General features: G+C 70.6%; 49 protein-coding genes, 4 tRNA genes, 1 other RNA gene and 2 pseudogenes (1 of these 56 only partly in view). 26 read left to right on the forward strand and 30 right to left on the reverse strand.

The window, feature by feature from the left end; translation table 11 throughout:
- Positions 1-80: 80 nt before the first annotated feature.
- From ACIBEI_RS25415 to purS, 6 genes are all read right to left on the reverse strand, one after another.
- Entirely contained in the window at positions 81-878 is a 798-nt protein-coding gene (locus ACIBEI_RS25415; protein ID WP_398892543.1) for a sterol carrier family protein, read from the reverse strand.
- A gap of 10 nt (positions 879-888) precedes the next feature.
- On the reverse strand, positions 889-1,782 hold the full coding sequence (locus ACIBEI_RS25420) for a peptidoglycan DD-metalloendopeptidase family protein (protein WP_398892545.1): 894 nt from the start codon (positions 1,780-1,782) through the stop codon (positions 889-891).
- A 31-nt stretch (positions 1,783-1,813) separates the two neighbouring features.
- Entirely contained in the window at positions 1,814-2,308 is a 495-nt protein-coding gene (locus tag ACIBEI_RS25425) for an ArsR/SmtB family transcription factor (protein ID WP_398892547.1), read from the reverse strand.
- A 193-nt stretch (positions 2,309-2,501) separates the two neighbouring features.
- Positions 2,502-4,760, reverse strand: coding sequence for a phosphoribosylformylglycinamidine synthase subunit PurL (gene purL, locus ACIBEI_RS25430; protein WP_398892549.1), 2,259 nt, complete (start codon positions 4,758-4,760; stop codon positions 2,502-2,504).
- Positions 4,757-5,437 (reverse strand): phosphoribosylformylglycinamidine synthase subunit PurQ, encoded by a 681-nt coding sequence (gene purQ, locus ACIBEI_RS25435; protein WP_398892551.1) that lies wholly within the window; start codon positions 5,435-5,437, stop codon positions 4,757-4,759. The genes purL and purQ overlap by 4 nt, the downstream gene beginning before the upstream one ends.
- Positions 5,434-5,697, reverse strand: coding sequence for a phosphoribosylformylglycinamidine synthase subunit PurS (purS, locus tag ACIBEI_RS25440; protein ID WP_055613836.1), 264 nt, complete (start codon positions 5,695-5,697; stop codon positions 5,434-5,436). The genes purQ and purS overlap by 4 nt, the downstream gene beginning before the upstream one ends.
- Before the next feature lie 370 nt (positions 5,698-6,067).
- Between purS and ACIBEI_RS25445 the strand changes: the two genes are divergently transcribed.
- From ACIBEI_RS25445 to ACIBEI_RS25480, 8 genes are all read left to right on the forward strand, one after another.
- On the forward strand, positions 6,068-6,385 hold the full coding sequence (locus ACIBEI_RS25445; RefSeq protein ID WP_055613837.1) for an Lsr2 family protein: 318 nt from the start codon (positions 6,068-6,070) through the stop codon (positions 6,383-6,385).
- Positions 6,386-6,607: 222 nt separating this feature from the next.
- Positions 6,608-6,679: transfer RNA gene (locus ACIBEI_RS25450), tRNA-Gly, on the forward strand.
- 81 nt (positions 6,680-6,760) lie between these two features.
- Positions 6,761-6,836 (forward strand) — tRNA-Gly (locus ACIBEI_RS25455).
- A gap of 164 nt (positions 6,837-7,000) precedes the next feature.
- A complete protein-coding gene (locus tag ACIBEI_RS25460) occupies positions 7,001-7,963 on the forward strand; it encodes an ABC transporter ATP-binding protein (protein WP_398892554.1) in 963 nt (320 codons plus the stop codon).
- Positions 7,960-8,769: an ABC transporter permease gene (locus ACIBEI_RS25465; RefSeq protein WP_398892556.1), complete on the forward strand. Its 810-nt coding sequence runs from the start codon at positions 7,960-7,962 to the stop codon at positions 8,767-8,769. Before ACIBEI_RS25460 ends, ACIBEI_RS25465 begins: the two co-directional genes overlap by 4 nt.
- A gap of 35 nt (positions 8,770-8,804) precedes the next feature.
- A complete protein-coding gene (locus ACIBEI_RS25470; protein WP_398892697.1) occupies positions 8,805-10,121 on the forward strand; it encodes a sensor histidine kinase in 1,317 nt (438 codons plus the stop codon).
- Positions 10,118-10,738: a response regulator gene (locus ACIBEI_RS25475; RefSeq protein ID WP_398892558.1), complete on the forward strand. Its 621-nt coding sequence runs from the start codon at positions 10,118-10,120 to the stop codon at positions 10,736-10,738. Before ACIBEI_RS25470 ends, ACIBEI_RS25475 begins: the two co-directional genes overlap by 4 nt.
- A gap of 23 nt (positions 10,739-10,761) precedes the next feature.
- Positions 10,762-10,834: transfer RNA gene (locus ACIBEI_RS25480), tRNA-Gly, on the forward strand.
- Between the two features lie 60 nt (positions 10,835-10,894).
- On the opposite strand, the gene ACIBEI_RS25485 is transcribed toward ACIBEI_RS25480, so the two are convergent.
- The 6 genes from ACIBEI_RS25485 to ffs all read right to left on the reverse strand — a co-directional run bounded on the left by ACIBEI_RS25485 (position 10,895) and on the right by ffs (position 20,149).
- A complete protein-coding gene (locus tag ACIBEI_RS25485) occupies positions 10,895-11,794 on the reverse strand; it encodes a phosphoribosylaminoimidazolesuccinocarboxamide synthase (protein WP_398892560.1) in 900 nt (299 codons plus the stop codon).
- Positions 11,795-11,954: 160 nt separating this feature from the next.
- Positions 11,955-13,481 (reverse strand): N,N-dimethylformamidase beta subunit family domain-containing protein, encoded by a 1,527-nt coding sequence (locus ACIBEI_RS25490; RefSeq protein ID WP_398892562.1) that lies wholly within the window; start codon positions 13,479-13,481, stop codon positions 11,955-11,957.
- Between the two features lie 505 nt (positions 13,482-13,986).
- The gene (locus ACIBEI_RS25495; RefSeq protein ID WP_398892698.1) at positions 13,987-15,813 is read right to left on the reverse strand and encodes a hypothetical protein; all 1,827 of its coding nucleotides are present in this window, start codon (positions 15,811-15,813) and stop codon (positions 13,987-13,989) included.
- 325 nt (positions 15,814-16,138) lie between these two features.
- Positions 16,139-17,398 (reverse strand): phosphoribosylamine--glycine ligase, encoded by a 1,260-nt coding sequence (purD, locus tag ACIBEI_RS25500; protein WP_398892564.1) that lies wholly within the window; start codon positions 17,396-17,398, stop codon positions 16,139-16,141.
- A gap of 174 nt (positions 17,399-17,572) precedes the next feature.
- A complete protein-coding gene (locus tag ACIBEI_RS25505; protein WP_398892566.1) occupies positions 17,573-19,921 on the reverse strand; it encodes a DNA polymerase III subunit gamma and tau in 2,349 nt (782 codons plus the stop codon).
- 129 nt (positions 19,922-20,050) lie between these two features.
- Positions 20,051-20,149: signal recognition particle sRNA small type (gene ffs, locus ACIBEI_RS25510), an RNA gene on the reverse strand.
- Positions 20,150-20,220: 71 nt separating this feature from the next.
- Between ffs and ACIBEI_RS25515 the strand changes: the two genes are divergently transcribed.
- Positions 20,221-20,308, forward strand: a tRNA-Ser gene (locus tag ACIBEI_RS25515).
- A gap of 163 nt (positions 20,309-20,471) precedes the next feature.
- Here ACIBEI_RS25515 and ACIBEI_RS25520 read toward each other — a convergent pair.
- The 7 genes and pseudogenes from ACIBEI_RS25520 to ACIBEI_RS25550 form a co-directional block, all read right to left on the reverse strand.
- The gene (locus ACIBEI_RS25520; protein WP_398892568.1) at positions 20,472-21,134 is read right to left on the reverse strand and encodes an arsenate reductase ArsC; all 663 of its coding nucleotides are present in this window, start codon (positions 21,132-21,134) and stop codon (positions 20,472-20,474) included.
- Positions 21,127-21,837: a MarR family transcriptional regulator gene (locus ACIBEI_RS25525; protein WP_398892570.1), complete on the reverse strand. Its 711-nt coding sequence runs from the start codon at positions 21,835-21,837 to the stop codon at positions 21,127-21,129. The genes ACIBEI_RS25520 and ACIBEI_RS25525 overlap by 8 nt, the downstream gene beginning before the upstream one ends.
- A 40-nt stretch (positions 21,838-21,877) precedes the next feature.
- Positions 21,878-22,435: a hypothetical protein gene (locus ACIBEI_RS25530; protein WP_398892699.1), complete on the reverse strand. Its 558-nt coding sequence runs from the start codon at positions 22,433-22,435 to the stop codon at positions 21,878-21,880.
- Positions 22,423-23,325 (reverse strand): annotated as a pseudogene (locus ACIBEI_RS25535) (FAD/NAD(P)-binding oxidoreductase); the annotation flags it as partial. The pseudogene ACIBEI_RS25535 and the gene ACIBEI_RS25530, both read right to left, overlap by 13 nt.
- 76 nt (positions 23,326-23,401) lie before the next feature.
- Complete coding sequence (trxA, locus tag ACIBEI_RS25540; RefSeq protein WP_398892571.1) at positions 23,402-23,761, reverse strand: thioredoxin; 360 nt, start codon at positions 23,759-23,761, stop codon at positions 23,402-23,404.
- A gap of 19 nt (positions 23,762-23,780) precedes the next feature.
- Positions 23,781-24,776 (reverse strand): thioredoxin-disulfide reductase, encoded by a 996-nt coding sequence (trxB, locus tag ACIBEI_RS25545; protein WP_398892572.1) that lies wholly within the window; start codon positions 24,774-24,776, stop codon positions 23,781-23,783.
- Positions 24,773-25,186 carry an arsenate reductase ArsC gene (locus ACIBEI_RS25550; RefSeq protein WP_398892573.1) on the reverse strand — a complete coding sequence of 138 codons (414 nt, stop codon included), beginning with the start codon at positions 25,184-25,186 and terminating at the stop codon, positions 24,773-24,775. The genes trxB and ACIBEI_RS25550 overlap by 4 nt, the downstream gene beginning before the upstream one ends.
- Positions 25,187-25,277: 91 nt before the next feature.
- On the opposite strand from ACIBEI_RS25550, the gene ACIBEI_RS25555 reads away from it, so the two are divergent.
- The 3 genes and pseudogenes from ACIBEI_RS25555 (at position 25,278) to ACIBEI_RS25565 (ending at position 27,398) form a co-directional block, all read left to right on the forward strand.
- Positions 25,278-25,586 (forward strand): ArsR/SmtB family transcription factor, encoded by a 309-nt coding sequence (locus ACIBEI_RS25555; RefSeq protein WP_398892574.1) that lies wholly within the window; start codon positions 25,278-25,280, stop codon positions 25,584-25,586.
- A complete protein-coding gene (locus ACIBEI_RS25560) occupies positions 25,583-26,362 on the forward strand; it encodes an aquaporin (RefSeq protein WP_398892575.1) in 780 nt (259 codons plus the stop codon). The genes ACIBEI_RS25555 and ACIBEI_RS25560 overlap by 4 nt, the downstream gene beginning before the upstream one ends.
- A pseudogene (locus ACIBEI_RS25565) lies at positions 26,359-27,398 on the forward strand (NAD(P)-binding domain-containing protein). The gene ACIBEI_RS25560 and the pseudogene ACIBEI_RS25565 overlap by 4 nt, the downstream one beginning before the upstream one ends.
- A gap of 112 nt (positions 27,399-27,510) precedes the next feature.
- On the opposite strand, the gene ACIBEI_RS25570 reads toward ACIBEI_RS25565, so the two are convergent.
- Together ACIBEI_RS25570 and ACIBEI_RS25575 are read right to left on the reverse strand one after the other, a co-directional pair.
- On the reverse strand, positions 27,511-28,326 hold the full coding sequence (locus ACIBEI_RS25570; protein WP_398892576.1) for a sulfite exporter TauE/SafE family protein: 816 nt from the start codon (positions 28,324-28,326) through the stop codon (positions 27,511-27,513).
- Positions 28,327-28,479: 153 nt separating this feature from the next.
- Complete coding sequence (locus ACIBEI_RS25575) at positions 28,480-28,635, reverse strand: hypothetical protein (RefSeq protein WP_398892577.1); 156 nt, start codon at positions 28,633-28,635, stop codon at positions 28,480-28,482.
- A 125-nt stretch (positions 28,636-28,760) separates the two neighbouring features.
- Here ACIBEI_RS25575 and ACIBEI_RS25580 point away from each other — a divergent pair, with 125 nt between their 5' ends.
- On the forward strand, positions 28,761-29,108 hold the full coding sequence (locus ACIBEI_RS25580) for a hypothetical protein (RefSeq protein WP_398892578.1): 348 nt from the start codon (positions 28,761-28,763) through the stop codon (positions 29,106-29,108).
- Positions 29,109-29,127: 19 nt separating this feature from the next.
- Here the strand turns inward: ACIBEI_RS25580 and ACIBEI_RS25585 are convergent, their stop codons facing one another.
- Positions 29,128-29,505, reverse strand: coding sequence for an ArsR/SmtB family transcription factor (locus tag ACIBEI_RS25585; protein ID WP_398892579.1), 378 nt, complete (start codon positions 29,503-29,505; stop codon positions 29,128-29,130).
- 51 nt (positions 29,506-29,556) lie between these two features.
- Entirely contained in the window at positions 29,557-30,615 is a 1,059-nt protein-coding gene (locus tag ACIBEI_RS25590; protein WP_398892580.1) for a flavin-containing monooxygenase, read from the reverse strand.
- Positions 30,616-30,721: 106 nt separating this feature from the next.
- On the opposite strand from ACIBEI_RS25590, the gene ACIBEI_RS25595 reads away from it, so the two are divergent.
- From ACIBEI_RS25595 to ACIBEI_RS25605, 3 genes are read left to right on the forward strand one after another with little or no spacing between them, the layout of a single operon-like run.
- Positions 30,722-32,101, forward strand: coding sequence for an FAD-dependent oxidoreductase (locus tag ACIBEI_RS25595; protein ID WP_398892581.1), 1,380 nt, complete (start codon positions 30,722-30,724; stop codon positions 32,099-32,101).
- 34 nt (positions 32,102-32,135) lie between these two features.
- Complete coding sequence (locus tag ACIBEI_RS25600; protein WP_398892582.1) at positions 32,136-32,618, forward strand: ArsI/CadI family heavy metal resistance metalloenzyme; 483 nt, start codon at positions 32,136-32,138, stop codon at positions 32,616-32,618.
- Between the two features lie 7 nt (positions 32,619-32,625).
- Positions 32,626-33,873: an MFS transporter gene (locus ACIBEI_RS25605; RefSeq protein WP_398892583.1), complete on the forward strand. Its 1,248-nt coding sequence runs from the start codon at positions 32,626-32,628 to the stop codon at positions 33,871-33,873.
- Positions 33,874-34,566: 693 nt separating this feature from the next.
- Here the strand turns inward: ACIBEI_RS25605 and ACIBEI_RS25610 are convergent.
- Positions 34,567-35,313: a hypothetical protein gene (locus tag ACIBEI_RS25610; RefSeq protein ID WP_398892584.1), complete on the reverse strand. Its 747-nt coding sequence runs from the start codon at positions 35,311-35,313 to the stop codon at positions 34,567-34,569.
- A gap of 1,385 nt (positions 35,314-36,698) precedes the next feature.
- On the opposite strand from ACIBEI_RS25610, the gene ACIBEI_RS25615 reads away from it, so the two are divergent.
- Both ACIBEI_RS25615 and ACIBEI_RS25620 read left to right on the forward strand, forming a co-directional pair.
- Positions 36,699-40,472 carry a WD40 repeat domain-containing protein gene (locus tag ACIBEI_RS25615; protein ID WP_398892585.1) on the forward strand — a complete coding sequence of 1,258 codons (3,774 nt, stop codon included), beginning with the start codon at positions 36,699-36,701 and terminating at the stop codon, positions 40,470-40,472.
- Between the two features lie 132 nt (positions 40,473-40,604).
- Positions 40,605-41,375 (forward strand): response regulator transcription factor, encoded by a 771-nt coding sequence (locus ACIBEI_RS25620; RefSeq protein WP_398892586.1) that lies wholly within the window; start codon positions 40,605-40,607, stop codon positions 41,373-41,375.
- Between the two features lie 57 nt (positions 41,376-41,432).
- Here the strand turns inward: ACIBEI_RS25620 and ACIBEI_RS25625 are convergent, their stop codons facing one another.
- The 3 genes from ACIBEI_RS25625 to ACIBEI_RS25635 all read right to left on the reverse strand — a co-directional run bounded on the left by ACIBEI_RS25625 (position 41,433) and on the right by ACIBEI_RS25635 (position 43,414).
- The gene (locus ACIBEI_RS25625) at positions 41,433-41,801 is read right to left on the reverse strand and encodes a hypothetical protein (RefSeq protein WP_398892587.1); all 369 of its coding nucleotides are present in this window, start codon (positions 41,799-41,801) and stop codon (positions 41,433-41,435) included.
- 51 nt (positions 41,802-41,852) lie between these two features.
- Positions 41,853-42,605 (reverse strand): glycine betaine ABC transporter substrate-binding protein, encoded by a 753-nt coding sequence (locus ACIBEI_RS25630; protein ID WP_398892588.1) that lies wholly within the window; start codon positions 42,603-42,605, stop codon positions 41,853-41,855.
- A gap of 164 nt (positions 42,606-42,769) precedes the next feature.
- Positions 42,770-43,414, reverse strand: coding sequence for a hypothetical protein (locus ACIBEI_RS25635; RefSeq protein ID WP_398892589.1), 645 nt, complete (start codon positions 43,412-43,414; stop codon positions 42,770-42,772).
- Between the two features lie 310 nt (positions 43,415-43,724).
- On the opposite strand from ACIBEI_RS25635, the gene ACIBEI_RS25640 reads away from it, so the two are divergent.
- From ACIBEI_RS25640 to ACIBEI_RS25655, 4 genes are all read left to right on the forward strand, one after another.
- A complete protein-coding gene (locus tag ACIBEI_RS25640) occupies positions 43,725-44,003 on the forward strand; it encodes a hypothetical protein (RefSeq protein WP_398892590.1) in 279 nt (92 codons plus the stop codon).
- A gap of 28 nt (positions 44,004-44,031) precedes the next feature.
- Complete coding sequence (locus ACIBEI_RS25645; protein ID WP_398892591.1) at positions 44,032-46,479, forward strand: helicase-associated domain-containing protein; 2,448 nt, start codon at positions 44,032-44,034, stop codon at positions 46,477-46,479.
- Between the two features lie 92 nt (positions 46,480-46,571).
- Positions 46,572-46,787 carry a type II toxin-antitoxin system VapB family antitoxin gene (locus ACIBEI_RS25650; protein WP_053752751.1) on the forward strand — a complete coding sequence of 72 codons (216 nt, stop codon included), beginning with the start codon at positions 46,572-46,574 and terminating at the stop codon, positions 46,785-46,787.
- A complete protein-coding gene (locus tag ACIBEI_RS25655) occupies positions 46,784-47,206 on the forward strand; it encodes a PIN domain nuclease (protein ID WP_398892592.1) in 423 nt (140 codons plus the stop codon). The genes ACIBEI_RS25650 and ACIBEI_RS25655 overlap by 4 nt, the downstream gene beginning before the upstream one ends.
- A gap of 288 nt (positions 47,207-47,494) precedes the next feature.
- Here ACIBEI_RS25655 and ACIBEI_RS25660 read toward each other — a convergent pair whose 3' ends face one another.
- Positions 47,495-47,776 carry a type II toxin-antitoxin system RelE/ParE family toxin gene (locus tag ACIBEI_RS25660; protein ID WP_398892593.1) on the reverse strand — a complete coding sequence of 94 codons (282 nt, stop codon included), beginning with the start codon at positions 47,774-47,776 and terminating at the stop codon, positions 47,495-47,497.
- Between the two features lie 4 nt (positions 47,777-47,780).
- Entirely contained in the window at positions 47,781-48,062 is a 282-nt protein-coding gene (locus tag ACIBEI_RS25665; protein WP_398892594.1) for a type II toxin-antitoxin system Phd/YefM family antitoxin, read from the reverse strand.
- Positions 48,063-48,330: 268 nt separating this feature from the next.
- Here ACIBEI_RS25665 and ACIBEI_RS25670 point away from each other — a divergent pair, with 268 nt between their 5' ends.
- A complete protein-coding gene (locus ACIBEI_RS25670) occupies positions 48,331-49,224 on the forward strand; it encodes a hypothetical protein (RefSeq protein ID WP_398892595.1) in 894 nt (297 codons plus the stop codon).
- A gap of 40 nt (positions 49,225-49,264) precedes the next feature.
- Here the strand turns inward: ACIBEI_RS25670 and ACIBEI_RS25675 are convergent, their stop codons facing one another.
- Positions 49,265-49,732, reverse strand: a complete 468-nt coding sequence (locus tag ACIBEI_RS25675; protein WP_398892596.1) for a hypothetical protein — start codon at positions 49,730-49,732, stop codon at positions 49,265-49,267.
- 128 nt (positions 49,733-49,860) lie between these two features.
- Between ACIBEI_RS25675 and ACIBEI_RS25680 the strand changes: the two genes are divergently transcribed.
- The 3 genes from ACIBEI_RS25680 to ACIBEI_RS25690 form a co-directional block, all read left to right on the forward strand.
- Positions 49,861-53,037 (forward strand): CHAT domain-containing protein, encoded by a 3,177-nt coding sequence (locus tag ACIBEI_RS25680; RefSeq protein ID WP_398892597.1) that lies wholly within the window; start codon positions 49,861-49,863, stop codon positions 53,035-53,037.
- 510 nt (positions 53,038-53,547) lie between these two features.
- A complete protein-coding gene (locus ACIBEI_RS25685; RefSeq protein ID WP_398892598.1) occupies positions 53,548-54,822 on the forward strand; it encodes a M23 family metallopeptidase in 1,275 nt (424 codons plus the stop codon).
- A 144-nt stretch (positions 54,823-54,966) separates the two neighbouring features.
- A protein-coding gene (locus ACIBEI_RS25690; RefSeq protein WP_398892599.1) for a disulfide bond formation protein DsbA crosses the window boundary here: on the forward strand, positions 54,967-55,461 show its 5' portion. 126 nt of this gene lie beyond the right edge of the window; 495 of the gene's 621 nt are visible here — the first part of the coding sequence; the start codon lies at positions 54,967-54,969; its stop codon lies beyond the right edge, outside the window.

The raw sequence follows: 55,461 nt of genomic DNA on the forward strand, positions 1-55,461 counted from the left end.
GGTGGGGTGCTTGGTTCCCTCGCCGGATAACGGCCGCGCAACGCCCGCCCCGTGCGCCGGCTCCGGGACCGGCGCCGCCGTCAGCGCATAAGGGGAAGCAGTCCGCCCAGGTCGGCGCGTTCCCCGCTCGCACTGGCCTTCGCTTCGTCCAGGGCCGCCTTCCACTCCAGGCGCCCGGTCGCGAGCCGGATCCACGTCAGCGGGTCGGTCTCGACGACGTTCGGCGGGGTACCGCGGGTGTGGCGCGGGCCCTCCACGCACTGCACGACCGCGTACGGCGGTACGCGCACCTCGGTGGAGGCGCCGGGCGCCTTCGCGGCGAGCGCGTCGGCGAGGAGGCGGGTGCAGGCGGCGAGGGCCTGGCGGTCGTACGGGACGTCGAGCCCCGGGACGGCCGCGTTGAGGTCGTCGGTGTGGACGACCAGCTCCACCGTGCGGGTGACGAGATAGTCGGCGAGGGTCATGGAGCCCGTGCGGGCGGCGAGCACGCGAGCGCCGGGGGCCGCCGCCAGGTGCTCGGCGAGGCGCTGCTCCGTGTGGGCGTAGAGCGCGTCGAGGTCCGGGTTCGCCCGGGTCACTTCGCGGGTGCCCTCGGCGATGTCGTCCGCCCTGGCACCGGTCGCGAACGGCCACTCCAGCAGGGTCAGTTCCGCCTTCGCCGGTTCGTCCCTCTCCAGGTTCCGGCTGACGGTCTCGGCGGCCATCGTGACGTGCGCGGCCAGCTCCCGTACGGTCCAGTCGCCGAGCCGCGTCGGCCCGGCGAGCTGCTCGTGAGTCAGGCCGCGCACCGCCTCCCGTACGTTCCCGAACTGGGCGAGGACCGCCGCGCGGGTCTTCGCCGGGTCGTAGGTGCGGGCGCGCTTCTTGGCCGGTGGCATGGCGGCGAGCCTATGCGCTCCGCTTGGAGGGGGGTACTTCGTGTGCGGGTTCGTCGTGGCTGGTCGCGCCGTTCCCCGCGCCCCTTTGGGGCGCTGCTGTGAACGTCTCCTTGTTGGCCGGGACTCCGATTCCGCTCCAGGTGAAGGGGATTCCGCGGGCCGCGTCGAGGTCCGGGCCGTCCATCAGCTGGAAGTGCACGTGTGGCTCGGTGGAGTTGCCGGAGTTGCCGCAGCGGGCGATCTGCTGCCCCGCGCGTACACGGTCGCCCGGCTTGATCTTGAGCGAGCCGCGCCTCACGTGGGCGTACATCGCGTAGACCCCGTCGCCCAGGTCGAGCACGATGCGGTTGCCGGTGATCCACGGGGCGCCGCCGAGCCCCCTGACCGTCCCCTCGACGAGCAGCAAGTAGGCGATCGCCGGAAGGGAGTTGCGGCTGAGGTGATCGCGCATCCAGTCGGACGCGTGCACGACGGTGGCGTCGGCCACGGCGAACAGTGGCTCGTCGTACGCGGGAAAAGCACGGCTGCGGCGGACGACCGGCCAGAGCCTGGCGAAGGCGGGGCGGCTGTTCTCCGGTGCGGCGGGCTCCGACACGATGTCGATCGCGTACGTCTGGCCGTACGCGTGCGTGCCGTGACTGGGGACCTTGGTGGCCGGACTGTTCATGGCGGACCAGCGACCCCTGACGGGCGGCTCCACCTCGACCGGCGGATGGTCGAGGACCTCGCGCCGGGGCCCGGTCCGGCTCACGAACATCCAGAGCGGGAAGGCCACCAGCAGCGGCAGGAGTGCCCACCCCCAGCCGAACGGATAGCCGGGAAGAAAGACGTCCCACAGGACCAGGGCGAAGCCGGTCGGCAGGAATATCCGGTACAGAATCATCGCGGTCTTGCGGACGGACATGGTTCCCCCAGGGCCGGAAGTCGTCGAGGACTCAGACCGGTTGAGCCGTGGTGAGGGCCACGAGGAGCGGTACGACGCGGCTCCCCGGGATCTCGTAGCGGCCACGCCCCGCCTGCCGGAGCCAGCCCGCGGCGGTCAACTGCCGCAGGTGGTGGTAGATCTGGCCGCTCGTGCCCACGTCGTCGAGCCCGGCCAGTTCGGTGGCCGTGCGCCGGCCGCCGACGATCTCGCGCAGCAGCCGCAGCCGCATGGGGTGCCCGAGCGCGGCGAAGACGTCGGCCGCCTCGCTCCAGTCGGCGTCGAGCAGCTGGTCGGTGGTCATGCCGTACTGCCACTCGTACCGCTCCTCGGTCGGCAGCCGCACCGAACCCGTGAACAGCACACCACCGCCGTCGACCTCGGCCAGCTGCGCCTTGAGCCCTTCGAGAGCCCAGAAGTCGCCGTCACCCGCACGCGCGGCGGGCTCACCACTCTCCAGGGCGTCGAGACGCCGCTCCAACTCCGCGACGCGCTGCTCCAGCTCCATGATGCGAGATTACGTAATTACGTAGAAGCGGTCAAGAGGCGGCGCTGGGCACTCGGGCATGTCGAAGGGCCCGACCAGATTCCGGTCGGGCCCTTCGACATGCGTCAACAACAGCGCCCCGACAGGGGCGCGGGGAACTGCGCGACAAGCCACAACGGACTCGCAGACGAAGCCCCGCCCCCCAGCGGAGCGTCTACGCGAGCAGCGCCGGGATCGTTCCCTCGTGGGCCGTGCGCAGCTCGGTCAGGGGCAGGGTGAACTCGCCCTGGACCTCGACCGCGTCACCGTCCACGACACCGATGCGGGTGACCGGCAGACCGCGCGCCCCGCACATGTCGTTGAAGCGGAGTTCCTCGGAGCGCGGGATCGCGACGATCGCGCGGCCCGCGGACTCGGAGAAGAGGAACGTGAAGGCGTCGAGCCCGTCCGGTACGACGAGACGCGCGCCCTTGCCGCCGAGGAGCGCCGACTCGACCACGGCCTGGATCAGACCGCCGTCGGACAGGTCGTGCGCGGCGTCGATCATGCCGTCCCGGGAGGCGGAGATCAGGATCTCGGCGAGCAGCCGCTCGCGCTCCAGGTCGACCTGCGGGGGCAGACCGCCGAGGTGGTCGTGGACGACCTGCGACCAGGCCGAACCGCCGAACTCCTCGCGGGTGTCGCCGAGGAGGTAGAGCAGCTGCCCCTCCTCCTTGAAGGCGACCGGCGTGCGGCGGGCGACATCGTCGATGACACCGAGCACGGCCACGACCGGCGTCGGGTGGATCGCCACCTCGCCCGTCTGGTTGTAGAGCGAGACGTTGCCGCCGGTCACCGGGGTGCCCAACTGCCGGCAGGCGTCGGCCAGTCCACGGATGGCCTCCGCGAACTGCCACATGACGGCCGGGTCCTCGGGCGAACCGAAGTTCAGGCAGTCGGAGACGGCGAGCGGCTTGGCACCGGTCGTCGCCACGTTCCGGTACGCCTCGGCCAGGGCCAACTGGGCGCCGTGGTACGGGTCCAGCTTGGTGTAGCGGCCGTTGCCGTCCGTGGCGATCGCGACGCCGAGGCCGGACTCCTCGTCGATGCGGATCATGCCCGAGTCCTCGGGCTGCGCCAGCACGGTGTTGCCCTGCACGAAGTGGTCGTACTGGGAGGTGATCCAGGACTTGGAGGCCTGGTTCGGGGAGGAGACCAGCTGGAGGACCTGGTCCTTCAGCTCCTCCGAAGTGGCGGGCCTGGCCAGCTTGTTGGCGTCGTCCGCCTGAAGCCCGTCCTGCCACTCCGGGCGGGCGTACGGGCGCTCGTAGACCGGGCCGTCGTGCGCGACCGTGCGCGGGTCGACGTCGACGATCTTGCCGCCATGCCAGAAGATCTCCAGGCGGTCGCCGTCGGTGACCTCACCGATCACCGTGGCGATGACGTCCCACTTGTCGCAGATCTCCAGGAACCGGTCGACCTTCGCCGGTTCGACGACCGCGCACATGCGCTCCTGCGACTCGCTCATGAGGATTTCCTCGGGAGACAGAGTCGAGTCGCGCAGGGGTACGTCGTCCAGCGTCACGCGCATGCCGCCGGAGCCGTTGGACGCCAACTCGCTTGTGGCGCAGGACAGTCCGGCCGCGCCGAGGTCCTGGATACCGACGACCAGCTTCTCGGCGAAGGCCTCCAGGGTGCACTCGATGAGGAGCTTCTCCTGGAAGGGGTCGCCGACCTGGACGGCGGGACGCTTCGACGGCTTGGCGTCGTCGAAGGTCTCGGAGGCCAGGATGGAGGCGCCGCCGATGCCGTCGCCGCCCGTGCGGGCCCCGTACAGAATGACCTTGTTGCCCGAACCCGACGCCTTCGCGAGGTGGATGTCCTCGTGCCGCATGACGCCGATGGCACCGGCGTTGACCAGCGGGTTGCCCTGGTAGCAGGCGTCGAAGACGACCTCGCCGCCGATGTTCGGCAGGCCCAGGCAGTTGCCGTAGCCGCCGATGCCGGCGACGACACCGGGGAGTACGCGCTTGGTGTCGGGGTGGTCGGCCGCGCCGAACCGCAGCGGGTCGACGACCGCGACCGGGCGGGCGCCCATCGCGATGATGTCGCGCACGATGCCGCCGACGCCGGTGGCCGCGCCCTGGTAGGGCTCGACGTACGACGGGTGGTTGTGCGACTCGACCTTGAAGGTGACCGCGTAGCCCTGGCCGACGTCGACGACGCCCGCGTTCTCGCCGATGCCGACAAGGAGGGCGTCCGACTGCGGGGCCTTCTCACCGAACTGGCGAAGGTGGACCTTCGAGGACTTGTAGCTGCAGTGCTCGGACCACATGACCGAGTACATGGCCAGCTCGGCGCCGGTCGGGCGGCGGCCGAGGATCTCCACGACCCGCTCGTACTCGTCCTTCTTCAGGCCGAGTTCGGCCCAGGGCAGCTCGACGTCGGGGGTCTCGGCCGCGTGCTCGACCGTGTCCAGAGGCGTCCGGCTCATGCGTTGACCAGCTTCTTGAGGATCGAGGTGAAGAAGGGGAGGCCGTCGGTGCGGCCGGACCCGATGAGGGGCTCGACGGCGTGCTCGGGGTGCGGCATGAGGCCCACGACGTTGCCGGCCTCGTTCGTGATGCCGGCGATGTCGTTGAGCGAGCCGTTCGGGTTGAAGTCCACGTAACGGAACGCGACGCGGCCCTCCGCCTCCAGCATGTCGAGCGTGTGCTCGTCGGCGACGTACCGCCCGTCCATGTTCTTCAGCGGGATGTGGATCTCCTGGCCGGACTCGTAGTCGGCGGTCCAGGACGTCTCCGCGTTCTCCACCCGCAACTTCTGGTCACGGCAGATGAAGTGCAGATGGTCGTTGCCGAGCATCCCGCCCGGGAGGAGATGGGCCTCGGTGAGGATCTGGAAGCCGTTGCAGATGCCGAGCACCGGCATTCCCGACTTCGCCTGCTCAATCACGGTCTCCATCACCGGCGAGAAGCGCGAGATCGCTCCTGCGCGCAGATAGTCGCCGTACGAGAAACCGCCGGGCAGCACCACGGCGTCGACCTGCTTGAGGTCCTTGTCCTTGTGCCAGAGAGCGACGGGTTCGGCACCGGCGAGCTTGATCGCGCGCTGGGTGTCCCGGTCGTCGAGGCTTCCCGGGAAAGTGACGACGCCAATACGAGCGGTCACTTTCCTGCCTCCGCGACTTCCTCGACCTTGACGGTGAAGTCCTCGATCACGGTGTTGGCGAGGAAGGATTCGGCGAGTTCATGGATGCGGGCGAGGGCGGCTTCGTCCACCGGTCCGTCCACTTCCAGTTCGAATCGCTTTCCCTGACGTACGTCGGCGATGCCTTCGAAACCGAGACGCGGCAGTGCACGCTGCACCGCCTGGCCCTGGGGGTCGAGGATCTCCGGCTTGAGCATGACGTCGACTACGACGCGTGCCACTGGCACTCCCGGTGTGTGGTGCTGAGCAGGTTCGTTCAGACTACCCGTACAAAATTTCTACGCGGGTAGATTCGTAGGAATCTACGTGATGGCCATCACGATTCCGCATCGAGACGCTATCGACCGGGGATGAAGGGGCTACCTTCACGAAAAATCCTGGGAAAGATCCGGATCGGGACCCGGTCCCCTATTGCCTTGGGACACGCCAAGAGATTTAGTCGAGCTTCACATTGGATTGCCGGGCACTGTACAAAGGAATTGGCAATAGCCGATACTTTGCCCAATCGCCCATAAAAACAGCCGGACAGTCGGCATCTCCGCACGTCATCACGTGTCGCTGGAGAGGTGCCGCACGAAGGGACCGATATTCGTGGCGCAGCGTGTCGTAGTCACTCTCTTCGACGACATCGACGGCTCGGAAGCGGCGGAAACGATCGCCTTCGGTCTGGACGGCAAGTCGTACGAGATCGACCTGAATCAAGCCAATGCCAAGAAACTGCGTAAGGCGCTTGAGCCGTACCTGGAGGCCGGGCGCAAGCGGTCCCGGTCCGGCAAGGCGTACCGGCAGACGGCCGTTGCGCCCGATCCGGCGGCGGTTCGGGCGTGGGCCCAGTCGCACAAGATGGAGGTGCCGGCTCGGGGGCGGATCCCCAAGCGGGTGTATGAGGCGTTCAGCGCTGCGCAGTGACCCCCGGTGGGAGGCGTGGCTTCCGCGGGTCCGTTGTCGGGTGCCGGTTCGAGTGGGCTGGTCGCGCAGTTCCCCGCGCCCCTTCAGGGGCGCGGCCCTGCCGGACCTCCCAGGGTCCTCATCCGGCCCTGGGAGCAGCCGACTTGCGTAGTACCCCTGCTGATCAGCTAGAGTCTGGAGCACGCCGAGGGGCAAGGCCGAAAGGCCCGGTCCCGGAGTCACGCGGGTGTAGTTCAGTAGTAGAACATCCCCCTTCCAGGGGGAAGGCGCAGTGTGCAATTCCTGTCACCCGCTCTGCACTGCCGGTCTGGTCAGCGTTTTCGATCAGGTAGGCTGGTGTCTGCGCCGATCGGTGAGAGCCGGTCGGAGGCAAATGCGGACGTAGCTCAGTTGGTAGAGCGCAACCTTGCCAAGGTTGAGGTCGCCAGTTCGAACCTGGTCGTCCGCTCCAGCAAGTAAGGCCCCGGTCATCACGATCGGGGCCTTTCTCGTGTGCCGGCATGTGCGCTCCGTGACCGAGACCGGCTCCTCTGACCGAGGCCGTCTGACATTTGTCATGTGCAGCGGTGACAGCGCGCACTGCTCCCGCCCGTCGGCGGCGGGGAGGCTGGTCTCATGAACACGAACGAGCACGTGATCGAGGTCACGGATCTACGACGTGTGTACGGGGGAGAGTTCGAGGCGGTGCGGGGGGTGTCCTTCTCCGTCGGCCGCGGGGAGCTGTTCGCGCTCCTCGGGACCAACGGTGCGGGCAAGACCTCCACCGTCGAACTGCTCGAAGGGCTCGCACCGCCGTCCGGCGGCCAGGTGCGCGTCCTGGGCCACGATCCGTACACCGAACGCGCCGCGGTGCGCCCGCACATCGGCGTCATGCTCCAGGAGGGCGGCTTCTCGTCCGAGCTGACCGTCGCGGAGACCGTACGGATGTGGGCGGGCTGCACGAGCGGGGCCCGGCCGGAGCGTGAGGCGCTGGCGCTGGTCGGCCTGTCGCGGCGGGCCGGCGTACGTGTGAAGCAGCTGTCCGGGGGCGAGAAGCGGCGACTGGACCTGGCGTGCGCCATCCTCGGGCGCCCCGAGGTGCTCTTCCTGGACGAGCCGACGACCGGACTCGACGCCGAAGGGCGCCAGGAGACCTGGGAGTTGGTGCGCGAACTGCGCGAGACCGGCACCACCGTGGTGCTGACCACGCACTACCTGGAGGAGGCGGAAGGGCTCGCCGACCGGCTCGCGATCCTGCACGCCGGGCGCATCGCCGTCACCGGTACTCCGGCCGAGGTGACCGCCTCCCAGCCGTCCCGGATCTCCTTCGAGCTGCCCGCCGGCTACTTCCCCGGCGATCTGCCGCCCCTCGCCTCGCTCGGGATCACCGACCACGAGATGGACGGCCGGACGCTCCGGCTGCGGACGCTCGAACTGCAGCGGGCCGCCACCGAGCTCCTCCTCTGGGCACAGCGGGCCGGGGTCGAGCTGCGGGGGCTCGACGTCCGGTCGGGGTCGCTGGAAGAGGCGTTCCTGCGGATAGCCCGTGAGGCGTCGCAGATGTCGGAGATGACGGCCGAGAAGGAGCACGTGGCATGAGCGCCGAGACTGTGACCAAGGCCGCCGCACAGGCCGGTACGACCGCGACCGCCGCCCGGCGGATGACGGCTCTCGCGCGGGCCGAACTGACGCTGCTCGGACGCAGCAAGGCCACGTTCTTCGCGGCCCTGTTCGTGCCGCTGATCATGCCCTTCAGCCTTCGCGGGGCGGTCGAGGACATGGACCTGGCGGAGGCGGGGCTCTCGGTCGGCTCGGTCATCCTGCCCTCCGCCATCGGCTTCTCCCTGCTCTTCGCCGTCTACAGCACGCTGGTCAGCGTCTACGCCGCCCGGCGTGATGAGCTGGTGCTCAAGCGGCTGCGCACCGGCGAGCTGCGGGACGTGGAGATCCTGGCGGGTGCCGCGCTGCCGTCGGTCCTGATCGGCCTCGTGCAGTGCGTGGTCCTGACGATCGCGTGCGCGGCACTCCTCGACGTGGGAGCACCCGAGGCACCGCACCTCGCCGTCCTGGGTCTGCTGTTGGGACTCGTCATGTGGCCCCCCGTCGCGGCCGTCGTCGCGAGCTTCAGCAGGAGCCTGGAGGGCGCCCAGGTCGCGGCGATGCCGTTGCTGCTCGTGTCCATGATGGGTTCCGGCACCTTCATACCGTTCGAGCTGATGCCCGACCGCCTCGCCACCGTCTGCGAACTGCTGCCGCTGTCCCCGGTGATCACGCTCATACGCGGTGGCTGGACCGGGGACCTCGGCGCGTACGACACCCTGGGCGCCATCGCCACAGCGGTGGCCTGGGTCGTGCTCTCGGTGTTTGCTGTACGGCGGTGGTTCCGCTGGGAACCGCGACACTGACGGCCGAGAACGACGACGGAAAGACGGAGGCGGGTATGCGCGGGCCGGGAGCCTGGTGGCGGGCGCAGAGCACGCCGGGGAAGGTCGAGACGTACACCCGTTGGTCCTTCCACACCTTCGCGCTGGTCGAGGTGACGGCGATCGGGCTGCCGGCCTTCGGTCAGGTGGGGGCGCCACTCGCGCTCTGGCTGTTCCTGCCGCTGACCGTGCACGCCGTGCTGGGGGCGGTGACCTCGTCACGGGCGCTCGACTGGACGTGCGGCCGCCGTGAGCAGCCCGTACGGCTGACCGCGGCGCTCGGTGTCCTCACCGCGCTGCTCGGGATCGGCGCGCTCGTCGTCTCCGAGCACGGACCGGCCGGCGACGACATCGACACCGCGGCGGGCACGTTCTTCGTCGTCGTGGTGCCCTTCGGGATCGGCATGATGGCGCTCGGGACGCGTCGACGGCGCGTACTGGCACTGCTGAGCGGCTTCGCCGCGGGTACCTGGGTCGCGGCGTTCCTGATCGGACGGCCCGCGGCCACTGCGTCCGCCACCGCGCTCGCGGTGCTGCTCATCGGCGGGGTCCTCTGCCTCACCTCCACCTTCTCGGTGTGGCTGCTGCACTCCGTGCTCGAACTCGACGCGGCCCGCGAGACCCGCGCCCGCCTCGCCGTCGCCGAGGAGCGGCTGCGCTTCGGGCGCGACCTGCACGACGTGATGGGCCGCAACCTCGCGGTGATCGCCCTGAAGAGCGAGCTGGCCGTCCAGCTCGCCCGCCGCGAACGGCCCGAGGCCGTGGACCAGATGATCGAGGTGCAGCGGATCGCCAGTGAGTCGCAGAAGGAGGTCCGCGAGGTCGTACGCGGCTACCGCGAGGTCGACCTCGGCGTCGAACTCCTGGGCGCGCAAGGCGTGCTGACCGCGGCCGGAGTCGAGTGCACGGTGACCGGATCCGCGTCGGAGCTGCCCTCGGCGGTCCAGTCGGCGCTCGGCTGGGTCGTACGGGAGGCGACCACGAACGTGCTGCGGCACGGGGACGCGGGGCACTGCCGGGTGGCACTGCGAGTGGAGGGGGACCGCGTGGTCCTGACCGTGGAGAACGACGGGGTGGAGAGGGACAGGGTGCCGAGTACGCCCACCAGCAAGGGGTCCGGCCTCGCCGGGCTGCGGGAGCGGTTGTCGGCGGTGGACGGGACGCTGGAGGCGGGGCCGGTCGACGGTGACCGGTTCCGGGTGGTGGCCGCGATTCCGCTGCCTGCGACGCCCACCTCCTCGTCGTCCGCGTCAGGGCCGCCGTCCACGTCACCACCGCCGTCCTCTTCCCCGTCTCCCGCCCCACGCCCAGTGAACGAAGAGGTCGCCCCATGACGCCCGTACGACCCATCCGGCTGCTGCTCGCCGACGACGAGCACCTCATCCGGGGGGCGCTCGCCGCGCTGCTCGGGCTTGAGGAGGACCTGGTCGTGGTGGCGGAGGCGGCGAGTGGGCCCGAGGCGCTGGCGATGGCCAGGGCCCACGAACCCGACGTGGCGGTTCTGGATCTCCAGATGCCCGGGGCGGACGGTGTGAGGGTGGCCACATCGCTGCGGGTCGAACTGCCCGCGTGCCGGGTGCTGATCGTGACCAGTCACGGGCGGCCGGGGCATCTGAAGCGGGCGCTTGCGGCGGGTGTGCGCGGGTTCGTCCCGAAGACCGTCAGCGCACAGCGGCTCGCGGAGATCATCCGTACCGTCCATGCCGGAAACCGTTACGTCGACCCGGAGTTGGCCGCCGACGCGATCTCCTCCGGGGACTCGCCGCTGACCGCGCGCGAGGCGGAGGTGCTGGAACTGGCCGGCGACGGGGCGCCCGTCGCGGAGATCGCGGAGCGGGCCGCGCTGTCGCAGGGGACCGTACGGAACTATCTGTCGTCGGCCGTCTCCAAGCTCGGGGTGGAGAACCGGCACTCTGCGGTGCGTCTCGCGCGGGAGCGAGGTTGGGTATAGTTGCTCTCGCGCCACGGCGCAGCGCGGACGTAGCTCAGTTGGTAGAGCGCAACCTTGCCAAGGTTGAGGTCGCCAGTTCGAACCTGGTCGTCCGCTCAACAGGAAGAAGCCCCCGGTCATCGCGACCGGGGGCTTCTTCGTGCTCACCGAGGGCGCTCAGCTCCAGGTGGTGCCCGTGAGGCGCTCGTACGCCTCCACGTACTTGGCGCGGGTGGCGTCCACGACCTGCTGGGGCAGGGCGGGCGGCGGGCGCTCGCTCTTGCGGTCCCAGCCGGACTCGGCGGAGGTCAGCCAGTCACGGACGAACTGCTTGTCGAACGAGGGCTGCGCGCGGCCCGGCTCCCACTGGTCCGCGGGCCAGAAGCGGGACGAGTCCGGGGTGAGCACCTCGTCGGCGACAACGAGCGTCTCGCCGTCGAAGCCGAACTCGAACTTCGTGTCCGCGAGGAGGATCCCGCGCTCGCGCGCGATGTCACGGCCCCGGCCGTACACGGCGAGCGTCGCCTGACGCAGCTGGGCCGCGGTGTCCGCGCCGACCTGCCGGGCGACCTCCTCGTACGAGACGTTCTCGTCGTGCTCGCCGACGGCGGCCTTGGTGGCCGGGGTGAAGATCGGGGCGGGCAGCTCCGAGCCGTCGCTCAGCCCCTCGGGGAGGGCGAGACCGCAGACGGTGCGGGTCTGGTTGTACTCGACGAGACCCGAGCCGGTGAGGTAGCCGCGGGCCACGCACTCGACCGGGGCCATCCGCAGCGACTTGCAGACCAGGGTGCGGCCCGCCCAGTCGGCGGGGGCGCCGGGCGGGAGGTCGGTGCCGATGACGTGGTTCGGCATCAGGTCGGCGATCTGGTCGAACCACCACAGCGAGAGCTGCGTCAGGACGCTGCCCTTGTCGGGGATCTCCGTGGGCAGCACCCAGTCGAAGGCGGAGATGCGGTCGCTGGCGACCATCACGAGGTCGCCCGCCTCGTTCTGGTACAGGTCGCGCACCTTGCCGGTGTGCAGATGCACCAGACCCGGCACCTCGACGGGCTCGGGCTTTTCTACGAATCCGGACACGGTTCCTCCCCGTCGTTCTGGCCAACTGGGTCGATTCTCCCGTACGGGAGGAACCGGGCCGGCCAGGGGTCGGGTGTGAGGGTTCTCCACGGGTTCGGTTCTGAGGGTTTTCCTCCAGCTCAACGGGCTCGGTTCTATAGGTTCCACAGGCTCTACGGGCTCAGTCGCGTTTGCAGATGCGGTCCAGGAGGTTGGCCGTGGCGCGCTGGACGCGGGTGTCGATGTGGCCCGGGCGGTCCAGGGCCGGGGACCAGGCGAAGGTGCCGGCCGCGAAGACGAGGGCGCCGGAGGGGGCGCGGTACAGGGACGTCTCCTGGTGGCGGATGGCTCCCTCGGTGTCCCGGTACGGGGAGTGGGAGAGGAGGATGCGGCCCTGGTGCTCGGGGAGCGTGATGCGCGGGAAGTAGCGGTCGGCCTCGCCGGCGACCATGCCCTCCAGCTCGTCGCCCTCGTGGGCGCCGGTCGCCTCCCACAGCCAGTGGTCGGCGTTGCGGACGACCAGGGGGTGCGCCTCGGGGACCCGGCCCGCGTACTGGACGCCCAGGAGTTCCTGCTCGGGGCGGTCGACCTCGCGCCACAGTGCGGGTTTGCCCGGGCCGCGGCGTTTTCGGCAGGTCAGCAGGCGGTCGGGGACGCCGGACGGGGACGGGCCCAGCTCCGCCTGCCAGTACATGGTGTTGGCGGAGAGGAAGACGAGGGACGTGCCGTGCTCGCGGGCGACCTCCACGGTGCGGCGCATGGTCGTCGACCAGTACTCGTCGTGGCCCGGGAAGACCAGGCCCCGGTAGCGGGTGGGGTCGACGCGGCCGGCGTGCAGGTCGCGGGCGTCGGCGTACGCGAGGTCGTAGCCGTAGCGCTCGGCCCAGCGGATGAAGTCGTAGGCGTGGCCGACGTGGAGGGGGAGGCCGGCGCCCGCGAACGGGCGGTCGAACGACACCGTCGTGGCGGCTTCGGCCTCGCCGAGCAGCCGGCCGTGCTCGTCCCACGCGTGGTAGAGGCTCGCGCCCGTGCGGCCGTCCTCCGGATAGAGGTTGTACGCCTGCCAGGTGATGTCCGGGAGGAGGAGCAGCAGGTCGGCGGGGTGGTTGTCGCGGACCGTGAACGGGATGTGGGAGCGGTAGCCGTCGTCGGTGGTCAGCACGGCCACGTACGCGCCGATGCTCCAGTATGTCGGGATCTGCAGCCGCCAGGAGAGCCACCAGTGGTGGCAGGAGACCGTGCGGTCCGCGGTGAGCGGGGGCGGCTGGACGATGCCGGGGAGGCGGGGGCTGGTGGTGATCTTGCTGGCGCCGTCGCCGCCGTAGTGGCCGATGCGGTAGATGTCCACGCTGAACTGCTGCGGCGGGTCGACCGTGATGTGGAAGTCGATGGCCTCGCCGGGGGCGGCCGCGCCGGTGGAGGCGAAGCCCTTGATCTGCCGGTGGACGTCGTCCGCGGTACGGGGGTCTCCGGCGGTCTGGCGGGGGGTGGGGACGCGCGGGCCGGTGGTTCCGTGGCGGCTGCGGCCGCCGGGGGACGTCGCGCCCGGAGGTGGGGCGTGGTCCACGTACCAGGGGACGACGTGGCCCGTGTCGTCGAAGTAGTGCTCACTGCCGCGCAGCCATGGGAGGGGGCCCTGCCCGAAGGGATCCGTGACGGCATGCGCCAGCGCTCCCGACTCCCACCGGCGAATCTGCTCCGACCCCATACCGCGTTCCCTCCCTCGTGCCCCCGTCAGCCCCTGCCGGCCTGTGCAGGCCCTTGCCTTGTCAATGAGCGGTCCCAGCACATCACATTACGCACGCACACCGTCACCGTTCGTTGCGAATTGCCTCCGGCGGTTGGGCGGGTTCCGGGGGGAGGGGGGGACCGGTGGGTGGTGACGTGCGGGTCCGGTGGGTGGTGACGGGGGGGTCCGGTGGGTGGTGACGTGCGGGTCCGGTGGGTGGTGACGGGGGGGTCCGGTGGGGGCTGGTCGCGCAGTTCCCCGCGCCCCTGGAAGCTGGGGCTGCGCCCCGCTTCCAGCCCGGCCCGCCGCTTCTTCGTCCGGCCACTGTCGGCCCGCCTGGCCACCTCCAGCTCGTCCGGCCTCTTTCAGCCCGTCCGGCGTTTGAGGACGAGCGCGTTCAGCGCGATTCGGGGGTTCGGGGGCGGAGCCCCTGAGTAGGGACGGGAATGGGTAGGGGCGGCGGGGGCGAAAAAAGGGTCTGGCGTCAGACCAGACGGACCGGTTTCTCGGGGCGTATGCCGAGGTGGAGGAGCCAGGTGCGGAGGGGGGCGGGGTCGCCCTCCTCGATGAGGCTCAGGACTCGGGGTCCGAGGTCCACGGAACGTTCGCCGTTGATGAGGAGGGACGGACCGTCGAGCCAGTCGAGCCCAGGAGCGGCCCCGGCGGTGTCCATCGCCGCGCAGCAGACCATCGCGGTGACATGGTCGGCCAGCAACTCCCGCCCGGTCCGAGGCGGTTGCAGAGGGAAGAGCGGCAGCGAACCGTCGTCCCAGAGAGGCATGTCGGGACCGACCTGCCCGGCGGCTCCGGAGGGAGCGGCGGCCCCGGCCGACACCGCGGCCTCCTCCCGCGCCACCTCCGCACTGAGCCCGGCGGCCAGCGCCGAACTCCGCTCGTTCTCCGGCCCGCCGCCCTCGTCAACGTCAACGTCCTCGTACGCCGCGGTCTCGGGCCTCTCCACGGCCACCGGATCCCCAGGATCCCCGGATTCCCGCGCCTCCCCCGGCTCCCCCGGCTCCCCGTCACTCAGGTGATCCATCACCCGGGCCAGCGTCGGCCCCTCCGGATCCGAGGCGCCGGCGCCGGCCCCGGAGGACCGGCTCACGCCGAGCGCGTCCAACACCCGGTGCAACCGCGCCGCGTCCGTACGCCACTTCCGGTCCACGACCTCGTCCGGATACTCGTCCCAGTCGACCGGCGCCCAGTCCGGCCCGGTCTCGGCCGGTCCGCCGTGGAAGAGGCGCGCCGCCAGCAGGGACGCCGCCTCGTCGATCGCGCCGGGCTCCTCCAGCAGGTCACAGGCGGGCCGCTCGCCGAGCCGGGAGGCGAACCCCTCGGCGAGGCGGTCGCGCCGCGACAGCTCGGTGAGGGCCGCGACCACGCCCGCGTCGAGCCGGGAGGGCCAGCGGCCCATCCGCCAGGCGGGCAGCGCGACCCGCGTCAGCAGCCGGTCCCAGCCCGCGTACGCCAGCCCCACCTGTTCCTGGGCGACGATCCGCAGACCGTAATCCACAGCCTGTGCACGCTCCGCCGCCGCGGCGGCGACACCCCGCTCCATCTCGGCGGCGTGCCCACGGCAGCTCCGCAACAGAAGCCGCACCACCCAGCCGACCCCGCCGAGCACCGTCCTGGACAGGGGCCCGCGGGGCGCCGAGGTCACGGCCACCGCAGCGTCGAGCCCCCGGACGAAACGCCGGGCCGCGGCTATGTCGGGGTGCGCCGACGGTCCCGTACCGGCGACGACCGGCGCGAGGACGGCGCGCAGTTCGCCGACCCGCATCCACCACAGGAAGGGCGAGCCGATGACGAGGACGGGCGCGGCCGGCGGACGGCGGTGGGCCGAGGGGAGGCCCCGGACGCCCGGTACGCCCTCGATCTCGTCGCGGGACTCCGGCCTGGGCGTGCCGTGGGCCCGGTGGGTGCGGTCCTCCAGCCAGCTGTCGCAGTCCGGGGTGAGCGCTATCGCGGAGGGCGCGGGCACTTCGAGGCGGTCGGCCAGGTCGCGCACCATGCGGTAGAGATCGGGCGCCGACTCCTCGGCGATGGTGACCGTGGGGCTCACGGCGGGCCGGGAACGGGCCACGACCAGCGCGATGCCCGCCGCGGCGAGGAGAACGAACAGGGCGAACCCCGACACGATCCCGCGCGTGACCGCCCAGCCGGGGCCGTCGATGTGGCCCGTCGACCCGCCGACGAGCAGCACGACGGCGACGGCCGCGGGCAGCAGGGCGACGGCCAGCGCCCGGCTGCGGACCCGCAGCACGGCGAGAGCCCGTGAGCGCGCGGCCTGCGCGCCCACCTCCACACCCATACCGGACACGACCGGTGTCACCCCCTACTGCCCGCCCGGCGCGTGCATACCCAGCCACTGCCGGCGGACGTCCATGGCGTTGCTCACTCCCCCACTGTGGCACCCACGACCGACATCGCAATGCCGGTGGGCCAAGTGCCGGAACGCTTGCGCCGCACCCTAGTTGGGGCCCCGGCCCTCGTCAGCCGGATGGGGCATCGGTCACTCGATGGAATGGCTTTGGGCAGAGGTGGCTGACGAAAAGGCCCCGGATCCTGTGCGGGATCCGGGGCCCGGGGTCGTTCTTCGATGCATGTTGACGCAGGTGAAGGGGCGTAACTGTCGGTTACGCCTGCGCTGCCCCCGCCACCTTCGCCGCGATGTCCGTACGGTGCTGGCCGCCGTCGAGGTGGATTCGGTTGACCGCTTCGTACGCGCGTGCGCGGGCCTGGGTGAGGTCCTTGCCGCTGGCCGTGACGGAGAGCACCCGGCCGCCCGCGCTCACGACGGCGTCGCCGTCGCGCCTGGTGCCCGCGTGCAGGACGTACGCGTGCGGGGCGTCCTGTACCGCCACCTCGTCGAGGCCCTCGATGGGGTCGCCGGTGCGCGGGGTGTCCGGGTAGTTGTGCGAGGCGATGACCACCGTGACGGCCGCGTCGTCGCTCCAGCGGAGGGGTTCGAGGTCGACCAGGGTGCCGTCGGCCGCCGCGAGGAGGATTCCGGAGAGAGGGGTCTTCAGGCGGGCGAGGACGACCTGGGTCTCGGGGTCGCCGAAGCGGGCGTTGAACTCGATGACCCGTACGCCCCGCGAGGTGATCGCGAGACCGGCGTAGAGGAGCCCGGAGAAGGGGGTGCCGCGGCGGCGCATCTCGTCGACGGTCGGCTGCAGAACGGTCTGCATGACCTCCTCGACCAGCTTCGGGTCGGCCCACGGAAGGGGCGAGTACGCGCCCATGCCGCCGGTGTTCGGCCCCTCGTCGCCGTCGAGCGCGCGCTTGAAGTCCTGCGCGGGCTGCAGCGGGACGACCGTCTCGCCGTCGGTGATCGCGAAGAGGGAGACCTCGGGGCCGTCGAGGAACTCCTCGATGACCACACGGTCGCAGGCGTTGGCGTGCGCGCGGGCCTTGTCGAGATCGGCGGTCACGACGACGCCCTTGCCGGCCGCGAGACCGTCGTCCTTCACGACGTACGGGGCTCCGAAGGCGTCGAGCGCCTCGTCGACCTCTTCGGGGTTCGTGCAGACGTACGAGCGGGCCGTGGGTACCCCCGCGCCCGCCATGACGTCCTTGGCGAAGGCCTTGGAGCCCTCCAGCTCGGCGGCCTCCTTCGAGGGGCCGAACACCGGGATGCCCGCCTCGCGCACGGCGTCGGCGACCCCGGCGACGAGGGGCGCCTCCGGGCCGACGACCACCAGCTCGGCGCCGAGCTCCGTGGCCAGCGCGGCCACTGCCTTGCCGTCGAGGGCGTCGACCTGGTGCAGCTCGGCCACCTCGGCGATACCCGCGTTGCCTGGGGCACAGTGCAGCGCGGTGACGTCGGGGTCGAGGGAGAGAGAACGGCACAGGGCGTGTTCGCGGGCACCGCCGCCGATTACTAGGACCTTCACGGGGGTCAGACTAGCTGCCGTGTTTCGGGGGCGGGTCGACGTGGGCCCGCCACTGCTCACAACTACCGGTTGCTGCTCATTGCTGCTGCTGGTTGCTGCTCATTGCCGCTACTGGCTGCCGCTCATTGCTGCTGCTGGTTGCTACTCATTGCTGCTGCTGGTTGCTGCTCGCTGCTACTCGTTCGAGAACTCCTCCACCACCGTCGCTCCCAGCTCTCTCACGATCAGTTCGTGGCCCGACAGGGCGGACTCGTCGAGGTCCGGATCGTCGTCCTCCGGGGTGTCGTCCTCGGGGGAGATGGGGGGCGGCTCGGGCGCGGAGGGGCGGGGAGCGGGCGCGGGACTGGATGCGGGCGCCGACTGGGACTGGGACTGGGGTGCCGAGGAGGCAGGCCGGGGAGCTGGAGCCGACGGCTGCTGCGGCTGCGGGGCAGGGTGCGGTGCCGTCGGGGCCGGGGCGCCCCCAGCGCCGTAACCACCGCCATAACCACCGCCGTAGCCGGACCCGGGGCCGGGTGCGGGCGGCGGTCCCGAACCGCCGGAGGGGTCGACGACCGCCTCGACCTTCCAGTGCACGTTGAACAGCTCGGTCAGCGCCTGCTTCAGCACCTCTTCGCTGCCGCTGCTCGCGAAGTTGTCCCGAGCGCCCGCGTTGACGAAACCGATCTGGAGAGTCGTGCCGTCGAAGCCGGTCACCTGCGCGTTCTGGCTGAGCAGGATCCAGGTGAAGCGGCGTCGGTTCTTCACCGCCTCCAGGATGTTCGGCCACAGCATGCGGGGGTCGGGTCCACCGGTGGGAGGAGGGGAGGCGTACGCGGCCGCCGGTGCGGGGGGCTGCGCCTGCGCCTGGGGCTGGGCGGCCTGGGCCGCGGGCGGACCGGGAGCGGCGGCCGGTGGCTGCCCTCCGCCCGCGGGTGTGGCGGTCGGCCACCCGCCGGGCCGCCTGCCACTGCCCGCGGCGGTCGCGGCGGGCCAGGCACCGGGAGCGGCGCCGGCCGCGGGGGCGGCGGGGGGAGCCTGGGCGGGCGGCTGTTCGGGAGCGGGGGTGGGCGTGGGCGCGGGTGTGGCCGGGGCGGGAGGAGGTACGGCTCCCGGGGAGGCTTGGGCCGGCGCGGGGGCCTGGGCTGGGGTGGGGGCTGAGGCCGCCCCGAGACCCGTGTCTCCACCGGGCCCCCCCGCTCCCCGCACCGCAGCGCGAGCCGCGTCGGGCCCGCCACCCGGCGGAACGGAGGGACCGGGAGGAGCGGGAGGAGCGGAAGCGGCCATGCCGCCCCCCGGCACCCCGGTCGGCATCCCGGCATGCGCGTCGGGCCCGGGCACGTACCCCATGGCGGGCGCTCCGGCAGCCACCGCCCCCGTGAAGTTGACCCCGCGCTCGATGCGGTCGAGCCGGGCCATGAGGGACCGCTCGTCGCCGTAGGCCGCGGGCAGGAGCACGCGCGCGCAGATCAGTTCGAGCTGGAGGCGGGGCGAGGTGGCCCCGCGCATCTCCGTCAGTCCTTCGTTGACGAGATCGGCGGCCCGGCTGAGCTCGGCGGCGCCGAACACTCCGGCCTGGGCCGTCATCCGCTCCACGACATCGGCGGGAGCGTCGATGAGCCCCTTCTCCCCGGCGTCGGGCACGGCCGCGAGGATGACGAGATCGCGCAACCGCTCCAGCAGATCGGCGACGAACCGCCGAGGATCGTTTCCGCCCTCGATGATCCGGTCCACGACCTCGAACGCGGCGGCGCCGTCCCCCGCGGCGAAGGCCTCGACCACGGAATCGAGCAGCGACCCGTCCGTATAACCGAGCAGTGAGGTGGCCATGGCATACGTGACGCCGTCGTCCCCGGCACCGGCCAGCAGCTGGTCCATGACGGACATGGAGTCACGCACGGACCCGGCCCCGGCGCGCACGACCAGCGGAAGCACCCCGTCCTCGACGGGGCTGCCCTCGCGCCCGCACACCTCGCTCAGGTACTCCCGCAGCGTCCCCGGCGGCACGAGCCGGAACGGATAGTGATGCGTACGCGAGCGAATGGTCCCGATGACCTTCTCGGGCTCGGTGGTGGCGAAGATGAACTTGAGGTGCTCGGGCGGCTCCTCGACGACCTTCAGCAGCGCGTTGAACCCCGCCGACGTGACCATGTGGGCCTCGTCGATGATGTAGATCTTGTACCGGCTGCTCGCGGGCCCGAAGAACGCCTTCTCTCGCAGGTCACGGGCATCGTCCACGCCACCGTGCGAGGCGGCGTCGATCTCGATGACGTCGATGGAACCCGGCCCGTTCCTCGCGAGGTCCCGGCAGGACTGGCACTCCCCGCACGGCGTCGGTGTGGGCCCCTGCTCGCAGTTCAGACACCGCGCCAGGATCCGCGCGCTGGTCGTCTTCCCGCACCCACGCGGCCCGCTGAACAGGTACGCGTGATTGACCCGGTTGTTCCGCAGCGCCTGCTGCAACGGGTCGGTGACATGCTCCTGCCCGATGACCTCGGCGAACGACTCCGGGCGATAACGGCGGTACAGCGCGAGAGACGACACACGTACGAGGTTATAGGCGCCCACTGACAACGAGCACCGCCCGCCGGACTTCACCGCTCCACCCCACCGGCGCTGGGCCACACCCTGGGGTCCACGAGGGCCGCACCCCCCGGCTCCACCGGCCCCGCAAACGCAAGCGCCCCCCACGCACCCGCCAGAGCCAACCTACCCTTGCTGCCTTCCGGCCCTGGGGGAGTTCAGTCAGATAGCGCCACGTGAGGGGCTGCGCACACAGTACCCGATCTGAACGGGGGGAACGAGTTCGCGAGCACTCCTCAACGTCTTGTATTGTTTGCGGCGGAGGATTCGCCTAGTGGCCTAGGGCGCACGCTTGGAAAGCGTGTTGGGGGCAACCCCTCACGAGTTCGAATCTCGTATCCTCCGCCAGTGCCTCACCGGGCACGATGTCGAAGGGCCCCACCGTTCGCGGTGGGGCCCTTCGTCGTGCGTGGTCTCAGTTTTGGTCTCAGTTCGCGTGATGGGACCGGGGCGAACCCCGGTGAACAGTGATCTGGTTCACCGTGCCGAGCAGAGAGCGTGAGAGAGCGCGTCAGTGCTGTGCCGGGACTCCGAGGTCGTTGAGGAGTCCGCGGACTCGGCGCTCGATGTCGTCGCGGATGGGGCGGACATCGTCGACGGACTGGCCGGCGGGATCGTCCAGAGTCCATTCGAGGTATCGCTTGCCGGGGAAGACGGGGCAGGCGTCGCCGCAGCCCATGCTGACGACGACATCGGCGGCGCGGACGATCTCGTCGGTCCAGGGCTTGGTGAACTCGCGGGAGATGTCGATGCCACGCTCGCTCATCGCTGTGATGGCGGCCGGGTTGACCTCGTTGCCGGGTTCGGAGCCGCCCGACCAGGCGACGGCGCCCTCGCCGGCCAGGTGCTGGAAGAAGCCCATGGCCATCTGACTGCGGCCGGCGTTGTGGACACAGAGGAAGAGCACGATCGGCTTGCCGTCGGTGTGGTGGCCCTCGACCTTGGCCAGGGCGCGCAGGCGCTGGCGGGCGAAGCGTTCGGCCATGAGCGGGAGGAAGTTGGGGATGGTGCTGCGGCCGGCGAACTGGTCGTAGCTGGTGTGCAGGAACCGTTCGATCGTCTCCTGGCCGAAGGTGCCGTCGAACTCGCGGCCCAGGTGGGTGGCGGCGGTGCGCAGGGCGAGTTGCTGGTCGATGCTCAGGTTGCGGTGCGGGACGGGCGCGGTTTCAGTCATCGCTGCCTCCGGGAGGCTGTACGGCGGGTGCCAGCCGGTCGACCCGGTCGGCGAGATCACTCAGGGCGTCGGCGAAGGCGTCGTCGGTGCCGGTGCGGGTGGGGTCGGGGACCGACCAGTGCAGGCGGTCGGGGACCCGGGGGCCGAGCTGTTCGTGAGCGTTGTCGCAGACGGCGATCACCAGGTCGTCCGGGCGCAGCGTCTCGTCGATGTGGGATGTGCGGGCGTGGGCCAGGGAGAGTCCGTGTTTGCGTGCGGTCGCGACGGCGCGGGGGTGGACGCGTGACGCGGGCTGAGTTCCCGCCGAGGCCACCGGCACGGTGCTGTGGCGCTTCCAGAGCGCCGCGGCGAGGTGGGAGCGGGCGGAGTTGTGGGTGCAGACGAACACCACGCGGGGTGCCGTACGCAGAGGCGTCGGCAGGGTGTCGGCCAGGGCTTGCGTGCGCAGGCGCAGGTAGGTGCGCCGTCGGTCTCCTTCGGAGCGGGATCGCTCGATCAGGCCGACCTGTTCGAGCAGCTTGAGGTGGTGGGAGAGGAGATTGCTGGGCAAGCCCAGCTCCTGGCCGAGTTCGCCGGGTGAGGCATCGCTCAGCAGCAGCCGATCGATGATCGCCAAGCGGGCGGGTTCTCCCAGTGCCGCGTGCCGTTGTGCTCGCGCCACCACCGATGCAGACCACTCAATGTTCATTGACTCAATTTTCATTGAGCTAATCTCGGCTGTCAATGCAGTCGGCGAAGGTCGATCACGAGGGGCTGCGCGCAAGGTCTGCGACCATGCAGCGCTGGACGTCCAGGTGGTGCTCGTTCATCCATGCCTGCGCCGCGATCTGGACGGCGTCCCAGGGGGAGCCGAGTGGCGGGGTGTAGGAGAGGTCGAGTTCGCTGATGCCGTCCACGTCCATGCCGTGGAAGAGAGCGGTGGCGTACGTGTCCACGCGCTTGGAGATCTCCGCGCCGCGGCGTCCGACGAGTTGGGCGCCGAGCAGGAGGCCACTTGAGGTGTCGCCGGTGACGCGGATGGAGATCGGGGTGGCACCGGGGTAGTACGCCTTGTGGTCGTCGGGGCGGGTTGCCGTGGTTGCCGGTGTCCAGCCCCGCCCGGCGGCTGCGGCTTCGTGGTCGCGCAGGCCGGTGCGGGCGGCGACGAGGTCGAAGACCTTGACGACCTGGGTGCCGAGGCTCCCGGCGAACCAGCGGTGCCGCCGAGGGCGTTCTCGCCCGCGATGCGGCCCTGCTTGTGGGCGGTCGTCCCCAGCGGGAGCCAGGTCTTGCCCAGGAGGCGGTGGTGGGTGACCGTGCAGTCCCCGGCCGCGTACACGCCGGGCAGCGAGGTACGCATGTACTCGTCGACCTCGATCGCGCCCTTCTCTCCGAGCTTGGCTCCGGCGTCCGCGGCAAGGGCGGTGTCCGGGCGGACGCCGACGACGACCAGGACGAGGTCGGTGCCGCGGGTGAAGGCCGTGCCGTCGGGGCCGGTGGCCCGGACGTTGAGGACGTTGCCGGAGGCGGCGCGGGCGATCGCTGAGACCGTGGTGCCGGTGATCACTTCGACGCCATGGGCCGTGAGTTCGGCATGGACGAGGGCGCCGAGTTCCGTATCGACGGTGGGCAGGACCTCGGGCAGGGCCTCGATCTGGGTGACGTGGATGCCGCGGGTGGTGAGGGCCTCGGCCATCTCCAGGCCGATGTAGCCGGCGCCGACGACCACGGCCGTCTTCGGGCGGCGGGCGGCGAGGCTCTGCATCACGGCGAAGGTGTCGCCCATGCTGTGCAACAGGTGGACGCCGTCGGCCGGGCCGAGCGCGTCGGGCCCGATCAGACCCTCGATCGGCGGGCGGGAGCTGACGGCGCCCGTGCCCACGATCAGCGCGTCGTAGGGCAGTTGCTCGGAGCGGCCGTCTGCGCCGCGCACGGCCAACCGCTTGCCGGCCACGTCGATGCCGGTGGCGAGGGTGTCGGTGCGCACCTGCATGCCGGTGGCCCTCAGGTCGGCCAGGGTGCGGTGGGCGAGGTTGCCCCAGTGGCCCACCTCGCCGGAGACGTAGTACGGGATGCCGCAGATGGAGAAGTTCGGGTAGGCGTCGGCCACCACGACGGTGACCTGGCTGTCGGGATCCAGCTCGCGGGCGCGCAGGGCCGCGCTGATGCCGGCGTCACTGCCGCCGATGGCGACGATGCGCTTGCCGGCCACCGGGATACCTCCGTCGGAGATAAGAGAAACGGGGCTCGCTGGGGGCGCTGGGGGCGCCCCTCACCGTCGTCGCGTGTCAGGCGAGGTGGTCGGCGAGTTCGCGTTCGAGGGCGGCCTTCGGCTTGGCCCCGACGATGGTCTGTACGACCTCGCCGCCCTTGTAGAGGTTCAGTGTCGGGATGGACATCACGCCGATGGGGGTCCCCCCGCTCGAGCGAAGCCGAGAGTGGGGGAGGGCAGCGACGGCCGGGTTCTCGTCGATGTTCAGCTTGACGATCTCGATCTTGTCGCCGTGCTCGGCGGCGATCGCCTCCAGCGAGGGGGCGAGCTGTCGGCACGGGCCGCACCAGGCAGCCCAGAAGTCCACCAGGACGGGCTTGTCGCTGGTGAGGACGTCCTGCTCGAAGGAGTCGTCGGTGACGTTCTTGAGAGCCATGATGTTGCTCCAGCGGGTGTCAGACGGTGGCCGCGACGGGCTCGCCTGAGGTGCCGGCGTCACTGAGGGCGGCGAGGTACCGCTCGGCGTCCAGGGCTGCCGCGCAGCCGGACCCTGCCGCGGTGATGGCCTGGCGGTAGGTGTGGTCGACGACGTCACCGGCGCCGAAGACGCCCGCGATGTTCGTGCGCGTGGAGGGGGAGGCGACCTTGAGGTAGCCCTCGTCATCGAGGTCGAGCTGGCCGGTGACCAGGTCGGTGCGCGGGTCGTGGCCGATGGCGACGAAGAGGCCGGTGGCCGAGAGGTGCGAGGTCTCGCCGGTGACGGTGTCGCGCAGGGTGAGCCCGGCGAGTTTGCCGCCGTCCTCGTGGATCTCGGCGACCTCGCTGTTCCAGGCGAAGGAGATCTTCGGGTCGGCGAAGGCGCGGTCCTGCATGGACTTGGAGGCCCGCAGGGTGTCGCGGCGGTGGACGATCGTCACGGACTTGGCGAAGCGGGAGAGGAAGGTGGCCTCCTCCATCGCCGTGTCGCCGCCGCCCACGACCACGATGTCGTGCTCGCGGAAGAAGAAGCCGTCGCAGGTCGCGCAGTACGACACGCCTCGGCCGGACAGCGCGTCCTCGCCGGGCAGGTTCAGCTTGCGGTGCTGCGAGCCGGTCGCCACGATGACTGCCTTCGCCCGGTGGACCGTACCCGCGCTGTCGGTGACCGTCTTCACGGCACCGGTGAGGTCGACCTCGACGATGTCGTCGGGGACGAGCTCGGCGCCGAAGCGTTCGGCCTGGGCCCGCATGTTGTCCATCAGGTCCGGGCCCATGATGCCGTCGCGGAAGCCGGGGAAGTTCTCCACCTCGGTCGTCTGCACCAGCGCGCCGCCGGCCGTGACCGCACCCTCGAAGACCAGCGGCTTCAGCGAGGCGCGGGCGGTGTAGAGGGCGGCGGTGTAACCGGCGGGGCCGGAGCCGACGACGATGACGTTGCGTATGTCCCCAGTCGTGTCGGTCGCGGGGCTCATGCCTGGGGCTCCGGGGCGATTTCCTTGATCAGGCCCTCGATCAGCACCTTGATCTCGTCCCGGATCGGGCGCACGGCCTCGACGCCCTGGCCCGCCGGGTCCTCCAACTGCCAGTCCAGGTACCGCTTGCCGGGGAAGACGGGGCAGGTGTCGCCGCAGCCCATGGTGATGCAGACGTCCGACTCCTTCACCGCGTCCACGGTGAGCATCTTCGGGACCTCGGCGGAGATGTCGATGCCGACCTCGCGCATGGCCTCGACGGCGGCCGGGTTGACGCCCGCGCCCGGGTTGGAGCCGGCGGAGCGGACCTCGACGCGGCCCCCGGCCAGGTGGGTCAGCCACGCGGCGGCCATCTGGGAACGGCCGGCGTTGTGGACACAGACGAAGAGCACGGAGGGCTTGTCGGACATCAGAGGTCTCTCTTGTCTCACGACGGCATCAGGTGCGAATGACGTCAGCACCCGGTGGTGTCAGCCACCACTGATGTGACAGTATCAGCGCATGATGACGTCAGTCGACACTGATCTGATCCGGGTTCTGGCCGACCCTCTCAGGCTCCAGATCGTGACCTTGCTCGCCAAAGAGACGCTGTGCACCACCCACCTGGTGGAGGAGACCGGTGCCAAGCAGACCAATCTCTCCAACCACATGAAGGTGCTGCGCGAGGCCGGGGTCGTCGAGACGGAGCCGTGCGGCCGGTACATCTACTACCGGCTCAAGGCGGACGTCATCGCCCAACTCGCCGGCCAGTTCGCCGACCTGGCCGAGTCCGCGCGCACCGCCGCCGAGAACAAGAGGGCCTGCCCATGACCGCCGCCGAAGCCGCCCCGACCGCGGAGTCCGCGACAGCCGCTCCAGCATCCGCCTCTGTCGGGTCCGCGCCGGGTGCCACTCCGCCGCGTACTCCTCTGGTCGCCCGGGCCGCCGCCGAACTCATAGGCACCGCCCTGCTGGTGGCGGTCGTGGTCGGCTCCGGCATCCAGGCCACCGAACTGACCAAGGACGTCGGCCTGCAGCTGCTGGCCAACTCCACGGCCACCGTCTTCGGCCTCGGCATCCTGATCCTGCTGCTCGGTCCGGTCTCCGGGGCGCACTTCAACCCGGTCGTCACGCTGGCCGAGTGGTGGACGGCGCGACGCGGCGGCGCCGGGGTCACCCTGCGCGAGGTGGTTGTCTATCTGCCCGCGCAGATCGTCGGCGCGATCGCGGGCGCGATCCTGGCGGATGCGATGTTCGCCGAACCGCTGGTGAAGTGGTCCACGCACGACCGCTCCGCCGGCCACCTGCTGCTCGGCGAGGTCGTCGCCACCGCGGGTCTGATCCTGCTGATCTTCGGTCTGGCGCGGTCCAACCGGCTGCAGTTCGCGCCCGTCGCCGTCGCCTCCTACATCGGCGCCGCGTACTGGTTCACCTCGTCGACGTCCTTCGCCAACCCTGCGGTGACGATCGGCCGCGCCTTCACCGACACCTTCGCGGGCATCGCCCCCGGCTCGCTCCTGGGGTTCATCGGCATGCAACTCGTCGGCGGCGTGATCGGGTTGGCCCTGGTGGCGCTCATCTTCATGCGTGGCCGCCCCGCTGAATGACGTACACGACACAGGTAGTGGTGATCGGTGGCGGCCAGGCCGGGCTCGCCGTCGCGGGGGCCTGGGGGTGTCCCCCAGAAAACACAGCCACCTGCGCCGCCTCGGCCTCGACTTCGTCATCCTCGACGCCCAGACCACACCGGGCGGCGCCTGGCAGCACACCTGGGACTCGCTGCGCCTGTTCTCCCCGGCCACGTACTCCTCGCTGCCCGGCCGCCTCATGCCGCCGCAGACCGGCGAGACCTACCCCGACGCGCAGCACGTGGTGGAGTACCTCGCCGACTACGAGAAGCGGTACGAACTGCCCGTCGAGCGACCCGTGCGCGTCCTCGACATCCACCGGGACGACCAACTCCTACGCGTGGAAACCGACTCCGGCACCTGGCACGCCCGCGCCGCAATACCGCAGCCCCGCTGACCTGGCAGGCCAACGCGTGATCGTGGTAGGCGGGGGCAACTCCGGCGCCCAGATCGCCGCCGACCTCGCCTACGACACCCGACTGATCTGGGTCACCCGGCGTCCACCGCGCTTCCTGGCCGATGACATCGACGGGCGTGCCCTGTTCGACGCGGCCACCGCCCTCCCCCACTCTCGGCTTCGCTCGAGCGGGGGGACCCCCATCGAGCCCTGGACGAGGGACGCACGGACACGGGTGGCGTCGCGTCGCTCGGGGACATCGTCGCCGTACCGCCCGTACGCGAGGCACGAGACCGCGGGCTCCTGAAGGCGAGCCCGATGTTCTCGCGTCTCGTCCGCGGCGGCGTCGAATGGGCCGACGGCACCCGCGCCAAGGCCGACACGATCATCTGGTGCACGGGCTTCCGCCCAGCCCTGGCCCACCTCGCACCACTCGGCCTGCGGGGCCGACGCGGTCGTATCCCCATGATCGGCACCCATGCTCAGGCCGAACCGCGCCTGCACTTGCTGGGTTACGGCGACTGGACCGGCCCTGCCTCCGCGACTCTGATCGGCGTCGGTCGCGCGGCCCGTGACGCGGCCCGGGAGATTCGCCAGCTCCTCGCCGCCGACAGCTGATGCGGGTGGGTGGCTTTTTTCACGAGTTGTGAAGTCCGTTCTTCACGAATTTGGGAGTCAACCTGGCTCAGGTCGGAATCGATGTTCGTGAGATCGGGAGGCATCCGGCCGCTCAGTCGTGACGGGCGAGCTTGACTGCTGAGATGAGCAGGATCACGGCCAGCGCGGGGATGAGCACCAGGTCCGGAAACACACCGAGGAGCAGTCCGCCCAGCACGGCCCCGGCGACCGAGCCGACGGCCATGACCGTCGTGAAGCGGAGGTTGGTGCTGAGGACGGCGAAGCTGCCGTCGCGGCTGTAGCGGGCGAAGGCGACCAGCATGGTCGGCAGGGAGACCAGCAGGGAGAGGCTGCCGGCGGTCTTGATGTCCTCGCCGAACAGCAACACGATCGTCGGGATCAGCAGCTCGCCACCGGCCACTCCCATGATCGCGGCGACTACCCCGATGCCGAACCCGGCTACCACTCCGGAAGGGATCTGGGCCCAGAGCGGCAGCGCGAGGGGGTCGAAGGTGGTGGTGTGGGTGACCACGAGCGCGGCGGCCATGAGGACCATCAGGGCTGCCAGAACCTTGTAGAGCGTGGTGCTGCGCATGCGGACCGCCCAGGATGCGCCGGCCCAGGCGCCGAGGAGACTGCCGGCCAGCAGGTTGATCGCGACGGGCCAGCGGGAGGCGACCTCGGCGGCCGGGACCGCAGCCAGCCGGGCGGGTAGTGCGACCAGGACCACGACCAGGCTCATCGCCTTGTTCAGGATGACGGCCGAGAGCGCCGCGAATCCGAAGAGGCTGATCAGCAGTGGCAGACGGAACTCGGCGCCACCCAGCCCGATCATCCCGCCCAGAACGCCGATGGCCGCTCCCGCACTGAACACGACAGGTGCTGAGTACGTCGGCCGGAGGGGATGGAGGGTCTGGTCCGTGGTCATGACGGGCATCCTCGCTTGTGGCCCGCCTCTGCTGCTATGGCGCGACTGGGACTTCCTCTTCGACCAACTCCGTTCCACCACCGCCGTGCTGGACTACCTTTTCCGCGCCGCCGCCGGGCCTCCCATCGCCCTGGGCGAAGAGCCCGTGCGCTACTACGAGTTCGCCGCGGCCGACGAGGAGGCACCACCCGCGGACATCGACACCGAACTCGTCGGCCCCGGGGGCTGGTTGTTCTCCACACCGCTGCTGCCACAGACACCGGTCGGCGCCGCGGGCACCCGCGCCCACCTGGTGCTGCGTCTGGTCATGGAGGACATCACCACCAGCCCGCTACCGGACCACGCCGATCGGAGAGGACCGCCTGGCGGTCCTCTCCGATCTGGACCAACTTCCCGTTGGAGTCCGGGAAGAGTGGGGCCAACTGCTACTGGAGATGCTCGACGACGTCGTACAGGTACCCGAGGAAAGCACGAGGTGGCGCTTCCGGCGGCAGCTCAACGCCGATGCCACCCGCCAGACCGTGTACGCCTGCGCCACCCGCTTCGAGGAGCAGATCCAGGCGATCTTCGGCAGCTACGTACAGCTCCGCCATCACGAGGTCGCCGAACGCATCGGCCGCCCCGATGGACTTGTCACCGTCGGAGTGGTGCTGACGCCGAGCCGCAGCGGCCGGCGCCCGTGGGACACCACGATGATCCGCATCCACGGGCCCAGCACGCTGACGGACGAAGAAGCAGCGGAGTTCGGCAAGTTGTGGAACGAGAACGCCGCGACGGCCTGATCCCCGTGCTACGTCAAGGTCAGGCCGCGGGGACAGCTGCGGTCAGCATCTGCCCCATAGCGGCCACGACCGACGGCTCGACCCGGTAGTACACCCACGTGCCGCGCCGCTCGGAGGTGAGCAGGCCGGCCTCCCTGAGCTTCTTCAAGTGGTGGGAGACCGTCGGCTGCGAGACGCCCACGTCGGAGATGTCGCACACGCACGCCTCGCCGCCCTCGTGCGAGGCGACCAGCGAGAACAGGCGCAGGCGGACCGGGTCGCCGAGCGCCTTGAACATCGCGGCGGTCCGCTCGGCCTCCTCGGCCGTCAGCGGCCGCTCGGTGAGCGGCGGGCAGCACGGCACGACACCCTCGGCGGCCTCGGGTTCCAGTAGCGGCAGCACCTTGATGTTCGACATACGTCTATGTTGACATACGTCGAACCAGAGCGCCCAGGGTCCGCGGTCTCGTCAGCCTCGGTGCACGTACCCCGCCAGGCGCCGGGCGGCCCGGCTCGCGTCCCCGCCAACCCCGCGGAGGGAGTTCGAGGACAGGCTGCGCTGCCACTCCAGTCCCACGTATGCGAGGCCAGGGTGGGTCAGCGAGACGCCCTCCCGGTGGGTCGGGTGACCGTGGTCGTCGAGCGCGCCGAGCGAGGCCAGGTAGCCGAGGTCGGGGTGGTAGCCGGTGGCCAGCAGGATCGTGTCGACCTCCTCGCTGCCGCCGTCGGTCCAGGTGACCTTGGCGCCGTCGATAGCCGTGAACACCTGGCGCCGGTCCGGAGCGCCGGCGGCGAGAGCAGCCCGGTATCGGCCGTCGTCGATGACCAGCTGAGTCGGCGGCGTGCGCAGGAACCGGCCGAGGGGCAGGGCATCGACCCCGGTCCGCTTCAGCCACCAGTGCAGATCCCGGCCCAGCGTGCGCTGCGCGGCGAAGCGCACCGGATGCCGCGTGGCGAGGGTGACCCGGGCATGCGTGGCCAACTCGGCGGCGATCTGCACGGCCGAGTTTCCGGCCCCGACGACCACGACGCGCTGCCCGGCGAACAACTCCGGCGCGCGGTACTCGGCCGCGTGCAGCAGCGTGCCGACGAAGTCCTCCAGTCCCGGCAGCGCGGGGCGACGCGGGCGGCCGAAGGTTCCGGAAGCCGCGACCACTCCCCGCGCGGACAGCTCCCCACCGCTTTCCAGTACGAGCGTGAAGGTGCCGTCGGTGGCAGCCCGGACCTCCCGAACACGCACCCCCGTGCGGATATCGGCATCCAGGTGATCGGCGTAGCGCAGCAGGTACGCGACGACCTCGTCCCGATGCGGATAACGGTCCCGGTCTCCGCTGAAGGGCATCCCGGGCAGCGAGCTGTAGCCGGCGGGAGAGAAGAGCCTGAGGCTGTCGTAGTAGCGCGGCCATGCTCCGGTCGGCCGGTCGGACGCCTCCAGAACCACCGGGCCCAGTCCCTGCCGGCGCAGGGCATGCGCGGCAGCCAGTCCCGCCTGGCCACCGCCGATCACCGCTACGTCCACTCGCTCCATGACCCCGACCTCCAGATTCGATGAGTGTCTATGTTGACGTCTATCGATACAGGTGCCATGCTGGCAGCGCAAGAGATCGACAGATGTCGAAACAAAGGGGAACATCGTGGCCGCGTCCATCAACAGCGTCCTCGCCACCGACCAGCTGCCCGTCGTGGTCATCGGAGCCGGCCCCATCGGCCTGGCTGCCGCCGCCCACCTCGCCGAGCGCGGCATCGAGCCCCTCGTCCTGGAAGCCGGACCGGCAGCGGGCAGTGCCGTACGGGAGTGGTCGCACGTGAGGCTGTTCTCCACCTGGGGCGAGGTCGTCGACCCCGCCGCCGAGAAGCTTCTCGCTCCCACCGGCTGGGTCCGTCCCGACGCGGCCGCCTACCCGACCGGCGGCGACTGGGCCGACCAGTACCTCCAGCCACTCGCCGACACCCTGGGCGACAAGGTCCGCTACGGCGCCACGGTGACCGGCGTCGCCCGCGCCGGCCGCGACCGCATCGTCGACGCGGGCCGCGACGAACAGCCCTTCACCGTGCACATCCAGACCGCGGACGGCCGCGAGGAGCGGATCATCGCCCGCGCTGTCATCGACGCCTCCGGCACGTGGTCCACCCCCAGCCCGCTCGGCGCGAACGGCCTGCCCGCCCTAGGCGAGAGGACCGCCGCCGATCGCATCTCCTACAGCGTCCCCGATCTGAAGGACCCGGCCGTCCGCGCCCGCTACGCGGGCAAGCGCACTGCCGTCGTCGGCTCCGGCGCCTCCGCCTTCACCGCGCTCGCCTACCTCGCCGACCTGGCCAAGGAGGAGAACGGGACGCACGCGGTGTGGATCCTGCGCCGGGGGATCACCGGTTCGACGTACGGCGGCGGCGAGGCCGACCAGCTTCCCGCCCGCGGTGCCCTCGGCCTGCGTGCCAAGGCGGCCGTCGAAGCCGGGCACGCGAGCGCGGTCACGGGATTCCGTACACAAGCTGTGGAGCACAAAGGCGACCAGCTCGTCCTCGTGGCGGAGGACGGCCGCCGCCTGGACCCGGTCGACGAGGTCATCGTCCTGACCGGCTTCCGCCCCGACCTCTCCTTCCTCGCGGAGCTCCGCCTCGGCCTCGACGAGCGCCTCCAGGCCCCGACCGCCCTGGCCCCGCTGATCGACCCCAACGTGCACTCCTGCGGCACGGTCTACCCGCACGGCGTGAACGAACTCTCGCACCCTGAGCAGGGCGTCTACCTGGTCGGCATGAAGTCCTACGGCCGAGCGCCCACGTTCCTCGCGATGACCGGCTACGAGCAGGTCCGCTCCATCGCGGCGGCCATCGCCGGCGACCAGGAGGCCGCCGAGCGCGTCGAACTCACTCTGCCGGAGACCGGGGTCTGCGGCGGCGCGGGTCTGTTCGACGAGCCCGAGGCCGCCCAGGGCAGCGAGGGCGGCGGCTGCTGCGCGGCCCCGGCCACCCTGCAGATCGGCATCGGTGCCCCGGCCTCATCCGGCGGCTGCTGACCCGCCAACCACCCCTTCCAGCAGGAGGTTCGCCATGACGTCCCGCGTACAGCTCGCCCTCCGCGTCCCCGACCTCGCCGAATCCGTAGCCTTCTACACGAAGCTCTTCGGCACCGAGCCCGCCAAACTCCGCGACGGATACGCCAACTTCGCCATCGCCGAGCCCCCGCTCAAGCTCGTCCTCATCGAAGGCACCGCAGGTGAGGCGACCCGCATGGACCACCTCGGCGTCGAGGTCGAGACGACGAAGGCCGTCCACGCCGCCACGGCCCGCCTCGGCGAGGCCGGCCTGGCCACCGACGTGGAGAACGACACCACCTGTTGCTACGCCCTCCAGGACAAGGTCTGGGTCCACGGCCCCGGCCAGGAACCCTGGGAGGTGTACGTGGTGAAGGCCGACGCCGACTCCCTGGCCAAGCAGCAGGGCAGCACCTGCTGCGCCGCCGACCCGGTCGAGGCCGACACCGACACCGACACCGACACAAAGGAACCGGCCGTCGCGGGCGGCTGCCGCTGATCCGCCGATGACCAACCTCCACACCAGCGAGGCCGTGACCGGAACGGGGGACCGGTCACGGCCTCGCGCCGCCCTGCCCGCCCTGTGCGCCACCCAGATCACCAGCTGGGGAATCGTCTACTACGCCTTCCCCGTCCTGAACCCCGAGATCACCGCGGCCACAGGCTGGTCGACCACCGCAACCACCGCCGCCTTCTCGGGCGCGCTCCTGGTCTCCGCCCTCACCGGCATCCCCGTCGGACGCATCCTCGACCGTCGAGGCCCGCGCGCCGTCATGACCACCGGCTCCGTCCTGGGCGTCATCGCCGTGCTGGCCATCGCCTACGCACCCAACCTCGCGGCCTTCACCGCCGCCTGGCTGCTGGCCGGCGTGGCCATGGCCGCCACCTTCTACCAGCCCGCCTTCGCAGCCCTCACCCGCTGGTGGGGCGAAGACCGCGTCCGCGCCCTCACCGTCGTCACCCTCGCCGGCGGCCTGGCCTCCACCGCCTTCGCGCCCTTCACCGCCACGCTCGCCGAGCATCTGAGCTGGCGCACCACGTACGCCGTACTCGCGGTGATCCTGGCCCTCGTGACCATCCCCGCTCACGCCTTCGCGCTACGAGCACCCTGGCCGCCCGCGCCAACGCCGCCCTCCCAACGGGACACCCCCAACGGCTCGGTGACCCGCAGCCGACCGTTCCTGATGCTCGCCACCGCGCTCACCCTGAACAGCTTCGCCATGTACGCCGTCGTCATCGCCCTCGTACCCCTGCTGATCACGCGCGGCGCCAGCCCCACCGCCGCCGCCTGGGCCCTCGGTCTGGGCGGCGCAGGCCAGACCCTCGGCCGCACGCTGTACGCAACGCTCGCAAGCCGCACGGGCGTCACCACCCGCACTGTCGCCCTTATCACGCTCGGCGGGACCACGACCGCCGCGTTCGCGATGGTCTCCGGCCCCTTCCCCCTGCTCGTTGGCATCGCGATCGCAGCCGGCATGGTGCGAGGAAACCTCACCCTGCTCCAGGCCACCGCCGTCACGGACCGATGGGGAACCACCCACTACGGGCGCCTCTCCGGGCTGCTGGCCGCGCCATCCACCATCGCCGCAGCGCTGGCGCCGTTCGCGGGGGCGGCGCTGGCGGGGCCGCTCGGTGGCTATCCCGGCCTGTTCATCGCGCTTGCGTTGGCCTCCGTCTCAGCAGCACTCTTCGCGGCCGGAGGGACCCCGAGCCGTCCACAGCACGACACCGACAGGACGTCTACGAGTCCGTAACGGACGGTGGGCTGCGCCGTTCCCGGTACAGCCCACCCACTTCATCTCCGGCTACCGCCCATCGCTGTCGCCGTACTTACCCGACTGTCTGTAAGCACTTGTTTTGGCTCCTTCGCGCGGTCCACAGCCTGTGCGCAAGCCGCAGTAAAAGCCGCCGTCACAGCTCCTTCGTCCGTGCCGCTCGCCCGAACGTCGATCTCTCCTCCCAGCCGGCGAAGGGTGCTCCAGCGCACCACCTGGTCGGTGTAGAGATCCGTCTCGAACTCCCAGGCGTCCACCGACCAGGGAACGAGACGATTGGCCGGCTCACGTGTCCCACCGGGCATGAGGGCGGCGTGGGCGTGGTGGACGACGCGGCGGCCGGGAAGGCGGTCGCACGGCGCTCAGGCCGCCAGGTCCTTCCCTTCCCTCTCCCACTTCCGCCGGTCCCACTGCCCGGCACCGACGCCGCCTAACTGGCCTCCGTCCTCCGCCCCGGCGATGTCGTCCTCGTGAAGGCGTCCCGCGGCGGACAGCTGTGGGCAGATCGCCCAAGCACTCACCGGGCAGCCCGTCACTGGCTTGTGAGCAGCCGTCGGCCTGCCAGCTCACCAGGGCAGGCCCCCACTCCGGCTCGTACGCGGGGAGGACGCCCGAGTCGACGTCCACCAGGTTCCTCCGGGACGGTGCGAAGGCTCCCCATCCATCGGCCGTCTATCGGCCGTTGAGCTCGGAGCGGCACACCGCGCAGTACATGGCCGCGTTGCGTCCGTGCCGCCGCATCAACTGACCGCAGCCTGCGCACAGCCCCAGCTCCCAGGGCGGGCACCCCAGCGCGGCCGAGGCGGCAGCCCGCTCGACGGACGTGATCAACGTCGGTTTCACAGGCCGCCGCAGCGGCATCCTCGGCAGGGTGTAGCCACCGGTGGGCTGTCCGCGATCGCGGATGGGCCGCGCGTCGCTGACGAACCATCTCTCCTCGCCGGCACGGCACGTCCGGTCGATCTCATGCTCGGCGAAGGTGATCCGGTCGTCCTCCTCATGCTCCGGCACGACGGGAAGCGCCACTTTCTCTCCGACCAGCTCCCGCCAGAACTCGCAGTCGTCCGCTGGGACCCACATGTGCCGTCCAGCCCGGCCGCTGCCCCGATTTGGCACGTATACGGGCACGCTCTCCCCTGTCGCGCTGGACAGAACGAGATCCTCGATATGGACGGGCTTCTTCTCCGGCCGGCACAGCGCGGGCAGGAACCACTCAGCATGAGTCCCGCCGCAGTGGCCGGCCCCCTCGGAAAGCAGGCAGTGGCGATCGCTGCTGGGCACACACTTCCAGACCTGGAGGTAGCGGTACCCACCGCGAATCACCATCTCCTTGCCGTCGGCTATCTCCTTCCACGGCATGTCGTCCACTCGGGCCCATGGTGCCCGGTCGATCAGTGAGGCCGTGCGGTCCTTCGCCACCCAGAGGGGCGTGATGTCGTGCTGAACGGCGTTGACGGACCGGCGGTGGACGCCGCTGGGGCTGATGTGGTGGTACTGGATTTCCCAGCCGATGCGGATCCCCCCAGGGCCGGCAACGAGGGCATCAGATACGGTCCGCCGGTTCCCTGTTGAGACTTCGGCTTCTGCAACGAGACCACATCGCGAAGCAGTCTCCACGATCCGCTCCTTCGTGGCCTTGTGCTGAGCACTCTCCGCCGGGGTCGCCTTGTGCGTGACCGGCAGATGCGCGGCAACCAGTGGGAAGCGCCCGCCGACGCGAGCACCACCATGGCCTCAAGGAGACCGTTCATCCCGAGACCGGAGCAACGGCCATGTGGCGCTGCACCCATCCCGTCGAGATCCCGGGCCAGGTGCAAGAGGAAGAGCCGAACTGGTGGGACGACGCACCCGACCCTGCCGACGTCTGAGCCCGAAACTCGCCGACCGATCCCGGAGTCCAGTGGGGTCGGCCGGACCAGTTCCACGGCGGCCATGGTGCGAGGCTGACAGACACTTCTGCGGTGGTCGGGAACACCAATAGATCGGCCCCGCGGCGTGGCCGACACGCCATCGCACTCTCCCGACGGCGCCAGCCCATGATGGTGAGCAGCCTCCCTCTGACCGTCTCTGACCGCCTCTGAACAGGTACAACGTGACGGTCTCTGGTCCCAGTTCTGGTCTCATTCGCCCCCGTCCGGCGCCGTTCAAGGGCACCGCTGCCACCCGCTCCACTCCAGGTCAGAACACCCCCGTCCCCCACCGAACCCCCGGACGAAGACTTGAAAAGCGTGTTGGGGGCAACCCCTCACGGGTTCGAATCTCGTATCCTCCGCCAGTGCCTCACCGGGCACGAAGTCGAAGGGCCCCGCTGTTCGCGGTGGGGCCCCTCGTCGTGCGTGGTCGCAGTTGCCGGGATGGGACCGGACCGGGCCTCGGCGAACAGTGATCGGGGGCGCGGCCTCCGGGTGATCGGCCGCGTTGCCGTACGCGAGCGCGAGGCAATCGCACGACGCGACGGACGAGTTGAACTCGGTGGGCTCGGGCGCGCACAACAACCCCAGCAGGGCTCCCGGCATCGCTCGGTCGGATTCCTGTCCCCGGGCTACCGAGTGGCCCCGCCCTCATGCGCGGACGACCGGAAGATCACTCGCCCGGGAAATCTGTTCGCCCTGCCGGTTCCAGGATCGGTTGAGAGGCGGCTTCCAAGCCGGTGATGGGTCTTGGCTACGCGCCCGGTGGCCTGTGGCCTGTGGCCTGTGGCCTGTGGCGAACGTCGCAGGCCCCGATGCGCCGTCGACGTCCCGTCGTTACTTCTTGATGTTTCAATCATGGCGCTATGCCGAGAGCGGGCGAATGGTGGTGCGATGGGGCGTCCTGAGCGGCCGGTGGATCCCGAGGCCGGAGCCGTGCAGCGGCTTGCTCATGAACTGCGGGTGCTGCGCGCCGGGTGCGGCCGGCCGTCGTACCGGGTGATGGCGCAGCGGGCCCACTACTCGGCGGCCTCGCTGGCCCAGGCGGCCGCCGGTGAGCGGCTGCCGTCGCTGGCGGTGGTGCAGGCGTACGCGCAGGCCTGTGGGGCGGACCCCGGGGAGTGGGAGGCGCGGTGGAAGACCGCGGCCGAGGAGGAACAGGCTGACCGGCAGAGCTGCGAAGACAGCACGGACGAGCCGCCGTACCGGGGACTGATGCGGTTCGAACCCGGTGACGAGGAGCTGTTCTTCGGCCGGGACCGGCTGGTCGGGGAGTTGCTCGGGCTGGTCTGCGAGCACCGGCTGGCGATGGTGTTCGGCACGTCCGGCAGCGGGAAGTCCTCGCTGCTGCGGGCCGGGCTGATACCCCGGCTGCGGCGGCACATAGAGAAAGAGGGCTGCGCTGCGGTGCTGCGCGTGCTCACCCCGGGGGCCACGCCGGCGGCGACCCACGGTCGGCTGCTGGTCCCGGAGGAGGGCGAGCCGGACAGCTGGGTGGTGGTCGACCAGTTCGAGGAGATCTTCACGCTGTGCCGGGACCGGGAGGAACGTTCCCGCTTCATCGACCTGCTGTTGGCGGCCCGGGAACCGGACACCCGGTTGCGGGTGGTCATCGCGGTGCGGGCGGACTTCTATGCCCGGTGCGCGGAGCACCGGGGGCTCGTGGACGCGTTGGGCGAGGCTCATCTGCTGGTCGGGCCGATGGACACGGCGGAGCTGCGGGAGGCGGTCGTCAGGCCGGCCGCGGCCGCCGGGCTGCTGGTCGAGCGCGAACTGACCGCCAGGATCATCGACGAGGTCGTCGACCGGCCCGGCGCGCTGCCGATGCTGTCCCACGCCCTGCTGGAGACCTGGCACCGGCGCCGGGGACGGACCCTGACGATGTCCGCCTACGAGGCGGCCGGCGGGGTGAGCGGCTCGATCGCCGCGACTGCGGAGAGCCTCTACGGCAAACTCTCCTCCGCCCAGGCCCGCACGGCCCGGCAGGTGCTGCTCCGGCTGATCGAACCCGGGCAGGGCACCTCGGACACCCGGCGCCCGGTCCGGCGCGCCGAACTGGAGTCGGCCGACCCCGAGGTGTCCGAGGTCGTCGAGCGGCTGGCCCGCGCCCGGCTGCTGACCGTGGACGCCGAGTGCGTGGAGCTGGCCCACGAGGCCCTGATCAACAGCTGGCCCCGGCTGCGCGGCTGGGTCGAGGAGGACCGCGAACGGCTGCGTCACCACCGGCGCCTCACCCAGGCCGCCCACACCTGGGAGGAGCTCGGCCGCGACTCCGGCACCCTCTACCGGGGCACCCGGCTGGCCCACGCCGAGGAGTTGTTCGCGGCCGGGCGGAACCCCGGACGCGACACGACGTTTTCCAGGACATCGGACGAACTCAACACGTCCGAGCGGGACTTCCTCACCGCGGCCCTGGACGCCCGTGCGGGCGAACGCCGGGCCGCCACCAGGACCGCCCGCCGGGCCCGGCGGCTGATCGCCTCGCTGTCCGTCGCCGTGGCGCTGTCGCTGGTCACCGGCCTGGTCGCCTGGCAGCAGCACCGGACCGGCGTACGGGAGCGCACCGAGACGGCGGCCCGCCGGGTCGCCTCGGTCGCCGCCTCGATGCGGACGACCGACCCCAGGACGGCGATGCTGCTCAGTGCCGCGGCCTGGCGTACCGCCCCGCTCACCGAGACCCGCTCGGCACTGCTCGGCGCCCTCACCCAGCCGCAGCTGGACGCCTTCACCGCGCCCGGCGCGAGCGGCGACACCCCGCGCTTCCTCGCCGACTCCGGCCGTACCGTGCTGGGCACCGAGGGACGGACGTGGCGGAGCTGGGACGTCGCCACACACCGACGTACCGCGTCCGGACGTCTGCCTCAGGGCACGGTGGTGCTCGCTGCCGGTCCCGACGCCCGTGTGCTGGTGCTTCAGGTGCCCGGCGGCGGCCAGCGGCTACGGAACGTATCCACGGGGAAGTGGACCGGACCCACGCGCGCCCTGCCATCGTCCGCCCTTGTCGGCATCGGGCCCAGCGGCCGCAGCTATGTGGTGAGCGAACCGGACCGCGGTCGGACGCAGGTGCGTTCCGTCGCGGACGACCGGCTGCTGTACGAGGCCTCGGGGAAGGGCGGTCCGGACGTGGCCCCGAGCCCGGACGACCGTCAGGTCGCCGTCTGCTCCCCGGGGCAGGCGCCGGTCGTGTGGGACATCGCCCGCGAGCGTACGGTCCACGGCGCCTGGGAGCGGACCCACGGAATCTGCGACGACAAGGACGCGCTGCTCCGGTTCGGCGCGGGCAACCGGCTGACCGCCCTGTCCACCATGGGCATACGCGCCTGGGACACCGCGTCGGGACGGCAGCTCGCCGACATCTACTACCCGGACGTCGAGTACGCCGCCTTCAGCGAGGACGGACAGTTCCTGGCGGCCTCGTGCCGCAACGAGATCAGGGTGTGGCGGCTGTCGGCGCCCGGCGCCCCCGTCTTCCGGTACCTCCTGAACGGCCAGCTCCCCTCGGGCAGCCTCGCCTGGGATCCCGGCCGGCCGGTCCTGCGCTACCTCGAAGGCGGCACCGTCCACACCCTCGACGTCGCCGCCGCCGTCACCCCCCGGTGGCGCGACCGCCCGCTGGACAACGCGCTGCTCAGCCCCGACGGCCGCACCCTCGCCACCGCCGAGCGGACCGGCGGCGACTACCGCTTCCAGCTGCGGGACACCGCCGACGGGCGGTTGCTCCGCGAGTTGCGATCCCCGGCGTTCCCGGTGTCCCGTGACCCGAGCGAGCCGGTCGTGCCGGAGGACACCATGTCCCTGATGGCGTTCAGCCCTGACGGCAAGGCGTTCACCTACGGGGTGTCCACGCCGGGCCGGGACGCCGCGCCCCAGCAGCTGATCGTCTGGGATGTCGCCGACGAGCGCGAACAGACCACCTTGGACATCACCTCGTCCTCCGCTACTGGGACGGCGGTCGCGGTCGCCCTCGGCCCGGGCGGGCGCACCCTGCTGGCCGCCCGCACTCCGGGCTCCCCCGAGATCACCAACGAGGTCTGGGACACCGCGACGCACCGCAGAACGGCCGTGCTCAAGGACTTCGACAGCAGCACGCTGGCCGTCCGGCCCGACGGCCGTCTGCTGCTCGGCACCAGCCACACCGCCGAACTGCCCTCCGGACCGGTCGCCGCACAGGCCCTCGGCCAGGGCGGGCAGATCGGCGCCCTGGCCTTCAGCGCCGACGGCTCCCGAGTGGCGGCGGGCGACCTGACCGGCCGCGTCGCGCTCTGGGACGGAGCGCTCCGCCAGCGCGCGGGCATCCTGCCCAACGTCTTCCCGGCCCCGGTCCTCAACACCCCCGAAGCCGTCAGCGCCCTGGCCTTCAGCCCCGACGGCCGGACCCTCGCCGTCGCCGGTGACGCCGGCACCATCCAGCTCTGGGACACCGCCACCCAGCAGCCCCTCGGCAACGCCCTGGCCACCCCCGGCGAAGGCATCCGCTCCCTCGCCTTCAGCCCCGACAACGACACCTTGTACGCCGCCGGAGACCACGTACCGCTCCAGCGCTACGCCATCGCCTCGTCCGCCGCCCTCGCCCGGGTGTGCGCCCGCGCCGGCACCGCACTGACCCGCGCCCAGTGGCGCGCCCACATCCCCGACGCGCCCTACCGCGACACCTGTGACCAGCGGTAATACCACCGAGTAACCCCTTCCGTGGATTGTCCAGAGTGATGGAAGGGGCTACTTGGACAACCTGCGGATTGCCAGCCTTGGGGTGAGACCTGACAGACCCGACCGACCCACTTGACCGAAGGTGCGTCAGCCTTGACCCGAGATCGTTCACCCGACCATCCCTCCGTGCTCGTGGTGGAGGACGAAGCCGGCGGCTCCGGGGTGCTCGTGACAGCCCTGGGCTTCCTCGGCTTCGACGCGCACACCGTGGCCACGGGCACCGAGGCGCTGGACGCCGTACGCCATCGGCGGCCCGACGCCGTCCTGCTGGACCTGACGCTCCCCGACCACGACGGCGCCGAGGTCTGCCGACGGCTGCGTGCCTCGGGGAACAACACGCCGGTGCTCTTCCTCAGCGCCCGCCACGCGGTGCAGGACAAATGCCGTGCGCTGGCCATGGGGGGCGACGACTACGTCACCAAGCCCTTCGACCTCACCGAGGTCAGCGCCCGGATCCGCGCGCTGATCCGGCGCTCCCGGGTCACCAGCCACCACCAGGGCGCCGACTACGCCGTGCCCTACGCCGTGCCCTCGGCCCCGAGGCGGCTGCGCGCGGCCGGGGTCGAACTGGACGTCGGCACCCGGGAGGCGTGGCGGCACGGGCAGCCGGTGAGGCTGTCGGCCACCGAGTTCGCCCTGCTGAAGGTCCTCGTCGAGAACGCGGGCCAGGTGATCTCCAAGGGGAGGATCCTGGACACCGTGTGGAAGTACGACTTCCAGGGCGAGTCCGGAGTCGTGGAGACCTACGTCTACTACCTGCGGCGCAAGCTGGGCGACTCCGGGCAGTCGCTGATCCGCACGGTGCGCGGCGCGGGCTACCTGGTGAGCGCCGATGGCTCCGGTGGCGCCGCCGCCGACAACTGACCGCCGCCACCCTGAGCCGGGTGACGGCGGCAGCGATGGTGGCGGTGGCGGTGCCGGTCAGCCGATCCAGAGGTCGTAGACGGCCTGGTCCCGCGTGTCGTTGTACGAGATGAGCCTGGGCTCCCAGCGCCATCCGGTGCTGGGCTTGCGGTGGTGGAACTCGACCGACTGCCCGGCCTTCCACCAGTAGCCCCACGCCGTGGTGCAGCCCTTCGGCGCGATCTCCCAGAACTGCGAGCCACCCCAGTCGCCGTACTGGTTCTCGCCGACGAAGTAGAACTTCACCGTCTCGTTGGACCCGCTGCAGACCCTGAGGGTCACGTTCTTGGTGTCGGCCGCGTAGGCCGCTCCGGGGGCCGCCAGGCCGCCCGCGAAGGCGGCTGCGGCGAGCACGGCCATGACGACCTTGCGTCTGATAGTGCGCATGGGAGTACCACCGATCTTGTGCGTGTCTGAGGACTTGTTCGTGTTCGGGGCTCAACTCGGCAGGAGGCCCTTGGAGCGCAGCCAGGTCCTGGCCGCTTTCCCGGGGGCCTCGCCCGCGCTGACCGATGAGGTGAGGGCCGCCAGTTGGGCGGTCGTCAGCAGGGGGTTGAGGCGGGCCAGCGCCTTTCGGCCGTCCGGGTCCACGGCAGGGGCGCTGATCAGGGGGAAGACATGCTCGGGCGGGACGACGGACTTGGGGTCGGTGAGGACGACCAGGCCGTCCCGGGCGATCGCGGGGTCGGTGCTGCGCAGCACCAGTACGTCCGCTACGTCCTCTGTCCCGGCGGAGGCGAGCGTGATGCCGTACGCCTTCTTCAGGGACGCGGCCGACGGGGCGTCGGGGTCGCCGGAGGCGGGGCCGCCGAGCGTCAGGCCGGGGCCGGCCCTGCCGAGGTCGGCGAGGCCGCGCAGCTTGTGGCGCTCGGCGGTGGCCTTGGTGACGGCGAGGACGACCCCGCCCTGCGCGGCGGCCGGTGGCAGCGCGACGATGCCTGGGGGCAGCGCCATGCTCAGCGTCGCCTCCATGTTGCCGGGCATGGTCTGGCCGCCCGGCATCGCGCGCAGCAGGGTGCTCTCATAGGCGGGCGCGATGCTGATCTCCCCGTCCACCACGGCCTGTGCGGTGTCGACGGGGGTCTCGTACTCGGTGTCCGCCGTCCGCACCTCCTCCCCGGCCTGGGTGAGGAGTTCGCCGTAGAGCGCCGCCACGACCCGGCTCTCCGCGGAGCCGTCCGTGCCGATCACGGTCGGCCCCGCCCGGTCCGCGTAGCCGACGTGCGTGCCTCTCGTACTCCCGCTCGCACAGCCGGAAAGGGCGAGGAGCGAGCAGACGGCAAGAACGGCGACTTGGAATGAGGGGCGAAACGGGGATCGAATTCCAGACATCACGCAATACCCGTCAGCAGCCGTCAGCAGTGTCGACCGCGGTCCGACAACGACATCGGCTTGTCCTTGAAAGTGACGTAGCCGTAACCGGGGTTGTCGCTGTTGAAGCCGGACTGCTGGAAGTCGTAGACGTACCAGACATAGTGGCCGTAGTACTTGTCCCTGAACTGGATCTCCCACCAGCCCTTGGCCTGTTGCTTGGCCGTGCCGCGCTCGATCCAGCCGTAGCTTCCCGGCGGGATGTTGAGCGTGTTGGACTCGGTGTCGGTGTGGGAGTTCTGCCAGCTGTGGCTGTAGCTGGTCTCGACCTGTACCTCGAAGACCTCGGCGAACTTGTAGCCCGCCGTGACCGAGACGCCGACCGTGTTGCCGGCGGTGGTCGTGTCCGACCAGTCGATCCGGTGCTGGTTGGTCTGGCTCCCGCAGTTGTACGCGGTGCTGCCGACCTGGTGCGCGGGGCCGGTGTAGCCCCAGTAGCTCTGCGGGCGGAACTTGCAGAAGCTGGCCCAGTTGCAGGCCTTCAGGAGCTCGGCGTTGGTCGGGGCGTCGGCGGCGAAGGCCTGGGGGGCCGTGAGCAGCGAGGCGCCCACGGTGAGGGCGCCGAGCACTCCGAGGACACGGGGGGAAACGCGCTTGACGGATTTCCGCTTACGCAAGGCGAATGCCATTGTTCACTCCAACGAGAAGGGGAAGTGCGCTTCACTATCGATCGAAAATCGCCCGCCGGTCAACAGAAGAAAAGAAAGCGTAAGGTTAATTCGAGGTAAATCGAGATCCGGTACCTTTGGGAATGACCGAAAAGCACTACCCGAATTAAATTCCCTTTGGGCTTTGAATTAGAGCAGCGCTTTTCGCTCATTAGACAGCACACTGCAGCCGCGTTTGATCAATGTTTCATCAGAGTCGGCTCAGAGTCCGCCGAGCGGTGTCTGAGCGGAATTTGATGGTCTTCCGATCCCGGCGGTCTTGGCTTGCGGCATGACGACCCATCCGCCGGAAGCGGCCACCTCCGACCTTGACCTGCTGATCTTCTCGGCCTTCACCGAAGTGATCTCCGGTGAAGGCCGGTGGAGCGAACAGACCGCTGCCCCCGAATACCCCTGGTCGTGGGCCCGGTTCCACGAGTACCGCGACTCCGGCCGGGGCCGGGCCCGCGGCGGGGAGGTGCCCCGGGCTCTGTCTTCGTACGGCATCCGCGGATCATGGAACTGCGCCATCCTTGACCTTGGCACCGAAGCTGCTTCGGCCCGCCCGTGACGTTCTCTGTCTGTCGAGGTGCACCCTCATGAAGTCCCCATCGACGCTTGCAACTTGGCTGAGCGGACTCGACGGTTCCCGCCTGGCACGCGTACTCGCCATGCGGAAGGACGCGGCCTCCTCTCCGGAACCACGCTCGGTGGGGGAACTGGCGGACCGTCTCCAACGTCCGGGGTCCGTGGCACTCGTCCTGCCACAACTCACGCTGCCGTGCCTGCAGGCCGCCGAGGCGCTGGCCGCCCTGGGGGCACGAGCGACCCGGGACAGCCTCGCGGAGTTGCTCGGCTCGACATCCCCTGCGGCGGTACACGCGCTGGACGCGGCCCTGGAGGCGCTGTCGGACCGGGCGCTGGTGTGGCACGACGGCAACGGGGCTCTGCACATGCCTACGCCCCTGCGGGAGGCATGGGGTACGCCCCTGGGACTCGACGCCCCGCTGGAAGAGCTGCTGGCGGGCGCCACCTCGGAGGAACTGCGCGGCATGCTGGCGGTCCTGGGTGTCAAGGCACCCGGCACCAAGCAGCAGCGGCTCGCGGCTCTGGTGGAGCATCACAGTGACGCGGAACGGGTCGCCGCGTTGGTGGCGGGGGCACCGGCGGCCACACGGAAGTTGCTTGAGCAGAGCGCCGGGGCCACGCCGCGTCAGTCACCGCGTCAGTCACTGTTCGTCGTGTTCGGGGCGCCTGGCCGCGACCTCCAGCCAGGCGCCCGATGGGCACTCGACCGCGGGCTGCTGCTCCAGGACCCTCACCGGTACGAGCCCGTCCGGATGCCGGGCGAGGTGGCCTTGGCTCTGCGGGGCCCCGATTGGCGCGCTCCGTTCGAACCTCTGCCGCCCGTCGCACAGTTGGTGCCCGTCACCTCCTCGGAGGTGGAGCGGGAGGCCGCGGTGGCCGCCACCGCGTTCGCGGCCCAGGCCGCCGCCGTCCTTTCGGCGTGCGCGACCGCTCCACCGGCCCGGCTGAAGTCGGGCGGGATCGGCGCGCGTGAGCTGGCCCGGCTCGGCAAGGCCGCGCACGCGGACGACGCCGTCGTACGCATCGCCCTGGAGACCGCGTACGCCGCCGGACTGCTGGCCCGCGACGGCGATCGCGTACCTCCCACCGAGGCGTACGACGCCTGGGCCGAGCAGGAGCCCGCGGAACAGCTCGCCGTACTGCTCCGGGCATGGCGGGACCTGCCGCTCACCCCCACCCGGGCGCGCGACGAAGACGACAAGGCGCTTCCCGCGCTCGCCGGTGCGCCTGACTGCGGCGGTTGTCTGCAGGCCCGCCACGGGCTGCTGACCGCGGCGGCGGGGCTCCCGGCCGGACAGGGTGTGAAGGTCGCTTCGGAGCTGGGGCCGCTCGTGGCCTGGCACCGTCCGCTCGCCGACGACGCCTCGCCCCAGGACACGGCACCGTTCAGCACCGTGATCCGCGAAGGCGAACTGCTGGGCGTGCTGGCGCGGGGTGCGCTGTCCCCGCTCGGTGCCCACCTGGCGGCCCACGCCGACGAAGAGCTCGACAGCACGGCCCGGCGGCTGCTGCCCCCGGCGAGCACGACGGCCCGGATCGGCGCCGACCTCACCGCCGTCGTCACCGGCACCCCGTCCGCGCGACTCGCGGAGCTGCTGGATTCGATGGCCGACCGGGAGACCAGTGGCACGGCGTCGGTATGGCGCTTCAGTGCCGGCAGCATCCGCCGGGCCCTGGACGCCGGCCGCACCCCGGACGACATCACAGCCGACCTGGCAGCCGGCTCCGCCACGGCCCTGCCACAGCCGCTGACCTATCTCATCGCCGACACCGCACGAGGTCACGGACGGGTACGCATCGCCCCCGCGGCCTGTGTCATCCACGGCGACGAACCCGCGCTCCTGGCCGAACTCGCCGTCCACCGCGCACTGTCCAAGCTCGCCCTGCGGCAGCTCGCCCCGACGGTCCTGGTCAGCGGCAGCCCACCCGCGACGACTCTCGCCGCGCTCCGTGCCGCGGGCTACGCCCCGGTCGCCGAGACCGCCGGGGGAACGGTACGCATCGAAAAGCTCCCGCCTCAGAGGGCGGCCGCTGCCGTCCCGCCCCCGCGAAGGAAGGCCGTTCGAAGCGGCCCCCGGATCACCGCGACCCGCGCCCCGGACCTGCCCACCGACGCCGAGATGGACGTCCTGGCCCTGGCCGACCGGCTGCTCAAGGCCCCGTTGACGACACCCGAACCCGACCCGTTCGGCACCGGGGTGCCTTACGCGACGGACACCGAGGAGATCGTCTCCGGATACGCGAAGCACCTGTCGTACAGCGACGTCCGCCAGGTCGCCCACGCCATCGACGCCGGTGCGGCGATCACGGTCGAGTACGTCGCCACCTCGGGCAACCGGACCGTACGCACCCTCAGCGACCTGGAACTCGACCCGCCCTACCTCGACGCCTGGTGCCACCTGCGCGAAGCGGAACGCGTCTTCACTCTCTCCCGCATCCATGGGGTGATGCCCGCGTAGGACTCGGCGGCCAAGGCCGGGTGCCCGCGCGTACCACCCTGGTGCCTCGCGAGATATACTTGACCCCACATTTGATATCAGGGAGGCACTAAATGAGTCGGACAGTTATCGACCTGGACGACGACCTGGTCGCGGACGTGGCCAAAGCCCTCGGGACGAGCACCAAGAAGGAGACGGTCAACACCGCTCTTCGCGAGGTGCTGGAGAGTCGGCGACGCGCCCTGGCTCTCGCTCGGCTGCGGGCCGCGGCGGGGGACGGCGCATTCGATCTGGAGCTGTTCGAGAACAAGGGGAACTACCGCCGGTGAACGCGGCCCAGTTCCTGATCGACACCAGCGCGCTCGCTCGGTTCATGCGCGAGGACGCGGAGCAGCACGGCTGGGACCAGGCGGCAGCCGCCGGGCTCATCGCCACCTGCCCGATCACCGAGCTTGAGTTCTTCCACAGCGCCCGGTCGGCCGCCGACAGGGCGCGCGGCATCGAGGACATGCGACTGATCTTCGGTTGGGTTCCCGTCGACGACCGCGCCTACGACCGCGCCTGGCAGGTCCAGGAAGCTCTCACCAGACAGGGAAAGCATCGCAGTGCGGGTGCGGTGGACCTCGTCGTCGCCGCGACGGCCGAGCTGCAAGGGCTCACCCTCCTGCACCGCGATCACGACTTCGCCTGCATCGCGGCAGTGACCGGCCAGGCTCTCCAGTGGTACGGCCCGGAGAGCGGCAAATAGGCGGGCGATGGTCGCAGTTGTGGTTGCGTTCACCTGCGTACAGCATCGTTCAGGAGGCCCACCCACCACAGCCGCACCGCAGGTCAGAACGCTCCCGCACACGCCTGTACCTCCAGACGAACCTTTGGAAAGGGTGTTGGGGGCAACCCCTCACGAGTTCGAATCTCGTATCCTCCGCAGCCGCCTGAACAGGCGAAACGAAGAGCGTGAACGCAACTGCGGCCCGGCTCTTCGGTGTGTGTCGGCTCCTAACGGGCAGTCGGCACCAACCTGCAGTACGGAGGGGGCCTACGGAACTTGGCGGTAGATGTCGCGGCGGTTGCCGACGGCCAGGACCCACACGATCAACTGACCGTCCTCGACGGTATGGACGACGCGGTAGTCGCCGACCCTGAGCCGCCAGCGGGCACTGTGCCCTTGCAGGGCTTTGATGTCGAACGACATGGTGGCCCCCGCGTCCATCGCCTTCTGGAGTTCGGTGAGGCGGTGCAGGATGCGCAGGACGTCCGGGCGCGGGATCTTGAGCATGCCCCGCTGCGCGTGCGTCGTGAAGCGCGTGACGTACCCCATGGGGTCAGCCCTGATGAGCGCGCAGCAAGGCGGCCATCTCTTCGAGCGAGACCGACCCCTCCGTGCCCTCGGACTCGGCCTCGTCGGCCATCTGGTTGAGCCACGCCTCTTCGGCGTTCTCCGCGATCTCACGCAGGCGCTGGTACTCCTGGATGTCGATCACGACGGCTTCCTGCTTGCCGCGCCGAGTGATGATCGTCGGGGTTTCCTCCCGACGAGCGCGGTCGATGACGTCAGCGAGGTGGCTGCGGACATCGGCCATAGATTCGATCACCGGATCACTCATGCCATGAATGTAACAGATGTACATGAGGGCCTCTGAGCCTCCTCGATCGTGTACGGCTCAATGTTCGACTCCCTCCTTCCTTTTCCAGACGCGGAGTCGTGGCGATCTCCGCCACGTCGGTTCGGGACATGTCTCGCTCACCGGCTCGGCGCGCTCCTGACGGCGTCCGCCATCCACCCCAATTGCGGTACCAGGGCCCCAGTTTGGGAGTGCAGGACCATTGATGGGTACAACGACCGCGTGGAGCCCAGGGGGAAGGAGTTGCGACGTGTCCCTGACGAACCGGCACCGGGTGTCGGTGCTGCACATCGACCGTGACGCCGATCTGCCGTTGCTGTACGTCTACCTGCCGGAGGAGAACGCGTTCCGGACGCTGGGGTACGTACGGCTGAGGGGGGTCACCGTTTGGGACGGCGTGAGCCATGCCGGACCGGACACCGACGATCAGCGGGACAGGTTCCTGTTGAAGATCCTGACCGCGCTGCTGGTCCCGCCACGCGAGGCGCGGCGCATCGTGCGCTCGGCCGATCACCTCTCGGAGCAGGGAAGTCCGTCCGTAGCCGGTCCTGGGACGGGCCTCGGCGCGCACGAGCTGGATGCCGGGGCTCCTGAGTTCCCTGTCGGGCCCGGGGAGCACGGTGGCACGCACTTGATCGGGCCCGGCATCGTCGTGGGGCTGCTGTGCGGCCTGCTCGTCGGCCGGCTGCTGGCGGGCTGGAACGGCGCGGTGATCGGCGCGTTCGTCGGCGCGTCGACGTTCCCCGATCTGTTCATGGGCGGCTGGCAGGCCCTGCACGCACGCAGCCCCCGCAACTACGTGGTGATCCAGGACACGGTGGCCACGCTGCTGGTCGCGGTCGGTGCGGTCGCGGGGGGCGTGCTCGGCTATATGCACGAGACCGGGGGCGAGGGCGTCGGCCAGGCACGCGGTGTCTTCCTTGGCATGGCGGTTGTGGCGTTCCCGCTCACTCAGCTGGCCACGACCTTCAGCATGGTGCCGTTCCGGCAGCGGTCGGTGGCCTGGTTCGGCCCGCTCGTCGTGGGCGGGCTGGCCTGGGCCGCATATGCGCTGTGGAGCAGCCCGGTGGCGCTGGCGCTGGGGATCGTCCTGGGGTCGTCGGTCGCGGGCGCCCTGGCGCGGCGCATCGGTGGTGTCGGCTGACCGTACGGGCGGTGGCAGGGCGGCAAGGAGGCGGACGTGGTCAGGTGTCCGGCGACCGGTCCTCGGGCCGACCGCCTTGGTGGTCGGCCCGAGTGATGTCCCACGACCGGGACGCGGCGTCATAGGAGATCCGGAATCGCCCGTCGGCCTCCTCCAGCATGGCCAACACGTCCCGCAGATCCCGGGCGGCCTGGGCCGGCAGCCGCTTGGGCATCTTGATGACCAACCGGCCGTCCCCCGTGACGATTTCAAGAAGTTCCGTGTCGGCGAGGGATGCGTCGATCTCCTCGCGTCGCCCTGGGCGGACCAGGCCGGCGATCTTGGGCCAGACCTCCTCGCCGGCCTTGGTCGCGATGGCGGAGACGAAAGGTTGCAGTGCCGCGGTGGTCACGACCGCGGTCGCCAGATCCAGGAATCCGATGCGCTCACCGCTGTCGCTCAGGTCGCAGTTCCAGCACCGCGCGGCCGTTCGCTGGTGACCGCAGGCCGGGCACGGGAATTTCGACACGTCACCTGTCATCCTCACCTCGCATCGGTGACCACCAGTGGGCCGTCGCGTCAGCGTGCACCGAAGGCCGGATCACCGCAAGATGGCGCGCGTGGGGCGGCAACCACCCTGTGGGGAAGGGGAATCGGATGGTCGACCAGCTCATGAAGCACAATCAGCTCGCGCGTCGCGCGCTGTGGTTGTTGCAACGCGCGCACAAGAGGCGCAGCGTCAGGAAGCTGAAGGCCGCGTCCCATGCGTTCGAGGACGTGCTGGAGATCATGTCGCCCCACCACCCGGACCGGCCGTCGTGCCTCAGCAACCTGAGCACGGCGTTGCGCCTCCAGTACGAGTGGACCTCGGACTCCGCCGCCCTCGACCGGCTCGTGGAGGTCGACGAGCTGATCACACAGAGCCTTTCCAAGGAGCACCCGCAGCGGAACCTGCACCGTCACAACCTGCGAGAGGTCCTGACGGTACTCGTGGCCGGGCCCCGTCGGCCCGGTCTGCTCGCCCGTGCGGTTCCCCTCGCCAGGGAAGCCGCAGCCGATCCCGACCACCGTTCTGTCTTCGTCGAAGCCCTGATCGTCTGTCTGGACGAACTGTACGAGCGCACCGAGGACGCGACCGTGCTGCTGGAGCTCATCGCCCTGGACCGGGAAAGGGTGGCCTCCGTCCCGGCCGACGATCCCGAGGTGGGGGCGTTCCTCAGCGACCTGGGTGCGAGCCTGCGCACGTTTGCCCTGCTGACGGGGGCCCCGGAGAACCTGGCGGAGGCCGTCAGCATCGGGCGGCGGGCGGTCGAGCGATGTCCGCCCGGGCACGAGCACCGCGCGTTCTGCCTCAACAGCCTGGGAAACTCGCTGCACGCCCTGTTCGTCCAGCAGGACCGGTCACTGGCGACGTTGCGTGAGTCGATCGCCTACGAGCGGCAAGCGGTCGCGGTGGCACCGGACGGGCATCCGGACCGCTCGTCCTGCCTGAGCAACCTCGGGATCGCGCTGCGCACGCTGTTCGAGGAGACCCGGGAACTCGACGCGCTCCACGAGGCCGTGCGGGTCAGCCGGGAAGCGGTCGCCAAGGCCGCGCCGGACGACGCCAGGCTCGCCCGGTACCTCGGCAATCTGAGCGCTGTCGACCAGGAGCTGTTCAAGCGGACCGGAGACAGGAGCGCGATCCTGGAAGCGGTGACGGCCTCCCGCACAGCCGTGGAGCTGAGCCCAGCCGACACCCCCCAGAGAGCCGGTCGGCTGAGCGACCTCGGCAACGCGCTGCACATCCTGGCCCAGGGCCCGTACACCGCGTCCGCCGAGGGCAGCCCCGCCGGAGGGGAACAGGTGCCGTGGAGCGACGTCGTAGCGACCCTGCGGGAAGCGGTCCAGGTGACCAGGGACGCGGTGGCGACGCGTCCACGGGAGGACCCGCACCGCGGCGGACGGCTGAGCAACCTCAGCATCGCCGCCCGCACTCTCTTCGAGTTCACCGGTGATCCCGCGGCGCTGGAGGAGGCCGTACAGGCGGCTCGTGAGGGCGTCGCGGCCACGGCGGCCGACACGACGGCCCGTGCGACGGCTCTGCTGTCGCTGGTCCGGGCGCTCGCGCGGCGCCCCTTCGAGCCGGACGTCCTGCGGGAGATGCACCGGTGTTGCGAAGAACTCGAGGGGGCGGCGACCGCCCCACGGACTCGCGTCATCGCGTACCTGCACCTCGGCAGGTACGCGATGTCGGCGGGCCGGCCCGAGGACGGGACGGCGCTTGCCGCCTACGAGAAGGCCGTCGCCTGGTTGCCGGAGATCGCCCCACGGCAGCTGCTGCGCCCCGACCGCGAGTACGGGCTGGGCGAGCTGGCGGGCCTGCCGGCCGAGGCCGCGTCGGCGGCCCTCCACCTCGGCCGGCCCGAACACGCCCTGCTGTTGCTGGAGCATGCCCGCGGCCTGCTGCTGCGCGAGGGCATGGGCGGCCGTGACGACCTCGACGAACTACGCCGCACCGATCCGGCGGCGGCCGAGGAATTCGTCCGGCTCAGGGAACAGCTCAACGCCTCCGACCAGACGAGCGTCGACCTCTACCACCAGAATCACGGGAGCCACAGGAGTGTCCCGGCAGCGGCCCGGCACGGCGGCCGGGCCCAGCAGCACCGGCAGCTCGCCGAGCGGTGGGAGACGCTGCTGGCCCGGATCCGCGCTCTTCCCGATCTGGAGGGCTTCCTGCTTCCGCCCACGATCGAGTCCCTTCGCCGTCGCCCGGCAGGCGGACCGGTCGTGCTGATCAACCCCAGCCCGTTCCGGTGCGACGCGCTGATTCTCACCCGCGACGCCTCCCTCCGCGCCCTGCGGCTGGACTGTGACTACGCCGAACTGCGCGAGCGGGCCAGGGCCTTCCAACGGCTCCCGTTCGCCGCACCGCACACGTCCACCGGTCCGTCTCGGCCGGACGAGACACAGCTGCTCGATCACCTGGCCTGGCTGTGGGAACGCATCGGCCAACCGGTCCTGGCCGAGCTGGACCTGCTGTCTCCCTCACCGCGCCCGGCACAAGAAGCCCCCAGGATCTGGTGGTGCCCGATCGGGGTGGCGGCTTTCCTGCCGCTGCATGCTGCGGGCCGGCACGGCGGCGCGGACGTAGGCGCCACCGTCATGGACCACGTGGTCTCCTCGTACACCTCCACGGTGCAGGCCCTCCTGCCCGACGACGACCGCCACGACACCGACACGGGCACGTCCGGGTCCTGCCGCGCCGAGGTCCTTGTCGTCGAGGTGAGCGAGGCGCCAGGGACGCGCGCCCTGCCGGGGGCCCGGTTCGAGGGCGAGCGTCTCGCCGATCTCGTGCCGGACCTGACCTCGCTCGCCGGTGCCCGGGCCACCCGGGACGCCGTGCTCGCGGCGCTGCCCGGACACGGCATCGCCCACTTCGCCTGTCACGCCGTCACCGACCCCAGATCCCCGTCCCTCAACCGGCTGCTGCTGCATGATCACGCGTCGGCCCCGCTCACGGCGATCGAACTGTCGGCACTGGACGTTCCGCACGGTGGACTGGTCTACCTCTCGGCCTGCGAGACGGCGCGGTCGAACGAGCGACTCGCCGACGAGGCCGTGCACATCGCCACGGCCTTCCAGCTCGCCGGCTACCGCCACGTCATCGGCACGCTCTGGCCGGTCGCCGACAGCGCCGCCGGACGCATCGCGGACGACTTCTACACCGGCCTCGCCCCGTCCTTCCACCCCGGCGAGGCCGCCAGGATCCTCCACCGTGCCGTCCACGCCCTCCACGCAGACGCGCCGGACGAGCCGTCAGGCTGGGCCGCGCACATCCACCTCGGCCGCTAGGACGTGGTTCTGTGGTCGCGGTTCTGGTTGCGTTCACCCCCGTCCAGCACTGTCCGCAACCTGCCTGTTCGCCCACTCCGCCGCAGGTCAGGACACCTCTGACTACCCGTGAACAGCCGGACGAACATTTGGAAAGCGTGTTGGGGGCGAGCCCTCACGGGTTCGAATCTCGTATCCTCCGCCGGTGCCTCACCGGGCACGATGTCGAAGGGCCCCACCGTTCGCGGTGGGGCCCTTCGACGTTTCTCGGGCCTCGTTTCTCAGACCTCGTTTCTCAGACCTCGTTTCTCAGACCTCGTTGTCCATACGCGCAGACGTGCAGCGCCCCGAAGCTGCCGTGAGCGAGGACAAGGGCCCCGTGGTCGATGCGGCTGGACGGGTGCAGTTCGGCACCTGCCTTCGGCGCCGTTCGCCCGGAGTGGCGCGTCGCCGGATTACATGGGCCTGCGCCTCGGTGCGGGGCGTGCCGGCGTCCTTCACGGCCCCGGATCCGACGAATGAAAGAGCGCAATGGCAGAGCGCGACCCTCGCAACCGCACTGGCCGCAGCCCGCTACTTCGCGGGCTCGCCGCTGCCGTGCTCGCCGCCGGCATGCTGGTGGTCTCGGCGGGAACCGGTTACGGAACCGGTGCGACCCCTCCGGCGCCCGGCGCACAGTTCACGCCGCTGACGGCGGCGGTCATCACCGAACCGACGCCGTTCGTCGCCACGGACGGCAGGACGCACCTCTCGTACGAACTGCTCGCCACGAGCTCACTGCCCAGCAGCACGCCGTTGCGGCTCGACCGTGTCAACGTCCGAGACGCCCGCACGCACCGGGTCATCGGCTCGCTGCGCGGTCGGGCGCTGGCCGAGGCCGCCAATCCCGTGGGCGACCCCCTGCCGGGTGCGGACGGGGACACGCCGCCGCCCCCGCCGCCGACGCCGACCGTCATCCAGGGCTCCCAGAAGTGGATCATCTGGCTCGACCTGACCCTCGACCGCGGTCAGCGGGCGCCCAAGGTCCTCGAACACCATCTCTCGGGTGCGGTCCTGGCCCCCTCCGGCCCCTCCGCTTTCGAGGAGACGGTGCAGGCCACGCGGACCGCCGACAGGCCGCCCTTGAACTTGGGCCCGCCGGTCCGTCCCGGCACCTGGTACTCCAGTGAGTCGTGCTGCGGCAACACCCACCACCGGCGCGGCCTCGCCCCGATCAACGGCCGCTTCTACGTGCCGCAGCGCTTCGCGATCGACTGGTACCGGGTCGGCGAGCAGGGGCAGACGTGGGAAGGCGATCCCGCACGGCTCACCAGTTACCTGAGCTACCGTCAGCCGGTCGTGGCCTCGCTCGGCGGCACAGTGGTGGAGATCCAGGACGGACTCCCGGACCAGACGCCGCCCGTCACACCGCCCACCCCGCCGATCGAGGACACCGTCGGCAACCACGTCACCGTGGAAGTCGCGCCGGGCCGCTATCTGCTCTACGCCCACCTGAAACCCGGCTCGCTCAAAGTCCGGAAGGGTGACCGCGTCGAATCCGGCCAGGTCCTCGGGCTGATCGGCAACAGCGGCAACTCGACCACACCACACCTGCACTTCCAGGTGATGACCACAGCCGAGTTCTTCCCGACCGACAGCCCGCCGTTCACCTTCCGGCAGTTCCGCGTCGTCGGACAGGTCGAACCCCGGATCTGGGACGACAACCTGGGCCTGCAGCCGACCGGCGTCCTACCGATCACGCCCTCGCCGTACGACGGCCGTCACCGTGCGCGCTATCCGCTCGACCGCGAGGTGCTGAAGTTCTGACCGGGCGCCGATCGGGCCGGCGGCCGGGCACCACCCGTATCCTCCGCCAGTGCCTCACCGGGCACTAACGTCGAAGGGCCCCACCGCGAGGTGGGGCCCTTCGACGTTGTGTCCTTCGTCGTTTTCTGTCTCAGGAGCGAGCGGATGAGCGAACAGCGGACTGTGGACTTCTGGTTCGACCCTGTCTGCCCGTACACGTGGATCACCTCACGGTGGATGGTGGAGGTCGCCAAGGTGCGGCCAGTGGCCGTCCGCTGGCGGGTGATGAGTCTGTCGGTGCTCAACGAGCACCGGGACGACAACCCCGAGGGCGAGTGGGGCGACTACATGTGGGCGCCGGTGCGTGTGTGTGCCGCCGTGGAGGAGCGGTTCGGTCAGCAGGCGCTCGGTGATCTCTTCACCGCGATGGGTACCCGATTTCATCTCCGGGGTGAGTGGGGGAACCTTCCGGCGGCCTTGGCGGATGCCGGGCTGCCTGAGGGGATCGCCGAGGTCGCCGAATCCACCGCGTACGACGAGGCCATCCGGTCCTCGCACGCGCAGGCCGTCGCTCTGGCCGGCGACGACATCGGCACGCCGGTTCTGTCGGTCGCCGGGCCCGGTGGCGAACGGGTCGGCTTCTTCGGTCCCGTCGTCTCC

The sequence above is a fragment of the Streptomyces sp. NPDC050988 genome (assembly GCF_044456225.1).
Lineage (GTDB): Bacteria > Actinomycetota > Actinomycetes > Streptomycetales > Streptomycetaceae > Streptomyces.

What these genes read in the sequence shown, in the direction of transcription:
- ACIBEI_RS25415 (WP_398892543.1), bottom strand. Translation starts at nt 878, where the DNA reads ATGCCACCGGCCAAGAAGCGCGCCCGCACCTACGACCCGGCGAAGACC.
- ACIBEI_RS25420 (WP_398892545.1), bottom strand. Translation starts at nt 1,782, where the DNA reads ATGTCCGTCCGCAAGACCGCGATGATTCTGTACCGGATATTCCTGCCG.
- ACIBEI_RS25425 (WP_398892547.1), bottom strand. Translation starts at nt 2,308, where the DNA reads ATGGAGCTGGAGCAGCGCGTCGCGGAGTTGGAGCGGCGTCTCGACGCC.
- purL (WP_398892549.1), bottom strand. Translation starts at nt 4,760, where the DNA reads ATGAGCCGGACGCCTCTGGACACGGTCGAGCACGCGGCCGAGACCCCC.
- ACIBEI_RS25460 (WP_398892554.1), top strand. Translation starts at nt 7,001, where the DNA reads ATGAACACGAACGAGCACGTGATCGAGGTCACGGATCTACGACGTGTG.
- ACIBEI_RS25465 (WP_398892556.1), top strand. Translation starts at nt 7,960, where the DNA reads ATGAGCGCCGAGACTGTGACCAAGGCCGCCGCACAGGCCGGTACGACC.
- ACIBEI_RS25470 (WP_398892697.1), top strand. Translation starts at nt 8,805, where the DNA reads ATGCGCGGGCCGGGAGCCTGGTGGCGGGCGCAGAGCACGCCGGGGAAG.
- ACIBEI_RS25475 (WP_398892558.1), top strand. Translation starts at nt 10,118, where the DNA reads ATGACGCCCGTACGACCCATCCGGCTGCTGCTCGCCGACGACGAGCAC.
- ACIBEI_RS25490 (WP_398892562.1), bottom strand. Translation starts at nt 13,481, where the DNA reads ATGGGGTCGGAGCAGATTCGCCGGTGGGAGTCGGGAGCGCTGGCGCAT.
- ACIBEI_RS25495 (WP_398892698.1), bottom strand. Translation starts at nt 15,813, where the DNA reads ATGGGTGTGGAGGTGGGCGCGCAGGCCGCGCGCTCACGGGCTCTCGCC.
- ACIBEI_RS25520 (WP_398892568.1), bottom strand. Translation starts at nt 21,134, where the DNA reads ATGACTGAAACCGCGCCCGTCCCGCACCGCAACCTGAGCATCGACCAG.
- ACIBEI_RS25525 (WP_398892570.1), bottom strand. Translation starts at nt 21,837, where the DNA reads ATGAAAATTGAGTCAATGAACATTGAGTGGTCTGCATCGGTGGTGGCG.
- trxA (WP_398892571.1), bottom strand. Translation starts at nt 23,761, where the DNA reads ATGGCTCTCAAGAACGTCACCGACGACTCCTTCGAGCAGGACGTCCTC.
- trxB (WP_398892572.1), bottom strand. Translation starts at nt 24,776, where the DNA reads ATGAGCCCCGCGACCGACACGACTGGGGACATACGCAACGTCATCGTC.
- ACIBEI_RS25550 (WP_398892573.1), bottom strand. Translation starts at nt 25,186, where the DNA reads ATGTCCGACAAGCCCTCCGTGCTCTTCGTCTGTGTCCACAACGCCGGC.
- ACIBEI_RS25555 (WP_398892574.1), top strand. Translation starts at nt 25,278, where the DNA reads ATGATGACGTCAGTCGACACTGATCTGATCCGGGTTCTGGCCGACCCT.
- ACIBEI_RS25560 (WP_398892575.1), top strand. Translation starts at nt 25,583, where the DNA reads ATGACCGCCGCCGAAGCCGCCCCGACCGCGGAGTCCGCGACAGCCGCT.
- ACIBEI_RS25570 (WP_398892576.1), bottom strand. Translation starts at nt 28,326, where the DNA reads ATGACCACGGACCAGACCCTCCATCCCCTCCGGCCGACGTACTCAGCA.
- ACIBEI_RS25575 (WP_398892577.1), bottom strand. Translation starts at nt 28,635, where the DNA reads ATGACCAGACGCAGCACCAGGTGGGCGCGGGTGCCCGCGGCGCCGACC.
- ACIBEI_RS25580 (WP_398892578.1), top strand. Translation starts at nt 28,761, where the DNA reads ATGCTCGACGACGTCGTACAGGTACCCGAGGAAAGCACGAGGTGGCGC.
- ACIBEI_RS25585 (WP_398892579.1), bottom strand. Translation starts at nt 29,505, where the DNA reads ATGTCGAACATCAAGGTGCTGCCGCTACTGGAACCCGAGGCCGCCGAG.
- ACIBEI_RS25590 (WP_398892580.1), bottom strand. Translation starts at nt 30,615, where the DNA reads ATGGAGCGAGTGGACGTAGCGGTGATCGGCGGTGGCCAGGCGGGACTG.
- ACIBEI_RS25600 (WP_398892582.1), top strand. Translation starts at nt 32,136, where the DNA reads ATGACGTCCCGCGTACAGCTCGCCCTCCGCGTCCCCGACCTCGCCGAA.
- ACIBEI_RS25605 (WP_398892583.1), top strand. Translation starts at nt 32,626, where the DNA reads ATGACCAACCTCCACACCAGCGAGGCCGTGACCGGAACGGGGGACCGG.
- ACIBEI_RS25615 (WP_398892585.1), top strand. Translation starts at nt 36,699, where the DNA reads ATGGGGCGTCCTGAGCGGCCGGTGGATCCCGAGGCCGGAGCCGTGCAG.
- ACIBEI_RS25625 (WP_398892587.1), bottom strand. Translation starts at nt 41,801, where the DNA reads ATGCGCACTATCAGACGCAAGGTCGTCATGGCCGTGCTCGCCGCAGCC.
- ACIBEI_RS25635 (WP_398892589.1), bottom strand. Translation starts at nt 43,414, where the DNA reads ATGGCATTCGCCTTGCGTAAGCGGAAATCCGTCAAGCGCGTTTCCCCC.
- ACIBEI_RS25640 (WP_398892590.1), top strand. Translation starts at nt 43,725, where the DNA reads ATGACGACCCATCCGCCGGAAGCGGCCACCTCCGACCTTGACCTGCTG.
- ACIBEI_RS25645 (WP_398892591.1), top strand. Translation starts at nt 44,032, where the DNA reads ATGAAGTCCCCATCGACGCTTGCAACTTGGCTGAGCGGACTCGACGGT.
- ACIBEI_RS25650 (WP_053752751.1), top strand. Translation starts at nt 46,572, where the DNA reads ATGAGTCGGACAGTTATCGACCTGGACGACGACCTGGTCGCGGACGTG.
- ACIBEI_RS25660 (WP_398892593.1), bottom strand. Translation starts at nt 47,776, where the DNA reads ATGGGGTACGTCACGCGCTTCACGACGCACGCGCAGCGGGGCATGCTC.
- ACIBEI_RS25665 (WP_398892594.1), bottom strand. Translation starts at nt 48,062, where the DNA reads ATGAGTGATCCGGTGATCGAATCTATGGCCGATGTCCGCAGCCACCTC.
- ACIBEI_RS25680 (WP_398892597.1), top strand. Translation starts at nt 49,861, where the DNA reads ATGGTCGACCAGCTCATGAAGCACAATCAGCTCGCGCGTCGCGCGCTG.
- ACIBEI_RS25685 (WP_398892598.1), top strand. Translation starts at nt 53,548, where the DNA reads ATGGCAGAGCGCGACCCTCGCAACCGCACTGGCCGCAGCCCGCTACTT.